Raw genomic sequence first — 41672 nt, 5'->3', positions numbered from 1 at the left:
TACCAGGCGATCCGGCAGGTCGGCGCGTATCACGAGATCTTTCGGCGGGACCTGGGCGCCGACTCGGCGCTGAAGCTCGACCGCGGCCTGAACGCGCTCTGGACCGCGCCCAAGCCCGGCCTGATGTACGCGCCGCCGATCCGCTAGCTAGAGCGTCAGCACCATGGCGCAGCGGTCGGAGAGGCCCTTCGCCGCCTCGGCCTGCAGGATCGTCTGCAGCGCCGGCAGCCGATCGTCCTCGACGAAGCCCAGCGAGGCGTAGAAGGGGCCGTTCCACGGCACGTTCCGGAAGGTCGTGAGGCTGACCCGGGCGAAGCCGTGGTCGCGAGCCCAGGCGATCACATGGGCGATCAGGCCCCGGCCGACACCGCGGCCCTGATGGCCCTGCTCGACATCCACCTCGTCGATGTGCAGGCGATCGCCGTCGGCGCTGGCGGCGACGAAGGCGATGACGCGGCCGTCCACCTCCGCAACCCAGAGCGTGCCGGCGGCCAGCTGCGGCCGCCAGGCCTCAGCGGAGGAAGCGTGGGTGAGAAGGAACGCCGGCACGTCGCGGCCCTGGAAGGCCTGGGCGGCGGAGCGCTCGATGCGGGGCAGGTCGGCGAGGTCGGCAGGACGCGCTTGGCGGAAGTCTATGGATCAGGCTCCAGTGACGACGGCGGTGTCGGGGCGCCCGCCCCATTCCGTCCACGAGCCATCGTAGACCGCAACATCGTCGCGGCCCAGCCGGGCGAGCGCCAGGGCCAGGACCGCGGCGGTGACGCCCGAGCCGCAGGTCGTGACGATGGCGCGGGAAAGGTCGATGCCGACGTCCTCGAACAGGGGGCGCAGCTCGCCCTCGGACTTCAGCGTGCCGTCGGGGTTCACTACCTCGTCGAAGGGCAGGTTCAGAGCGCCGGGCATATGGCCCGAGCGGAGGCCGGCGCGGGGTTCCGGCGCCTGACCGCGGAAGCGGGTGGTCGAGCGGGCGTCCAGCAACTGGGCGTCGCCGGCCTGGAGGTGCGCCTGGACCTGCACGAGGTCGCGGACCAACTCGGGACGGAACGCCGTGTCCGCAGCCGTGGGGGCTGGCTGGGCGGCTTCGCTGGTGACGACGCGGCCCTCGGCGCGCCACTTCCGCAGGCCCCCGTCCAAGACGAAGACGCGCGGGTAGCCCATGGTCCGGAGTGTCCACCACACGCGAGGGGCCGAGTAGAGCCCGTGGGCGTCGTAGACGACGATCGTGGCGTCGCGGCCGAGCCCCAGCTCGCCGGCCGCCTTCGCGAAGGCTTCGGGCGCCGGCAACATGTGCGGCAGATCGGTCGAGCGGTCGGCGACGGCATTGATGTCGAAGAACACTGCGCCCGGAATGTGCGCCACCTCGTAGGTGTCGCGACCGTGCCCTGGTTGGCCCACCAAGGGCAGGGTGGCGTCCACCACGCGCAGGTCGGCGTCGTAGAGATGCGCTTCCAGCCAGTCGGTCGAGACCATCGGGTCCATGGGCGCCGCTACTCCAGCCAGGGCGGGCAGGGCAGGCCCTTCTCCCGCAGGAACTCGGGGTTGAAGATCTTGGACTGGTACCGCTGGCCGTGGTCGCACAGCACGGTGACGATGGTGTGGCCGGGCCCGAGGTCCTTGGCCAGGCGGATCGCGCCGGCGACGTTGATGCCGGTGGAGCCGCCCATCACCAGGCCTTCGAACTCCACGAGATCGTAGATGGCCAGCAGCATCTCCTCGTCCGAGATGCGATAGGCGCGGTCGATCTTCAGGCCTTCCAGGTTGGCCGTGATGCGACCCTGGCCGATGCCCTCGCTGATCGAGCCGCCCTCGGCCTTCAGTTCGCCGTCCGTGTAGTAGTTGTAGAGCGCCGCCCCGTGCGGGTCGGCGAGGCCGATCACCACGTCGGGCTTATGGGCGCGCAGGACCTCAGCCACGCCGGCCAGGGTGCCGCCCGAACCGACCGCGCAGATGAAGCCGTCCACCTTACCGTCGGTCTGGCGCCAGATCTCAGGGCCGGTGCCGTGGACGTGGGCCTGCCGGTTGGCGACGTTGTCGAACTGGTTCGCCCAGACCGCGCCGGCGGGCTCCTTCGCGTTAAGTTCCGCAGCCAAGCGACCGGAATATTTCACATAGTTGTTCTCGTTGGCGTAGGGGACGGCGTCCACCTCCACCAGTTCGGCGCCGTAAAGGCGAATGGCGTCCTTTTTCTCCTGGCTCTGGGTGCGTGGGATGACGATGGTGCACTGATAGCCCAGGGCCTTGCCGACCATGGCCAGGCCGATGCCGGTGTTGCCCGCCGTGCCCTCGACGATACGGCCGCCGGGCCGCAGCAACCTCTTCTGTTCGGCGTCACGGACGATCCAGAGGGCGGCGCGGTCCTTCACGGACTGGCCGGGGTTCATGAACTCGGCCTTGGCGAGGATTTCGCAGCCGGTGATCTCGCTGGCGCGGCGCAGGCGCAGGAGCGGCGTGTTCCCGATGGCGTCCAGGACGCTGTTGGCGACTTGCATGGCCGCTACTTAGGCAAGGCGCACGCGTTGCAACAGGCCAGAAAGCCTTAAGTCCGGGCCAAGCTGAGCTGAACGACGTCGGTCCGCGCCGTCCGGAACCCCGCTTCGCAGTAAGAGAGATAGAACTTCCAGAGCTTGCGGAACCGCTCGTCAAAGCCGAGGCGCCGAATGTCGTCCCAGGCGCCTTCGAAGCGCCGCGCCCACTCGGCGAGCGTGTCGGCATAGTGCTGGCCGAACCGGCTGACCCCAGCCCACGAGAGGCCCGCACGCTCGGTCTCGGCCTTCAAGCGCGCCTCGGACGGCAGCATGCCGCCTGGGAAGATGTACCGCTGGATGAAGTCTGCGCGGCGGCGGTAGCGATCGAACAGCTCGTCGCGGATGGTGATGATCTGCAGGCCGGCGCGGCCGCCCGGCGCCAGGCTCTCGCGGATCTTGCCGAAGTAGGTGGGCCAGTAGCGCTCGCCGACCGCCTCGAACATTTCGATGGAGGCGACGCGGTCGAACTGGCCGTCCACGTCGCGGTAGTCGACCAGCCGGATGTCGGCCCGGTCGGCCAGGCCCTGCTTGAACATGCGCTCCTTGGCGAAGCGATACTGCTCTTCCGAGATGGTGATGCCCGTCACCCGAGCGCCGACCTCGCGCGCGGCGTACTCGGCGAAGCCGCCCCAGCCGCAGCCGATCTCGAGGACGTGCTGCCCCGGCTTCAGCTCCATGCTCTCGGCGAGGGTCCGATATTTCCGCTTCTGGGCCTCGGAGAGCGCCTCGCCTGGTTTCTCGAAGCGCGCCGACGAGTAGGTCATCGTCGGGTCCAGCCAGCGCGAGTAGAAGGCGTTGCCGAGGTCGTAATGGGCGTGGATGTTTCGCCTCGAGCCGGCGCGGGTGTTCGGCCGCAGCAGGTGGCTCAGGTAGTGCAGCGCCGACATCAGCGGATTGCCGGTGGCCACGCGGTGCATGTTGTTGAAGTTCAGCGCCAGGACCTCCAGCAGGGTCGAGAGATCGGGCGTATCCCACTCGCCGGCCATGTAGCCTTCGGCGAAGCCGATGTCGCCGGAGGCCAGCACCCGGTTCATGAACCGGTAGTCGCGGACGACGAGGCGCCCCTCGCGCCCCGGCGATGCGCCGTTCGTGCGGACCTCGCGTCCATCCGGAAGTTCGAAGACGAGAACGCCCGCCTGCCAGTTGCGGGCGATGATGCGTACGGCCGCCTTGAAGGCGGCGGGCGCACCGTCGAGATCCTGCATCGTCCGATCCAGGCTCATGGTCGCTTCCCCCTTGAGCGTCATAGTCAAGATAACACCGATCCACAGGTAGGTGCGAATCGGCGCGGCTGTAGGGCCCAGGCCGCCGGGGCTTGCGATCGGCGACGGCTCGCGCGACTTAGGCGCGCCCGCCGCCGGAAGGAGACGTTATGGCCGTCCTGAAGCTCGATCGCTGGAACCTCGCTATCGGCGACGACCAGCCGCTGACCGTGATCGCCGGTCTCAACGTGCTGGAGGACGAGGCGCTGGCGCTTTCGGTGGGCCGCCATCTGAAGGACGTCTGCGGCCGGCTCGGCCTGCCCTATGTGTTCAAGGCGAGCTTCGACAAGGCGAACCGTTCCTCGATCTCGAGCTATCGGGGTCCTGGTCTCGAAGCCGGATTGAAGACCCTGCAGGCGGTCAAGGACGCGCTGAATGTCCCGATTGCCACCGACATCCACGAGCCGGACCAGGCCGAGCCGCTGGCGCAGGTCGTCGACCTCCTGCAGATCCCGGCCTTCCTGTGCCGCCAGACCGATCTGGTCGTGGCGTCGGCCCGGGCGATCCACGCGACGGGCGGCCTGCTGCACGTCAAGAAGGGGCAGTTCCTGGCGCCGTGGGACGCCAAGAACATCGTCTCGAAGGTGAAGGAAGCCGTGGGCGGCGCCGATATCACCATCCTCTGCGAGCGCGGCTCGTCGTTCGGCTACAACAACCTCGTGGTCGACATGCTGGGCATCGGCGAGATGAAGAAGCTTGGCTGTCCCGTCACCATCGACGCGACGCACGCCGTACAGCTGCCGGGGGCCGACCCGCGGACCGGCGGCGCGTCCACCGGCGGACGGCGCGAGGGCGTGGCGGTGATCGCCAAAGCCGCCGTCGTCTCGGGGGCGGACGGAGTGTTTCTGGAGTTCCACCCGGACCCCAACAAGGCCCTGTGCGACGGGCCCAGCGCCCTGCCGTTGGACGCCGCCGAGGGTCTGCTGCGCCAGCTGAAGGCGCTGCACGAGGTCAGCCGCGCGGCTTGACCCTGCCGCCAACGCGCCGCACACCCTGAACGCCATGGATCTGGCCGCTCTCCAGCATCTCCTGGGCGACGTCCCGGGCAAGCGGGTCGCCTGCGTGGGCGACCTGATGGTGGACCGTTTCGTCTACGGGCGCGTGAGCCGCATCTCGCCCGAGGCGCCGATCCCCGTGATGGCCCGCAGCCACGAAATCGTCATGCTGGGCGCGGCGGGGAACGTCGCCCGCAATGTGGCTGCGCTGGGCGGCTCGGTGGCTCTGGTCGGCCTGGTCGGCGGCGACGCAGAAGGGCATCAGGCGTCCGAGCTGGTCGGGCAGGAAACGGCGATCGAAGGCTATCTCGTCACCGACGCCAGCCGGCCCACCACCCTGAAGACCCGCTTCGTGTCGGGCGGCCAGCAACTGCTGCGCGTCGACCTCGAAGAGAGCCGGCCGGTCATGGGCGAGTGCGAGCAGCATCTCGTGCGCACCATCAAGGACGCCGCCCAGGGCGCGGGCGTGATCCTGCTGTCGGACTACGGCAAGGGCGTGGTGACCGACGCCGTCATCGCCGCCTGCCGTGAGGTGGCCGCCGAGACGGGCGCCAAGGTCGTGGTGGACTCCAAGGCCCGTTCTTTCGCCCGCTATGGCGACATCGACCTCGTGAAGCCGAACGCCGCCGAGCTGTCCCACGCCACGGACCTGCCGGCGGAAACCGACGCCCAGGTGGAGGCCGCCCTGACCCGGGCGCTGGAGCTCTGGCCGGCGAAGGGCGTGCTGGTCACCCGCGGCGGCAAAGGTGTTGCGCTGGCGCTGCGGGGCGAGCCTGTGCGGCACTTCCCGACCGTCGCGCGCGAGGTGTTCGACGCCTCCGGGGCTGGCGACACTGCCCTGGCGGCCCTGGGCCTGGCTCTCGCCGCGCAGGCGGATCTGGAGACCGCAATCGCCTTCGCCCAGCTCGCCTCGGGTGTGGCGGTGGGCAAGGCCGGCACCGCGACGGTGGGCCCCGAAGAGCTGGTGGAGGCGGTGCTGACAGCCCACATGGCGCCCGCCGAGGCCAAAATCGCCACGCCGCAGCGCATGGTGGAGGAGGTCGCCCGCTGGCGCGCCCAGGGCCTGCGGGTGGGCTTCACCAACGGCTGCTTCGACGTCCTCCACCGCGGGCACGTCGCCTACCTGACCCAGGCGAAGGCCTGGTGCGACCGGCTGATCGTGGGGCTGAATTCCGACGCCTCGGTGAAGGCGCTGAAGGGCGAGGGCCGCCCGGTGAATGACCTGGAGAGCCGCGCCCTGGTGCTCGCCGGCCTGCAGAGCGTCGACCTGGTCGCGCCGTTCGAGGAGCTCACGCCGCTGAAGCTGATCGAGGCGGCGCAGCCCGACGTGCTGGTCAAGGGCGCGGACTATTCCGAGGACCAGGTGGTGGGCGCCGAACAGGTGAGATCCTGGGGCGGCGAGGTGAAGCTGGCGGCCCTGGTCGACGGCTATTCCACGACCGCCGCCATCGCCCGCATGAAGAAAGAACCGTCATGACCCGCAGGATCGTCTTCGTGACCGGCGGCGCGGGCTTCATCGGCTCGAACATCGCCGCCAAGCTCGCCGAGGACCGCGGCCTGGACGTGGTGGTCTGCGACCGGTTGCGCGAGGCCGAGCTCGGCAAGTGGCGCAACATCGCCAAGCATCCGATCGGCGACTTCGTCGCGCCCGAGGACATGTTCGACTGGCTGGAGAAGCGCTGGCGCGACGTCGAGATGGTCGTCCACATGGGCGCCATCAGCTCCACGACGGAGCCGGACGCCGACAAAATCATCCACGCGAACTTCACCCTCAGCCGCGACCTGTTCCGCTGGTGCGCGGACCGGCAGCGGCGGCTGATCTATGCGAGCTCGGCGGCCACATACGGCGGGGGCGAGCACGGCTTCGAGGACGACAACGACTACGAGGCGCTGGCCAGGCTCCGGCCCCTAAACACCTACGGCTGGTCCAAGGCGCTGTTCGACCTGTTCGCCGTACGTCAGGCGAACCGGGACTACGCGCCGCCGCAGTGGGTCGGGCTGAAGTTCTTCAACGTCTATGGGCCCAACGAGGAGCACAAGCACTCGATGAAGTCCGTGGCGGCCCAGATCTGGCCGAAGGTGCGCGAGGGCCACTCGGTGCAACTCTTCAAGAGCTACCGGGCCGACGTGCCCGACGGCGGGCAGAAGCGCGACTTCGTCTATGTGCGCGACGCGGCGAACGTCGCCCGCTGGCTGCTGGACAGCCCACAGGTGAGCGGGATCTTCAATCTGGGATCGGGTGCGGCCCGCACCTTCGAGGACATGGCCCGGAACGTCTTCGAAGCGGCCGGCAAGAACGCCCAGATCGAATACACGCCGATGCCGCCGGCGATCCGGGACAAGTATCAGTACTTCACCGAGGCGCGCATGGACCGGCTGTTCGAGGCCGGCTACCCGGGCCGGATGACGTCGCTGGAGGAGGGCATCGGCGACTACGTCGGCCGCTACCTCAGCCAGCCCGATCCGTATCGCTGACATGACCGAGGCCCAGCCGCGCCGACGCAGGTGGCTCACCGCGCTGTTACTGGGCGCCGTGCTGCTGGTGGGCGTGGCGGTGGGCGTGTTCTGGGGCGACCTGCAGCAGACCGCGCTCGACCCCAAGGCGCCGTTCCAGACCTACAAGCCGCCGCCCGGACCGGACTATTCGCGCAGCGCGGCCTGGTGGCTCCTGCCGCGCAGCCAAGGCGGGCCCCAGGCCGACGTCTTCTTCATCTCACCCACGACCTACGACGGCGGCGAGCACTGGAACGCGCCGCTGGACAATCCACACGCCGCCGAGCACTTCCGCGAGGCCGTGGCCCCGAACTACGTGGGGCCGTTCGTCAGCGTTGGCCGCGTCTATGCGCCCAAGTACCGGCAGGCCAGCCTCTACAGCCTGCTGACCCTGCGCGAGGACGCACGGGAGGCGCGCCGCTTCGCCTACGGCGACGTGCAGGAGGCGTTCCGCACCTATGTCCAGCGCCACAATGGCGGCCGGCCATTCTACGTGGTGGGCGTGGAGCAGGGCGGCACCCTGGGCCTGCGCCTCCTGGAGCAGGAGGTCGCCCGCGATCCGACGCTGAGCAGCCGGCTGGTGGCGGCCTATCTGGTGGACACTGTAGCGCCGGCCGACCGGCCGCCGATCCCGCCGTGCGTCGAGCCCGGCCAGACCGGCTGCCTGGCGGCCTGGGTTCGGGCGTACGACGGTGAGTTCGACGCGGCCAAGCGCAAGCTGGACCGGGCGCTGATCTGGGATGAGCGCGGCGAGCTGGTGAACCTGCGGCCCCGACCGGCCCTGTGCTTCAACCCCGTCCTAGGGGCGGTGACCGACAGACCCGCGCCGGCGCGCCTGCACCAGGGAGCGGCGAACGCCACCGGGCTGGAGTGGGGGGCGCGGCCGGCGTTCCTGGCCCGCCAGGTATCGGCCCGCTGCGAAGGCGGCGTGCTGCTGGTGAGCCGGCCGAAGTCGGCGTCGCTGAAGAAGACCGGATCTTGGGCCGAGCGGCGCAAGGCGCCCGGCTTCAACCTGTTCTACGCCGACCTGGAGGCCGACGCGAAAGGGCGCCTGGCCTCTTTCCTGGCACGGTGAGACAACAAGACGAGAAAGGCGCGACCATGCCCGAGACCAACCGCCAGATCGTGCTGGCCGAACTGCCGCACGGCTCTCGGAGCCCCGCCCATTTCCGCCTGGTCGCGGGCGAGCGGCCGCGAGCCGGCGAGGGCGAGGTGGTGGTGCGGACGCGCTACGTCTCGCTGGACGCGGCCAACCGCGCCTGGATGCAGGGGGCGACCTATCGCTCGGCCCTCAACGCCGGCCAGGTGATGGCGGGCGGCGCGTTGGCCGAGGTGGTGGAGTCCAAGACGCCCGAGCTGGCCGTGGGCGACCTGGTGTTCGCAGACACGGGTTGGCAGGACTATGCCGCGCTGCCGGGCAAGCGGCTGACCAAGCTGCCGCGGATGGAGCCGCTGACGCACCTGCTCAGCGTCTATGGCGTGGCGGGCCTGACCGCCTATTTCGGCCTTCTGGAATGCGGCCGACCCGAGGCGGGCGAGACGGTCGTGGTCTCGGCCGCCGCCGGCTCGGTGGGCTCGATCGTCGGGCAGATCGCCAAGATCAAGGGCTGCCGCGCCGTCGGCGTGGCCGGCGGAGCCGAGAAGGGGCGTTGGCTGACGGACGAACTCGGGTTCGACGCGGCCGTCGACTACAAGGCCGCCGACTTCAAGAAACAGCTGCGCGAGGCGTGTCCGGACGGCATCGACGTCTACTTCGACAACGTGGGCGGCGACGTCTTCGAAGCGTGCCTGTTCGGCATGAAGACTTTCGGGCGGATCGCCTGTTGCGGCGCCGTCTCCCAGTACGACGGCGAGGCGCCGCGGCACGGGCCGCGCGGCGTGCCGGGCCTGATCGTCACCAAGCGGCTCAGCCTGCGCGGCTTCATCGTTTCGGACTTCGACGACAAGCGCACCCAGGCGCTGGCCGACCTGCAGAGCTGGGTGGCGTCGGGCCAGCTCAAGGTGCAGGAGGACGTCATCGACGGCCTGGAGAACCTGCCCCAGGCCCTCGTCGGCCTCCTGCACGGCGAGAACCGCGGCAAGCGGATGGTGCGGGTCTAGATCTCCAGCTCTGGGCGCACTTCGATGGTCGCATGGCGGGCCATCGGAATACCCGCGGCCAGGCGCAGCGCTTCGTCCATGTGGGCGGCCTCGACGAAGATGAAGCCCACCAGGACCTCCTTGGTCTCGGCGAACGGTCCGTCGATGATCTGGCGACGGCCGCCACGATTGCGCAGCGTGCGAGCGGTGTCGACCGGCTGCAGCGCCGAGGCGGCGATGAAGTGGCCGTCGCGCGCCAGCTGTTGGTCATACGCCAGGGAGTCGCGGTCCAGGGCGTCGCGCTCCGCGGGGCTCAGACCATCCAAGCCGCCGGGGGCGAGGTAAACAAGGCAAAGGAACTTCATTGTGGGTCTCCCGACTAGGCGGCCGATGCGGCCGCGGCGGCTGGAAGACGGACGCGGGCGGCGAAACCCCTCAAACTTTCCTATCCCGCGTCCCGTAGCGCCAGGCCGGCCTTCCAGTCGAACAGCTCCTGCAGGATCTGCAATGCCTTGCCGCGGGCGCTGGCGAGCTCGGCGTCGCGGCTGACGATCAGGCGGGCGTCGTCCCCCGCGGTGGCGATCAGGTCCCGATGCGCAAACGGGTCGGCGAATACGTAATCGGGGAAGCCCGACTGGCGGAGACCCAGCGCATCGCCGCCGCCGCGAAGCTCCAGGTCCTTCTCGGCGATGAGGAAGCCGTCGTCCGTGCGCCGCAGGATGTCGAGGCGCTGCTGCGCGGTCTCGGACAGCGGCGGGTCGTACAGCAGCACGCAGGCGCTCTCGCGGGCGCCGCGGCCCACGCGTCCGCGCAACTGGTGCAGCTGGGCGAGGCCGAAGCGCTCGGCCTGTTCGATGACCATGATGGTGGCGTTCGGCACGTTCACGCCGACTTCCACGACCGTCGTGGCCACCAGCACCGACAGTTTGCCGTCGGCGAAGTCGGCCATGACGGCGTCCTTCTCAGGCCCGCTCATCTTGCCGTGGACGAGGCCGACGCTGGGCAGCAGCTTCTTCAGCGCGAGCGCCCGCATCTCGGCGGCGGCGAGGTCGCTTACCTCCGACTCCGAGACCAGGGGGCAGATCCAGAAGGCCTGGGCGCCGCCGGCCACCACGTCGCGCAGCCGCTGCACGACCTCGCCCATCCGCGGCATCGGCACCGCCCGGGTGGCGACGGGCGTGCGGCCGGGCGGCTTTTCGTCGATGCGACTGACGTCCAGGTCGCCGTAGACGGTGAGCTCGAGCGTCCGCGGGATCGGCGTCGCCGACATCGCCATCAGGTGGACGGCGTCGCCCTTGGCCTGCAGCCGCTGGCGCTCGGCGACGCCGAAGCGGTGCTGCTCGTCGATGACCACCAACTGCAGCTTCTGGAACGCGACGTCGTCTTGGAACAGCGCGTGGGTGCCCACGGCCACGGCGGCCTCGCCGGACCCCAGGCGCATCAGCTTCTCGGCGCGCGCCTTGCCTTTGTCGCGGCCGGTCAGCAGCACGACGCCCACGCCGTGATCCGACAGCGGGCCCGAGATGGTTTCATAGTGCTGCCGGGCGAGGATCTCGGTCGGCGCCATCAGCGCCGTCTGACCGCCGCCCGCGGCCACGTCGGCCATGGCGCACATGGCCACCACGGTCTTGCCCGAGCCCACGTCCCCTTGGATCAGCCGGCTCATGCGTTCGCCCGAGGCGAAGTCAGCGCGGATGTCGGCGAGAGCGCGGCTCTGGGCCCCCGTGAAGGCGAAGGGCAGGTCGCTCTGCACCCGCGCGGCGACCTCGCTGGGCGCGATCTTTGCAGCGGGTTCGCGGCGGCGGGCGGCCTTGCGCTGGGCGAGCGCCAGCTGGTGGGCCAGCAGCTCGTCGTAGGCCAGGCGTCGCAGGTGCGGGCTGAGCGGCGAGAGGTCGGCCTCGCTCTCGGGCGAATGCATCCGCGCCAGGGCCTCGCGCCAAGCCGGGAAGCGCTCGCGCGCGAGGAACGCCGGATCCTGCCACTCCGGCAGCTCGGGCGCCCGCTCCAGGGCTTCCAGCACGAAGGTCCGCACGCGCCGCGCCAGCAGGCCCTCGGTCGCCGGATAGATCGGCTCGATCTCCGGGATCTCTTCGGCCTTATCGGGATCGGCCATGTAGTCCGGATGAACCATCTGGCGGCCGAACTTGTCGTCGTTGACCTTGCCCGAGACGATCCGGCGGGCCCCGACGGGGTGGCGCTTCTCAAGCGCGTCGGCGAAACGGCCGAAGAAGACGAGGGTGATCCAGCCGGTCGGGTCCGAGGCGCGGATGCGCCAGGGCTGGCTGTTCGCGCGCGGCCGCTGATGCTCTTCGATCATGAGTTCGAAGGTCATGATCTCGCCGTCGCGGGCCGCCGACAGGACGGCGGGCGTACGGCGCACGAGGCTGTGCGGCTTCAGGAACGCCACGTCGCGCACGATCGGCCCGGCGACGCGCTCGAGCAATGGCGCCACGCGCGGCCCCACGCCCTTCAGCGTGCTCACCGGTGCGAAGAGCGGGAACAGAATCTCCGGCCGCATTCTTCGAACATAGCTTACTGGCGCTGGAGCGAGGGGACCTCTATATCCGCGACCTCCTGATGACCCATGACGATGCACGGCTGAAGAAGCTCAAGCTGCGGGCCTGGCGCCGCGGTTTCCGGGAAGCGGACCTCATTCTGGGGCCGTTTGCGGACAAGCACGTCTCCACGTTCTCGCCCGAAGAACTGGACTGGTTCGAGCGGCTGCTGGAGCAGCCCGACCAGGATCTCTACGGCTGGATTCTCGGCACGCAGCCGACGCCCGCCGAGTTCGACGGCGAATTGATGAGCCGTCTCAAGGCGTTTCGGGACGAAGTTTACGCGAAGGGGATGGACGGTGGCAGCTGACGGATCGCGTCCGGTGAGCGCCGCCCAGCTGCGCCGTGTCGCGGAGGATCCCGGCCGCCTTGATCTGGTGGGCGCGCCTGAAGGCTTCGACGCCCTGGTCATGGCCGATGTGGTCAAGGCGCGGAAGGGCCTGTCGGTGTTCGTCGCCCGGGACGGCGCGCGACTGTCGGCCTTCGTGGACGCCTTCCGGTTCTTCGCCGAGAACGTCGAGGTCCTGAGCTTCCCGGCCTGGGATTGCCTGCCGTACGATCGGATCGGACCGTCGCCAGGCGTGGCCGCTCAGCGGATGGCGACACTCTCGCGCCTGGCCGCGGGGTTGGACGAGAAGAAGCCGATCCTGCTGGTGACCTCGGTCCCGGCGCTGCTGCAGCGGGTGCCGCCGGTGAAGTTCGTCAAGCGGGCGAGCTATTCGGCGAAAGTCGGCAATTCCGTCGAGATCGGCGACCTCGAGCGCTACTTCGCCGTCAACGGCTACAGCCGCGCCTCGACCGTCTCGGACAAGGGCGAGTTCGCCATCCGCGGCGGGGTCATCGACGTCTTCCCCCCGACGGCCGAGGAGCCGGTGCGCCTGGACCTGTTCGGCGACACGCTGGAGAGCATCCGCGCCTTCGATCCCGAGACCCAGCGTTCCACCAAGCAGCTGAAGGACGTGTCCCTGCTGCCGGTGAGCGAGGCGCTGCTGGACGCCGACGCCATCAGCCGCTTCCGCACCGGCTACCTCGAGAGCTTCGGCGCGCCGGGCGACGATCCGCTGTACGCCGCCATTTCGGAAGGCGGCCGCCGCGCCGGCATGGAGCATTACCTGCCGCTGTTCTACGGCGAGATGGCCACGCTGCTGGACTACCTGCCGAAAGACGCCCTGATCGCCTTGGACCACCTGTCGCGCGACGCGCGCGACGAGCGGCTGGAGATGATCGCCGACGCCTACGAGAGCCGAGCGGCGACCGAGCGCAAGGTGCACTACCACCCGCTGGAGCCGACGCGCCTCTACCTGGACAAGGACGAGTGGTCCGAGCTGCTGGCCAAGCGCGCGACGCGCCGGTTCTCGGCCTTCCAGGAAGCGGAAGGCGAGGTCGTGATCGACATGGGCGCGCGTCAGGGCCGCGACTTCGGGCCTGAACGGAAGCTCGACAGCGTCAATCTGTTCGAGGCGACGGTCGATCATGCCAAGAAGCTGTCGTCCGACGGCAAGCGCGTGCTGTTCGCCTCGTGGTCGGAAGGTTCGTCCGACCGGCTGGGTCACATGCTGGCCGATCATGGCCTGAAGAGCCTGCCATTCGCCGCCTACTGGGACCAGGCGAAGGCCGCCGACCCGAAGAAGCCGCAGCGGGTCGTGCTGCCCCTCGACCACGGCTTCGAGACCGAGAACCTGGCGGTCATTTCCGAGACCGACATCCTGGGCGACCGGCTGGCCCGCCCGCGGAAACGCCGTCGCGCGGCCAACTTCCTGGCCGAGGCCTCGGCGCTGACCCCCGGCGACCTCGTCGTCCACATCGACCACGGCATCGGCCGGTACGCGGGCCTGAAGACGCTCGACGTGCAGGGCGCGCCGCACGACACCCTGGAACTGCAGTACGGCGGCGAGGCCAAGCTGTACCTGCCGGTCGAGAACATCGACCTCCTGACCCGCTACGGCGCGGACGGCGAAGGCGTGCAGCTGGACCGCCTGGGCGGCGCGGCCTGGCAGGCGCGGAAGGCCAAGGCCAAGGAGCGGCTGCGGGAGATGGCCGATGGCCTCATCCGCATCGCCGCCGAACGGGCCACCAAGAAGACCGACGCCATGGAGCCGCCGCACGGCGTCTTCGACGAGTTCTGCGCGCGCTTCCCGTACGAGGAGACCGACGACCAGCTGGCGGCCATCGCCGACGTGCTTGAGGACCTGTCGGCGGGCAAGCCGATGGATCGGCTGGTCTGCGGCGACGTGGGCTTCGGCAAGACCGAGGTGGCGCTGCGGGCCGCCTTCGTGGTCGCGATGAGCGGCCAGCAGGTCGCGGTGGTGGCGCCCACGACGCTCCTGGCGCGGCAACACTACAAGACCTTCGTCGAGCGCTTCGAGGGCTGGCCGGTGCGCGTCCGCCGCCTGTCGCGCCTCGTGCCCGCCAAGGAGGCCGCAGAGACCCGCGAGGCTTTGGCCAAGGGCGAGGTCGAGATCATCGTCGGCACGCACGCCGTGTTGTCCAAGCAGGTCAGCTTCAAAGACCTGGGCTTGGTGATCGTCGACGAGGAGCAGCACTTCGGCGTGAAGCATAAAGAGAAGCTCAAGGAGCTTCGGGCCGACGTGCACATGCTGACGCTGACCGCTACGCCCATTCCGCGGACCCTGCAGATGTCTCTGTCGGGCATCCGGGAAATGTCGATCATCGCGACCCCGCCGGTCGATCGCCTGGCGGTGCGGACCTACATCACGCCGTGGGATCCGGTCGTCATCCGCGAGGCGCTGCTGCGCGAGAAGTACCGCGGCGGCCAGGCCTATTTCGTCGCCCCGCGTGTCAACGATCTACCCGAGCTGGAGCGGTTCCTGCGCGAGCAGGTCCCCGAGGTGAAGTTCGTCGTGGGCCACGGCCAGATGAGCCCGACCCAGCTCGAGGAGGTGATGAGCGCCTTCTACGACGGCCAGTACGATGTGCTGCTGTCGACGACGATCGTGGAGAGCGGTCTCGACATCCCCACGGCCAACACCCTGATCATCCACCGCGCCGACATGTTCGGCCTGGCCCAGCTGTACCAGTTGCGCGGGCGGGTGGGCCGATCGAAGGCGCGCGCCTACGCCTACATGACGACTCCGGCCGAGAAGCAGCTGACCCTGTCGGCCGAGAAGCGACTGAAGGTGCTGCAGTCTCTGGACAACCTCGGCGCCGGCTTCCAGCTGGCCAGCCACGACCTGGATATCCGCGGCGGCGGCAACCTGCTGGGCGAGGAGCAATCGGGTCACATCCGCGAGATCGGCGTCGAGCTGTACCAGCAGATGCTCGAGGACGCGGTCAACGAGCTGAAGACCCGCGCCGGCGCCGAAGGTCTGGTGGTCGACCGGGGCTGGTCGCCGCAGATCAACACCGGCGCGGCCGTGCTGCTGCCCGAGGAATACATCCCGGACCTGAACGTCCGGCTGGCGATCTACCGCCGCATCTCGGACGCCGAGAAGGTGGACGACCGGGAAGCCCTGGCGGCCGAGCTGATCGACCGCTTCGGGCCGTTGCCGCCGGAAGCCGACCAGCTCCTGAAGGTCGTCGCCATCAAGGGCCTCTGCCGCCAGGCCAACGTCGCCAAGATCGATGTGGGTCCGAAGGGCGCGGTCGTCACCTTCCGCAACGACGACTTCCCGAACCCCATGGGTCTCGTCCAGTTCGTGGCCAAGAACCAGGTCGCCTGGAAAGTCCGCCCCGACCACAAGGTCGTCGTGAAGGGCGAGTGGGAGACGCCCGTCCAGCGCCTGAACGCCGCCGAGAAGGTGCTCGCGGAACTGGCGAAGCTGGCCGCTTAGCTGGCCTTCCGGCCCGCTGCCGCCGCCGCGGCCTTCTCCAGCGCCTGGACGACTTGGTCAGGCGAGGTGACCTCGGCCGCGCCCATGTCGAATTCTGCGACGAACGGCTGATTGCCGTCGCCGGCCTCGAAGGCCGTGCAGCCGATCACCGCCGAGATTCGCTCCCCGGCCGCCTTGGCGGCGTGCAGGGGCGTGGCGGGCAGGGCGAGCGCGAAGACCTCGGGGCCGAGCCGGGCGCCGGTATCCTCCACCCGAACCAACCGGCCGATCATGGAGCCGATCTGCGGCACAGCGCGCGCAACCCAGCCGCCGGTCCGCGGCGCGCGCAGCTCGGGCTTGTCGGCCAGCTTCAGGACGCAGACGCTGAGCGGCCGGTTACGGGCGCGGGAGGCGCGGGCAAGCCGGGCCAGATGGGCCGCGAACAGGTCGCGGGTGAAGAGACCGGTGGCGGCGTCCATCAGACCCGAATGGCGGGCCTGCTCGAGAGCGTCGCGCACCGCCTTCTGGCGGCGGAAGGCGCGGGCCAGCTCGACCACGCGGCGGGCCGTCTCGCTCTCGGGCGTCTCGGGCGTGGCCACGTCGGTGATGCCGCGGTGATAGGCCTCGGCGCTGGTCAGGGACGACTCGCTGCGCAGATAGAGCAGGGCGGGCGTGTGGTAGAGCCGAGTGTTTCGGCGCATGCCGGCGGCGATGGAGAGCGACTCCTGGGCGTTGTCGCCGGCCCACAGAACCACGGCGTCGAACGGCCGCTCATGCAGGAAGTCGAAGGCGGTGAACGCCGTGAAGGCGCCGACCACCTCGGCGCCGTTGCGGGCCAGGGCGTTGGACAGCGCCAGGAACTGGGGCGCGGGCTCGCCGATGCAGAGCACGCGGTAGGGCGTCGGGTCGTCGGCCGGCAGCTCCAGCACATGGCCGCGCTCAGCGAAGGTGTCCAGACGCAACTCGAACTCTTCCTCGGAAACCGCTGTACGGACGAGGGTTTCCAGCCGCATGGCCGCCTGCGCCGGGTGCAACGGCGGGGCGATGGTGAGGTCGAAGCCGAGGTCCTTCAGGAACGGATCCGGCGCGCCGATGGCCACCACGGGCATGCGCCGCGGGACGCACGCGGCCTTCAGACGACCGGCAATCTCCGGGCCTTCGTCGCCGAAGCCGGAAAGGTCCACGATGGCGGCCTCGATTTGCAAGTCGGAAAGCGCGACCTCAGCGCTCGCGAGCCTGCGCGCTGTCACCGTGCGCCAGCCGAGCCGGTCCAGCCCCTCGGCGAGGGGACCGGCCACGGAATCGTCGCGCGCCAGGATCAGAACCCGGGCTTGTACGCCTGACGCCATTTCCCCATCCCAAAACGCCCGACCGTGTCCTAAGCACGGAATCGCGCGCACCCAAAGCCGGACTGAATAGGCGCGCGCAAAGGTTGCAGAAAGGCTGAGGGGCCGGAGGAAATCGGGGATGGCGGGCCAACTTTCCGGAAAGATCGCGGTCGTGACGGGCGCCAGCGGAGGTCTGGGCGCGCATTTCGCCCGGCTGCTGGCGCGGGAAGGCGCCGCCGTGGCCATCACGGCGCGGCGTAGCGACAAGATCGAAGCGCTGGCCGGCGAGCTGCGCGACAGCGGCGCCAAGGCGGTCGCCCTGCCGTTGGACGTGGCCGACGCCCACGCCATCGGACCCACGTTCGACCAGGTCCAGGCGAAACTCGGCCCCATCGACATCCTGGTGAACAACGCCGGCGTGGGCGGCGAGGGCCTGGCCCTCGAGCTCTCGATCGAGGACTTCGACAACACCTTCGCGGTGAACGTCCGAGGGACCTATTTCGCCGCGGTGGAGGCGGCGCGGCGGATGATCGCCGCTGGCGTCGAGGGCCGCATCGTCAACATCGCCTCGATCGCCAGTCATACCGTGCTGCCGGGGCTTTCGGCCTACTGCGGGTCTAAGGCGGCGGTCGCCATGCTGACGAAGAGCCTGGCGCGCGAATGGGCGAAGCGGGGAATCGCGGTCAACGCACTGGCTCCCGGCTACATCGAGACCGACATCAACGCCGCCTGGTGGCCCACGGAGGGAGGCCAGAAGCAGCTGAAGGGCTTCCCGCGCCGGCGGCTGATGGAGGCGAGCGACCTCGACGCCGCCTTCCTGATGCTGGCGGGGCCTGCGGCGCGGGCGATCACCGGCACGCTCGTGACGGTCGACGACGGCCAGTCGCTGCCCGGCGGCGGCTGACGCTTGGCTGACGCTAGGTCGCGGCGCTTATCTCCCGCCAACGACCAGGAGGAATCCATGCGCCAGGGACCGCTGACGGGCCTGAAGATCGTCGAGTTCGCCGGCATCGGGCCCGGACCGTTCTGCGGCATGCTGCTGTCGGACCTCGGCGCCGACGTGGTGCGCATCGACCGCAAGGGGGGCCGGGGCGGGGCTCCGTCGGACATCACTTCGCGCGGCCGCCGCTCGATCGCCCTGGACCTGAAGAGCCCCGAAGCCGTCGAGGCGTGCCTGAAGCTGATGGAGAAGGCCGACGCGGTCTTCGAGGGCTTCCGGCCGGGCGTGATGGAGCGCCTGGGCCTCGGGCCGGAGATCGCCCTGGAGCGCAACCCGAAGCTGGTCTATGGCCGCATGACCGGCTGGGGCCAGACCGGGCCGTACGCCCATGCCGCTGGTCACGACATGAACTACATCGCCATTACGGGCGCGCTGCACGCCATCGGGACCGAGGACAAGCCCGTGCCGCCCCTGAACCTGGTGGGCGACTTTGGCGGCGGGGCCCTCTATCTCGCCTTCGGCCTGCTGGCGGGCATTATCCAGGCGCGAGAGAGCGGCAAGGGCCAGGTGGTGGACTGCGCCATGAGCGATGGCGCGGCTTCGCTGATGGCCATGTTCTACGGCTTCAAGGCCTCGGGCATGTGGACCGAGCAGCGGCGCTCGAACCTGCTCGACGGCGGGGCCCACTTCTACGACACCTACCAGTGCTCGGATGGCAAATGGGTGTCGATCGGCTCGATCGAGCCCCAGTTCTACGCCCTGCTGCTCGAGAAGACCGGCATCACCGACCCGGACTTCCAGCGACAGATGGACCGGTCCATGTGGCCGACGCTGCGCGAGAAGCTGGCTAAGGTGATCGCGACCAAGACCCAGGCCGACTGGACCGAGCTGATGGCGGCGACCGATGTCTGCTTCGCACCCGTTCTAGACCTGGACGAGGCGCCGAAGCATCCGCACAACGCGGCTCGCCAGACCTTCGTCGAGGTCGCCGGCGTCACCCAGCCGGCGCCGGCTCCCAGGTTCTCGGCGACACCCGGCGCCATCCAGGGACCGCCCCCGCAGGTGGGCGCCCACACGACCGAGGCGCTGGCCGAATGGGGCTTCTCGGAAGCTGAAATCGCCGCCCTCGGAAGCTGAAGGTCCCGTTCAGACTGGGTTCAGCCACAGCGGCGCATTTTGCGCATCGGACGGTCGTCGCGCTCTCCCGTCCCTCGAAGCGGCGGCCGACCCGGATGGAACGACACGCCCATCGGCGGCCCGCTACCTCCCCAGGTGGCGGGCCGTTATGGTTTCGGGGGTCGACTTGCCCCGGCCTTGCGAGTCAGCGGCGGCTTCACCACCCTGCGCCCGATGAACAGGCTGGGCCAACGGCTGCGCGCCATCGACTGGGATCCCACCCATTGGGCGCGGACGGTCCTGCTGATCCTCGGCAAGGCGCTGTCGCGGCTCTGGGGCCGGGACGTCATGCTCTACACGGGCGGCGTCAGCTTCTTCGCGATGCTGGCCATCTTCCCGGCGCTGGCGATTCTGATGGGCGTCTACAGCCTCGTGGCGGACCCGACGGAAGCGGCGGCGCAGGGCGAGTACCTGGCTCGCATCATGCCCGACGCGGCCCGTCTGATCTTCCAGAGCGAAATGCTGCGCCTCAGTCACGCGCCGTTCGAGGCCGTCTCGTTCCAGAGCGGCGTGGCCCTCATCGTCGGCGGGTATGCCACGCACCGGGGCTTCAAGGCGCTGCTGGCCGGCCTGTCCTTCGTCCACGACGAGGACAAGCCGCGGGGCTTCGTCGGCTTCAACCTGATGGCGCTGGTCGTGCTGATCGCTGTGTTCGCAGGCCTGGGCGCGCTGTCGGTCGTCTTCTTCGGCTTCCGGATCCTGGGCGAGACGTTCGAGCTGCGGCCGCTTCGCGGCGCCTGGTGGCTCTACAGCGAGTGGACCTGGGCCAGCGCCGGCATGACCGCAGGCATGACGCTCATCTACCGCTGGGCGATGTCCCGCGACCCGGTGGACTGGCGCGCCTCGCTCCTCGGCGGGGCTGCCGCGGCGGCGCTCTGCATCTTCGCCTCGTGGGCGCTGGGCTTCTACGTCGAGCAGATCGCGCAGCTGGGAGCCACCTACGGCTCGGTCGCGACCGTGGTGATCTTCCTGATCTGGCTGTCCTGGAACGTGAACGCGCTGTTCTTCGGGGGGGCGCTGGCCACCGAGGTGGAGCTCGCCCTGCACACCCGGCGGTCTAGCCCTTCGCCACCAGGAAGCTGAGTCCGCCGTCCACCTCGGCCTGCTCGAGAACCTGGGCGCCGGCCGCGGCCGCGAAGTGAGGCACGTCGATGCGGGCCAGCGGATCGTCGGCCAGCAAGCGCACGCGCCCGCCCACCGGCGCGGCCTCCAGCGCGCGCCTCAGCTTCAGGGTCGGCACCGGGCAGCGATGGCCTCGGGCGTCCACCAGGATTTCGTCGGACGACATGCGGCGGGCCTTACACCAGGGCTGGCCGGGAACCCAAGCTTGGCCTTCGCGGTTGTGGGCGCACCAGGGACAGCAGGCGGGCGGATGGACGCGCGGGGGCAGGTCTTCACCACGGACATACCGGCGAGGCTCGATCGCCTGCCGTTCAGCCGCTTCCACTGGCTGGTCGTGATCGCCCTGGGCGTCACCTGGATCCTCGATGGTCTGGAGGTGACCCTGGTCGGCTCGCTGGCCCCCGCCATCGCGGGTCCCGATGGCCTGGGCCTCACCGCCCAGCAGGTGGGCTGGACGGGCAGCGCCTACATCCTGGGCGCCGTGCTGGGCGCACTGGTGTTCGGCCGCCTGACGGACCGGTTCGGCCGCCGGCGGCTCTTCACGATCACGGTGCTCGTCTATCTGGTGGCGACCATCGCCAGCGGCTTTGCGTGGGACTTCTGGTCGTTCCTGCTCTTCCGGTTCCTGACCGGGGCCGGGATCGGCGGCGAGTATGGCGCGATCAACTCGGCGATCGACGAGCTGATCCCGGCCAGGCGCCGCGGCCAGACGGCGCTCGCCATCAACGGCAGCTTCTGGATCGGCGCCGGGCTGGGGGCCGTCGGTTCGCTGGTCGTCCTGGACCCGGACATCGTCGACCAGGAACTGGGCTGGCGGCTGGCCTTCGTGGTCGGCGGCCTGCTGGCGCTGATCATCGTCTTCGTGCGGCGCTACATCCCCGAGAGCCCGCGCTGGCTGCTGACCCATGGGCGCCCGGAGGAGGCCGAGGCGGTCGTGCGCGAGATCGAGGTCCGGATCGAACGGCACGTGGCGCTGCCGCCGATGCTGCGGCCGCTGCCGAAGCTGCGGTTCTTCCACCGCGGCCCGACCAGTTGGACCGAGATCGTCCACACCCTGCTGCGCCGCCATCGCCGGAGGACCGTGCTGGGCCTGGTCCTCATGGCCACACAAGCCTTCTGCTACAACGCGATCTTCTTCACCTACGCGATGATCCTGACGCGATTCTACGGCGTGGAGCCGGCCAAGGTGGGCTGGTTCATGCTGCCGTTCGCGCTGGGCAACGTCCTGGGGCCGCTGCTGCTGGGCCGGCTGTTCGACAGCTGGGGCCGCAAGACGATGATCGCCCTGACGTACGGCCTGGCCGGCGTATTGCTGTGCCTGACCGGCTGGCTCTTCGCCCGCGGCGCGCTGACGGCCGAGAGCCAGACCGCCGCCTGGATGGTGATCTTCTTCTTCGCCTCGGCCGGCGCGAGCGCCGCCTATCTGACCGTGGGCGAGCTCTTCCCGCTGGAGACCCGGGCGGTGACCATCTCGCTGTTCTACGCGGTCGGCACCCTGCTGGGCGGCGTGGCGGGTCCGGCGCTGTTCGGCGCGCTGATCGACACGGGCGAGCGCGGGCAGATCTTCTCGGGCTACCTTCTGGGCGGCGCGCTGATGGTCCTCGCGGCGATCGTGACGCTGTGGCTGGGCGTGCGCGCAGAGCGCAAGAGCCTGGAGGAGATCGCTGCGCCTCTGTCGCTGGCGCCCGAGGACGTTCCCTAGACCGCGCGCCGGATCGGAGGACCGCGCCGCTCGGCCTTCATCAGGGCCCAACCCTCGCGCGTCAGGAAGAAAGCATTCGGGGAGCCGCGCCAGCCGTTCGCCGCCGCGACGCCGCCGGCCCGCTGCAGCAGCTTCAGGCCGCAGAGCTTGATGCAGAGCCCAATGGCGATCGGATCGCGCTCCACCAGAGGTCCTTCAAGCGCCGACCGGAGGAGGGCGCGTTCTTCCGTGGTCAGGCCGGGCATCGGGGTCATGCTGCGTGAACGCCGAGCCGCGCCGTCTGTTGCGCCGCTGACGTTGCGGACGAACCGGGCTAGAACGCGGACATGGATCGGACCGGCGCGGGCGTGGTGGTGGCGGTGAGCCGCAAGAAGAGCCACGGCGTCGACAAGCCTAACCAGCTGATGATCCGCCTGATCGCGGGTGAAGGCGTCGAGGGCGACGCCCACTGCGGCGCCAAGGTGCGCCACCGGAGCCGGCGGCGGTTCAATCCGGGACTTCCCAACCTGCGACAGGCGCACCTGCTGCACGCCGAGCTCTTCGACGAACTGGCGGCCTTGGGCTTCGCGATCCGGCCCGGCCTGATGGGCGAGAACGTCACCACGCGCGGCATCGACCTCCTGAGCCTGCCCACCGGCGCGCGGGTGCGGCTGGGCGAGAGCGCGATCGTCCAGCTGACGGGGCTCCGCAACCCCTGCGCCCAGTTGGAAGCGATCCAGCCGGGCCTGATGCAGGCTTGCCTCGGTCGCAGGGCTGACGGCGAGGTGGTGCGCAAGGCCGGCGTGATGGGCGTGGTGCTGGCGGGCGGCGAGGTGAGCGCCGGTGACCGGGTGTGGGTGGAGCTGCCGCCAAGGCCCCACACGCCCCTGAAGCCGGTCTAAGCCGCCCAACAGCGTTGCCGGCGAATAAACCAAGTCGTTCAGCCGTTTCTTAAGCGCGAAGGCCAAGATTGGCGGACCTCGATGTTCCGAGGAGGCTAAGGTGGCTCTGACCCTGCGCGAAAGGTTCGACAGGTTCCGGCACGACCGGATGGGCAACGTCGCCGTGACGGCGGCGCTCGTGGCGCCCGTGCTGCTAGGCTCCGTGGGCATGGGGGCCGAGGTGGCCTCCTGGTACGGCGACAAGCGCGCGATGCAGAACGCCGCCGACTCCGCGGCCGTCGCCGCGGCGGCGAACGGGCGGCCCGGCCAGTTCGTCGACGAGGCCAAGGCGGTGGCTGCGAGCTACGGCTACGAAGACGGCGAGGACGGAGTTGTCGTCGAGGCCGTGAACAACGTGGCGTGCCCGGACAGCGGGGCGGCCAACTGCTACCGCGTCACCGTTTCGCGGCCGCGGCCGCTGCTGCTGGCCCAGGTGGTCGGCTATGGCGGCGACACATCGGTCGATGGCTCCCCGGCCAAGCTGATCCAGGCCACGGCGGTCGCCAAGCAGGCCAGCGGCCCGCGCGAATACTGCGTGCTGGCGCTTGCCGGCAGCGGCGACCCCGAAGCCATCCGCAGCAACGGCGGACCCAAGGCCGACCTGTCCGGGTGCAGCGTGATGTCGAACAGCAGCGCCCGCTGCAACGGCCATGACCTGAAGGCCGATGTGGGCGACGCCGTGGGCCTCAATAACGGCTGTGGTAAGAAGCAGAACTCCAACGTCAAGAAGCTTGCCGATCCCTACGCCGAGCTCGCCACGAACGTTCCTCCCGTGCCCTGCGTGGAGTTCCACACGCTCCCGAAGAAGAAGCGCAAGCCCGGCGATTTCCCGCCGGAGAACCAGTTGGCCGACCAGGACCATTTCGACACGCCGAAGTGCGGCGACGTCGAGCTGATCCTGCCGATCACCATCACCGAGGACAAGGTGCTGGTCATCCGTGAGGGCAAGCTTGACCTCAGCAACTTCGCCCTGAAGACCGCCCCGGGCGCCAGCCTGACGATCGTCTTCGTTGGTTCCGATCCCAGCCGCGAGCACGGCATCGTGGGCGACGGCGTACTCGACTTCGCCGCCCCGAAGACCGGACCCTGGGCGGGCGTGGCCATCTACCAGTCGCCGACCATCCCGAGCGAAGCGATCAGTTACGCTGGCAACTCGCCGACCTGGAACATCACCGGTCTCGTCTACATGCCGAAAGCCAGCATGACGTTCTCCGGCGCGGTGAACAAATCCAGCAACGGCCTGTCCTGCTTCGTCCTGGTGGTGGACAACCTGCTGATCAACGGGACCGGCAGCATCCTCTCCTCGGGTCAGTGCGCGGCGGCCGGCTTGAAGATGCCGACGTCGGACGGCGCCAGCCGGGGTCAGCTGGTCTCGTGATGCGACCGATACGCTTCCTTGCCCGCTTCCGCGCGGCGGCCGACGGCGCCGCCGCCGTGGAGATGGCGCTCGTCAGCTCCCTGTTTGCGGGCGCGCTCATGAACGTGGCCGAGGTGGGCCGCTATGCGTACACCGTCACCCAGGTGATCAACGCCAGCCAGGCCGGCGTCCAGATCGCGCTCGCGCGCTGCGCCGCGGACAAGACGCCGGTGACCCTGAAATGCCCGGACGTCGAAGACATGGCCGAAAGTGCGGTGGAATCCACCTCGCTGGGCTCGCAAGTGACGATCCAGGGCGGCCTCGTGGAGGCCTGGTATTGCGTCGGCAGCGACGGCGCGTTGCAGCAAGTCGCAACGGCGGCCCAGAACAAGCCCGCGGACTGCTCGGCCGCGGGCGAGAAGGGTCGCAAGCCCGGCCTCTATGTTTCGGTGGAAGTCTCGCATCCGTACGAGCCGCTGTTCCCCGGCCTGACGTTGGTGGAGAGCCTGCCCGAGACGATCGTACGGTCGGCGCGGATGCGGGTGGCGTGATGCGGCTCCGCACCTTCTGGCGCGACCGACGCGGCGCCTCGGCCGTGGAGTTCGGCCTTCTGCTGCCGCTGTTCGTGATGCTGATCCTGGGAGGCATCAGCGTCTCGCAGCTGATGTTCGCCGTGAACAGCCTCCACTTCGCCGTGGAAGAGGCCGCGCGCTGCGGCGCCATCAACACGACGGCGTGCGGCACCTTGCTCGCAACGGAGACCTACGCCCGGGAACGCTACTCGGGACCCAACGTGGCGGCCCAGTTCGACGCGACGGACGCGGCCTGCGGCCGGCGGGTGACGGTGAGCGGCCAATATCGGCTGGAGGCGGGCGTGGCGACCTGGAACGTGCCGCTGTCGGCGGAGTCGTGCTTCGCCGCTCCGCTGGCGAGCTAGCCGGGGACGCGCACCCAGACCTGCGACTTGCAGGCGATGTTGGCGATCAGGCAGCCGCGCGCGCGCAGCCGGTCCTCGGCGAGCAGTTCGGCGGTGCCGGAAAAGGTGGCGTTGAGGTCGGGGACGAACACCTTGCCCCGCCAGCGACCGTTCGGCTGCGGATTGAAGTTCCGAAACAGCTGCAGCCCGATCAGGTTCGCCGTGCCGCCCTTGCGCGCGTCGGCCTGGGCCTCGGCGTCGGCCCAGACCACATAGCCGCAGGCGCTGGTCCCGCAGGGCCGCACGTCCACGTGCACGCTGTTCTTCGGGTTGCGCCAGACCCCGTAGATCGATGAGCCCGGCTGAGCCTGCGCCACAGGGGCGGCGAGGGCGACCGCAGCCGTCAGGGCGAAAACGAGTTTCGAGATCCGCATTCCAAGAGCTCAGGTACCGCAGTTCGCCAGAGGTGCAAACGCGGCCATTCGCGCGGCTTCTGCCACGGGCGACTTAGATAGGACCTGAACGACCCGCGGCAAGGCTAGGTCAGCTCTGGCGGATGGGGTGGGATTCGAACCCACGGTAGGCTCTCACCTACGGCGGTTTTCAAGACCGCTGCCTTAAACCACTCGGCCACCCATCCGGCGGAGGCGGCCTATAGCAGGGCAGCGCGGGCCGCTCCACCGCAACCCTCCGTTAACCGTGACGCAAGCGTTCCGCCGCAAGCTCCGCCGCGAACGAGGGGAGGCCGGCATGGCGACGGCGCATGCATTCCGACTGATCACGGTGCTCGCGGCGGGCGCCTCGCTGGCGGCCTGCGCGAGCATCGAGCCCCGCTACGCGTCGAGGCCCGGCGCCAGTCCGCCGCCGGCCGGAGCGGGCGGCTACAAGGTGGGCAAGCCGTACCAGGTGGGCGGCGTCTGGTACACACCGCGTGAGCAGCCGGACTACGACGAGGTCGGTATCGGCTCGTGGTACGGCGACGCCTTTCACATGAAGGCCACGGCCAACGGCGAGATCTTCGACATGAACGCCGTCACGGCCGCGCACACCACCCTGCCGCTGCCCTCGGTCGTGGAGGTCACCAACCTCGAGAACGGACGGAAAATCCAGGTGCGGGTGAATGACCGCGGGCCATTCGTGGACAACCGGATCATCGACCTGTCCCGCGAGGCCGCACGCCAGCTGGGCTATGACCGCAAGGGACTGGCCAAGGTGCGGGTCCGCTATGTGGGACCAGCGCCGCTGCTGGGTCGCGAGGCGGGCGTTCGGTACGCCTCGGCGAACGCGAAGGTCGCCGACGACGCGACCCTGATCGACGTCGCGGCCGGCCTGCCGGCGCGGCCGGAGCCTGTGACGGCCCAGGCCCTGCCGCCGATCGCGACAGCGCCGGCCGTGGCGGCGACCCCTGCGGCCGGGGGCGGCCTGCGCATTCAGGCCGGCGCCTTCGCCAGCGAGGGCAACGCTCAGCGGGCGGTCTCCCAACTCTCCCCGGCCGGGCCGGCGACCATCGAGCCGCTCCAGCGCGCCGACGGGGTCACCCTCTACCGCGTCGTCTTGCCCGCGCCGGCCGACGAGGCCGAGGCCTATGCGCTGCGCGACCGGGTAGCCGAGATCGGCTTCGCCGACGCCCGGGTCGTCAGACCGTTCTGACCCGCTGGACTTCTGGCGCGAACCGGCCATTTTGGCGGGCGTGCGCGGGCGGTTCATAACTTTCGAAGGCGGCGAAGGGGCCGGCAAATCAACCCAGGTGAAGCGGCTGGCCGCCCGCCTGGAGGCGCAAGGCCTGGAGGTTGTCACCACTCGCGAACCCGGTGGCTCGCCGGGCGCTGAGACGATCCGCGACATCGTGCTGAAGGGGGCTGCCGACCGCTGGAGCCCCGTCACCGAGACGCTCCTGATGTACGCCGCGCGCCGCGACCATATCGAACGCGTGATCGAGCCCGCCTTGACCCGCGGGGCCTGGGTGGTCTGCGACCGGTTCGCCGATTCGACGCGCGCCTATCAGGGCGCCGCCGGCGGGACGGACCCGGGCCTGATCTCGGCGCTGGAGACCCACATCCTGCAGGGCGTGCGCCCCGACCTGACGCTGGTGTTCGACCTCTCGCCCGAGGTGGGACTGGAGCGGGCCCATGCACGCGCCGGCGCCGAGATGCGGTTCGAATCGAAGGGCATGGCTTTCCACCAGCGCCTGCGCGACGGCTTCCGGGCGATCGCGGCCGCCGAGCCTGAGCGCTGCGCCGTGATCGACGCCGAGGCGCCCATGGACGCCGTCGAGGCCGCGGTCTGGACGGCGGTGTCCGACCGGCTCGTGGTCCATGGCTGAGACCCAGGTCACGCATCCGCGCGAGGTCTTCCAGCTGCACGGCCAGGACGGCGCGGAGGCCGCTTTCGAGGAGGCCCGGGCCCGGGGTCGCCTGCACCACGCCTGGCTGCTGACCGGTCCTGAAGGCGTCGGCAAGGCCACCTTCGCCTATCGCGCCGCGCGACGCCTGCTGGGCGCCGCGCCCGCGCCGGCGTACGGCGAACTGGGCTCCGCCCCGGACCATCCCGTCAGCCGCCAGGTGGCGGCCCGCAGCCATCCCGACCTGCTGGTGCTGGAGCGGGAAGGACCGGACGGTAAGCCGCGCAAGGTGATCCCCGTCGAGGACGCCCGCCGTCTGGCCGAATTCTTCTCGAAGTCGCCGGCCAGCGCGCCGCACCGGGTGGCGATCATCGACGCGGCCGACGACCTGAACGTCAACGCGGCCAACGCCATCCTGAAGACCCTTGAGGAGCCGCCGCCGCGAGGGGTGCTGTTCATGGTCTCGCATTCGCCCGGCCGGCTTTTGCCGACCATCCGGTCCCGCTGCCGCAGACTGGCCTTCCACGCGCTGGAGCTCGAGGAGGCCGCCGACTTCGTGAGCCGTCACGCCGACGTGAATCCCGAAGAGGCGCTGCGCCTTTCGCGGATGTCGGGCGGAGCGCCCGGGCGCGCCCTCAGCCTCGCCGCCTCGAAGGCCATTTCCGTGGACGACATCGTCCGCGAACTGCTCGCCGAACTGCCGCAGGTGGACGAGACCCGGGCCCTCTCGCTGGCCGAGAGCTTTCGGGGCGGGGAGGGCGCCCAGGCCTTCCAGCTGCTGTTCGAGCGCCTGTCGGACCGCGTGCACGCTATGGTTTCGGATCGGGCGCAGCAGGGGATCCGGCCGCTTGATCGCTGGGCCCAGGCGTGGGAGACGCTGCAGCGCCTGCCGCGCGAGGTCGAGGCGCTCAACCTCGACCGGGCCGACGCCTTGTTCGCGGCGCTGTCGGAACTGAAACAGGCCGCCCAGGCCTAAAGACCCCATGCTGATCGACAGCCACGTCAACCTGCACGCGCCGCAATTCGACGAGGACCGCGAAGCGGTCATCAGCCGCGCGCTGGCGGCCGGCGTGCGGCTGATGGTCAACATCTGCGACCGCGTGTCGAATTTCGAAGCGGTCCGCGCCGTGGCCATGCACCCGGACATCTGGTGCACGGTCGGCACCCATCCGCACGAGGCCAAGGAGGACCCGGAGCTCTCGGCCGCCACCCTGGTCGAGCTGGCGCAGGACCCCCGCGTCGTCGGCATCGGCGAATGCGGCCTCGACTTCCACTACGACCTGAGCCCGCGCGACATTCAGGCCACGGTGTTCCGCGTGCACTGCCAGGCCGCCCGCGAGACGGGCCTGCCGCTGGTGGTGCACACCCGCGAGGCGGACGAGGTGATGGGCGAGATCCTGGCCGACGAGCACGCCCGCGGACCGTTCCGGATCCTGATGCACTGCTACACGTCGGGGGCGGCCCTGGCGCGGCAGGCGGCCGAGCTCGGCGCGTGGTTCTCGGTGGCCGGCATCGCCACCTTCAAGACGGCCGACGACGTCCGCCAGGTGGTGCGCGAGATGCCCGCCGATCGCATCATCGTCGAAACCGACTGCCCGTACCTCGCGCCCGTGCCATACCGCGGCCGGCGCAACGAACCCGCGTTCCTGCCGCATGTGTTGGCCAAGCTGGCCGAGATCCGCGGCTGGAGCCTCGAGGAGGCCGAGGCGCGTACCGAGGACGCGTTCTTCGCGCTGTTCGACCGGATCCCGCGCCCGTGAGCGGAGTGCTGGAGGTGGTGATCCTGGGCTGCGGCTCGTCAGGCGGCGTGCCGCGGGCCGACGGCGAGTGGGGCGACTGCGATCCGGCCAACCCAAAGAACTTCCGCACCCGCTGTTCGCTACTGGTCCGGCGCAAGGGACCCGATCCCGCATCTGAGACCACGGCCCTGGTCGACGCCTCGCCGGAACTGCGGATCCAGACCGCGCGGGCCGGCGTGAAACGACTGGACGCCGTGTTGCTGACCCACGACCACGCCGACCAGGTGCACGGCCTCGACGACGTGCGCGCCTTCTTCCTGCGCCAGCAGGCGCGGATCCCCTGCTGGATGGACGCCGCGACGACGGAGACGATGCGGCGCCGGTTTGGCTACATCTTCCAAGGGGAGGGCGGCTATCCCGCCATCTGCGACGAGCGCGCAATCCCCGGCCATGGCGCGGATTGGGCGGTGGAGGGGCCTTCCGGCGCCATCCCGGTGCGGACCTTCGACCAGGACCACGGAGGCGTCCGCTCCGTCGGATACCGCTTCGGCGGCGTGGCCTATTCCAGCGACGTGGTTGGCCTCGACGAGGCGGCGTTCGAGGCGCTGGCCGATCTCGACGTCTGGATCGTGGACGCGCTGCGCCGCCGGCCGCACCCGACGCACGCCCATCTGGAGAGGGCGCTGGAATGGATCGAACGGGTGAAGCCGCGCCGCGCGATCCTGACGAACATGCATATCGACATGGATTTCGACACACTGGCGGCCGAGCTGCCAGCTGGGGTGGAGCCGGCCTTCGACGGCCTGACCCTGCAACATGAACTAAGAGCCGGAAATCCGTGAGAATATCGACCCTTAAGCTGGGTTTCCTCGCATCCGGAAACGGCTCTAGCGCGCGCGCCGTGGTCGACGCGATCGAAGCCGGGGCCCTGCCGGCAGAGGCGCGCCTGCTCGTGGTTAACACCCGCAAGGCCGCGGCGCTGGAGTGGGCCGAGGCGGCGGGCATTCCGGCGCTCTGCGTGCCGACCATCACCGATCCCGAGGCCGCCGACGCCCAACTGGCCGAAGCAATGGCCGCCCATGGCGTCGAGCTGATCGTCATGTCGGGCTATCTGCGCCGGCTGGGACCGAAGACCCTGGGCCGCTATGCTGGTCGCATCCTGAACATCCATCCGGGGCCGCTGCCGCAGTTCGGCGGCCAGGGCATGTACGGCCGCCGCGTCCATGAGGCTGTGCTGGCGTCGGGCCTGACGCAGAGCCGGATCGTCATCCACGCCGTCGACGAAGAATACGACCACGGGCCGACCTTGGCCGAGCTGGACGTGCCGATCGCGCCGGGCGACACGACCGAGACGCTGGAAGCCCGTGTGAAAGCCCTGGAGCCGGCGTTCTTCGTCGCCACGCTGCAGAAGATCGCCTCAGGCGAGCTGGCGCTGGCCGATGTGGCTTGACCGCCGGGCCTTCGCCCTGGGAGCCATCGCCCTGGCGAGCGCTAAAGCGCGGCCGCCAGCAGGTGCGGCCCCACGATCGGGATGGCCATGATCACGGCGAAGGCGGCGGTCATCAGCGACAGGGCGACGGGCAGGATGTTCGTGTTCATGGCGGCTCTCTCGTACCGATCCGTCAGATAGGGCTTCGCCGCAGCCGTTGTAGGGCTTGTTTGCGCAGAACAGTTCTGCCGTTTTGGCAGCACTTCAATTTCCGATAATATTCCTTAGGCGAGAACGACATATCGGCATTAGACACTCTGGCGTCGGGTCTCGCCGCTCTCAGCGGATCGCGACGGGGTTCACCACGACCTGCACCGTGCCGACAAAGCGCGGCGCGCCAAGCACGAACATGAACTCCTTCACCCCGTCGCGGACCAGCGGCGCGGTGTTGATGTTCTCCAGGATGTAGACGCCGTTCTTGGCGAGCAGCATCTGGTGCACCACGAACGGCCGGTCGGCGTCCACCGACGGCAGCGGCTCGAGCGCCAGGGTGTCCGCGCCGATGGCGACCACGCCGAGCTCGGCCAGCCAGCGTGCGCCCTCTTCTCCGATGCCCGGTTCGCTGCTGGCATAGCGGGCCTTGTCGGACTCCATGATCGACATCCAGCCCGTGTGGAACAGGACGACGTCTCCCTTGCCGACGGTCACGCCCTGCTCGCGCATGGCGGCTTCGATCTCCGCGCGGTTGAACGCTTGTCCAGCCTGCAGCATCGGCGTCTTGAAGTGCCGGGCCATGTCGATCAGCACGCCCCGCGTGACGATCGGCGGCAGGTTCGACAGTTCGAGCGACTTGAAGCCCTCAGGCGTGTTCAGCGCCGCCCCGGACAGGCCGTTGTAGTAGCGATGGTCGATGCCGAGATGGCCGAGGCCATCCAGTTGGGTGCCGATCCCCATGCTGGTGGTGACCCGCTCGTCGTGCGCCGTGACCTTGTTGGCGCCGACCGGTGCGACCGGGGATCCTGGCGCGGGGCTGATCTGCACGCTGTAGCGACGCTCGCCATAGGCTGGGCTCTGGGGGCCCGTGGGTACGCCCAGCGGATAGGCCTTGCCGGTGCGGACGAGCCGCGCCGCCCGGAGCGCATCGGCCGGACCCAGGTTGTTCAAGGCGCCGAGGGTGTCGGCGGGCCCGTGCCTCGACGGATACCAGGCCTCCTGGGCCGCCGACGCCGCGGGCGCCGCCATCATCCCCAGCGCCACAACGGCGCACTTCCAGTCTGAGCCACGAGCGCTGCTTCGCATGCCGCCTGTCTCCTTTTCGAGCGCGACCGCCGTCGGCGGCCAGGTTGTCACGACATCAGCTCACGGGGCGAAGCTGGATCGACCCTGGATTCCCCAGCGGCCGTTGACCCGCGTCACGATGTAGATGGAGTCGAACGCCGCGATCAGACTGCCGTCCTTCCGGTAGCGCGCGAACCGCGTGTCGATGTGGACCTTGTCGGGGCCCGCATGGAGCACCTCACGGCGAAGCCAGGCCGAATGGTTCCATTCCGACAGGGCCCCTCTTCCGAACATCTCGGGCTTGTGGGAGCCCGGTTCGATGACGGTCACCGCACCCGAGGCGAAGCGCACATGCGGGAAGTTGAACGTCGCTTCGATGCCGGCGACGTCGCGGGCGTTGAACGCCGCCATGAACGCGTCCAGCCGCTCCTGGGCCGCACGGATCTGCTCGCCAAAGGCGGCGTGCTCCGGCCTCGGCGCCGCCTCGGCGGCGACTGGCGAGGCTACGCCCAGCCCAACGGCGGCGGCGAGAGCGGCGAGCCGGGATCGGATCATCGGAAGGTCTCCCTGCGCGGCTACCCTAAGGCTGGGCTGCGGAGAACTCGAGAGCCTGGATCTCCACGCGCGGCGTGGGCGCGCGCTGCACGCGGCCCGAGACGCGGCCGTGCTCGCAAGTCCAGGTGAAGCGGCCTTCCATCGCGGAGAGCGGGCGTATCGGCTCGTCGGCTGCGCAGGCGCCGACCTCGGCCTTCACGTCGGCGATCGTGCGCTTCCATCGCGCGGCGTCACGATCCAGCAGCATGTTGTTGGCCAGCGGCGCCTTGGTGACGTCGCCCGATCGCCAGACCGCTCGCGCCGCCTCATAGGCTTCGGCCAGGCCGGCGCTGACCGCGAGCGGCGGCTCGCGCAACGCACGCGCGTTCTGCAGAGCCAGGAGCGACCGCAGCGCGGGCGCGCTCGGCCCCGCATACGTGCGGTTCGAGAATGCGAAGATGCCCACGCCCTTGGCCGGCAACAGCCAGACCGTCGAGCCGTAGCCGGGATAGCCGCCGCCGTGGGTCAGGATCAGCCCAAGGTCACAGTCGTCGATGGCGTTCCACCCCATGCCGTAGGCCACCGCCTGGCGGCACGGCGCGCCGCCCACGGCCGCCGGCCGGTTGCGGCCCGCGGCGAAGTTGTCCCCGGTGGCGATCTCGCGGATCGTGGCACGCCGGACGGGCCCCTGCTCCGCCCCGTCCCGGGCCGGCCAACCCGACAGCAGGAACGCCACCCATCGAGCGTAGTCGTTGGCGCTGGTCTCGACGCCGCCCATCGCGCCGAACACCCCGTCCTTCATGTCGGGCTCCCGCACCCAGCCCTTGTCCTGCCAGCGATAGCCGATCGCACGCGCCGATTCCGGCGAGGCGAAGATGTCGAACCCGGAAGACGACATGCCAAGCGGCTGCATGATCTGGGTTCGGATGTAGTCCTGGTACGGCCGGCCCGAGACGTTGGTGATTATCCGGCCCAGCATGGCGTAGCCGAGGTTCGAATATTCCATCGCCAGGCCCGGCGGGCGGGAGAACGGCACGCCTTCGGCGAGGTACCGCGTGAACTCCGCCTCGGGCATCACCTGCTGGCGATCGCCCCAGGGGTTGTCCTCGACGAAGCCCGCGGTGTGCGTCAGCAGATGGCGCACTGTGATCTTGGGGCTGTCGGTCGTCGGATAACGCCATCCCTTGAGCTCGGGGATGTAGAGCTCTGCTGGCGCGTCCAGGGCGAGCTTGCCCTCGTCCCGCAGCTTGAGGATGGCCACCGCCGTGAACGCCTTTGACATCGACGCGATGCGAAACCGGCTGTCGGCGGTAACGGGCGCCTTCGAGTCGAGGTCCTGCACGCCGAGACCCTTCACGTGCACCAGCTGGCCGTCGGCCACGACGCCATAGACCAACCCGGGGGCGTGGGCGGACAGCCGCCAGTCTGCGAAGATCCGGTCGATCTCGGCCAGGGTCTCAGGCGATGGTGTGGCCGCGCGAGCCGGCGGAGCCAGGAGCAGGACCAGACCGATGAGCGCGGCGCAGAATTTCATGTGAACCCCCGTTCCGATGCCGAAGCGTTAGGCCGAACCGCAGGCGCCGTCACCAGGGCTCGGCCGCAACGACCGTTCTGTTCAGCTGATTGTCAGCTAAGCGGCGCTATCGGTCACGCACTTGTGGCGTGGCGCAAGCCGGCCCACATGTTAAGTTCTTACTGAACATCATCGGAGATCCGCATGCGCACCCTCGCCCTCGCGGCCGCCGCGCTCCTGGCGAGCGCCTCGACCGCCCTCGCCGCCCCCGCGGCGGTTTCCGTCGCCATCGGCCCCGAGCTGCAGGAGAAGGCCGAGAAGACCTATGGCGTGCGCGACGTCACCCGGCTGGCCGACGACCTGCGCCAAGACGTCGAGCGCGCCCTGGCCAAGTCCGGCGCGCACCAGGACGCCCGCATCGAGCTGGTCCTGACCGACGCCAAGCCGAACCGGCCTACCTTCAAGCAGCTCAGCGACACCCCTGGCCTGTCGATGCAGAGCTTCGGTGTCGGCGGCGCGGCCATCGAAGGCCGCATCGTCGCCGCCGACGGCGCGGTCACGCCGGTGACCTACCGGTGGTACGAGACGGACATCCGGCAGGCCTGGGGCGACTGGGTCTGGTCCGACGCCCAAGTCTCGTTCGACCGCTTCGCGCGGCGGCTCGCCCGCAACGACACGCGCCTGGCCCAGCGCTAGGTCGCCAGACGCAGCTTGCGCCTCTGAGCGGCGCGCGGTCTGATCGCCGCGCGCCGTTTTCGTTGTCTCCGCCCCCTGAGTTCCCCATGACGCGACCTGCCCCGCCGGCCGATCTTCGGCCCATCGACCGCCTGCTCGCCATCATGGCGCGGCTGCGCGACCGGGAGGACGGTTGTCCCTGGGACCAGCAGCAGACCTTCGCCACGATCGCCCCTTACACCGTCGAGGAAGCCTACGAGGTCGCCGACGCCATCGAACGCGGCGACCTGTCCGATCTGAAGGAAGAACTGGGCGACCTGCTGCTGCAGGTGGTCTTCCACGCTCGCATCGCCGAGGAACAAGGCGCGTTCGGCTTCGAGGACGTGGCCCGCGTCATCTCCGAGAAGATGGTCCGCCGCCATCCGCACGTGTTCGGGGACGAGAACTACGGCTCCATCGCGGCGCAGAAGGCCGGATGGGAGGAGCTGAAGGCTGAGGAGCGGGCCAAGAAAGGCCGGCAAGAGAGCCTGCTGGACGACGTGCCGGTGGGCCTGCCCGCCCTCACCCGGGCCGTGAAGCTGTCGAAGCGCGCCGCCGGGGTGGGCTTCGTCTGGCCGACGGTGCAGGACGTGATGGCCAAGCTGCACGAAGAGGTCGAGGAATTGGTCCGCGAGGTGGACGCCGGCGACCTCGAGAAGGCGCGCCAGGAGATGGGCGACGTGCTGTTCGTGGTGGCGAACCTGGCCCGAACTCTGGACGTCGATCCAGAGGACGCGCTGCGCTACACCAATTCGAAGTTCGCAAGGCGCTTCCGCTACATCGAACAGAAGCTGGCCGAGCGCGGGAAGACGCCCGACCAGTCGGACCTCGCCGAGATGGACGCCCTGTGGGACGAGGCGAAGGCCGCCGAGCGCGCCTGACCGCTACATCCGCTCGCCGGGCAGCCGACTGGCCTGTTTCAGCCAATCGACGAACTGCGCCTCGTCCAGCTCATCGTCCTCGTGGATGTCGAGGTAGCGGACGTTCGGATGCTTGGACCCACCGGGCGGCAGCGGCTCCAGGGAGGCTCCGTTCAGGAAGGTCACCTTCACGTAGCGGGTGAAGCAGTGGAAACTGAGGAACCAGGTCCCCTCCTCTGCCCCGTAGAACGGCGAGTTCCACTTCACCGCCTTGCGCACGCCGGGGACGGCGCGCTCGACCAGCTCGTCGAGGCGGCGGCCAAGGCCGCTCTTCCAGGCCGGCATGGCGGCGATGTAGGCCTGCACCGGCCCGTCGCCGTAGCCCTTGGGGATCTGTGGATTGCCGCCAGAGAGGAGTTTCGGCTTCTCGGAGGTCTCGCTGCCCATGCGTCTGCTCCCGTACCTCGCTTGCGAGGTTAGCCCCGGCGCGCCGCCCTAGCGATGCCGCCGAGGTTTGCGTCGAAGCGGCGGGCGGCCTTCACGAGCGTGGCCACCGAACGAAGATAGAAGTCCTTCGGCAGCTTGTGGAAGTCATCGCCGGGGCCGTGGTAGTCCGGATGGTCCTCCACGCCGAAGTAGGCGAACGGTACGCCGGCGGCGTGGAAGGCGCCATGGTCCGAGCCGAAGGTCCAGTCGTCCGAACCCTTCCAGGGCGGGCCGTCGTGGCCCTGCTTCAGAGCGACGTCCGCCTCGGCGGCCACGGCGTCCAGGTGCGGCTTCAGCATGGGATAGTGGCGCGCGCCCGCCACATAGAGCTCACCCTTGTCGCCGCGTCCCACCATGTCGAGGTTCATGTTGAGCGCGATGCGGGACATCGGGATCGGCGGCGCGGTGACGAAGGCCTTGGCGCCGGCGAGGCCCGCCTCTTCACCGTCCCAGAGCGCGACCAGCACGGTGTGCTCCGGCGGCCGTTCTCGGAAGGCCTCCGCGATGGCCAGTACGGCGGCGACGCCCGATGCGTTATCGTCCGCGCCGTTGTAAGTCTGGCCGCCGCGTACGCCCAGATGGTCGTAGTGGGCGGACAGCACCATCACGCGCTCGGTGTCCGACGTCCCAGGGATCAGGCCCAGCAGGTTCACGCCGGCCACGGCCCGGCCGCGGCTCTCGATCCGAAAAGGATGCTCGAAAGCGCCGCCCACCGGCCGCAGCCCGACCTGCCGCATGCGTTCCAGCAGATAGGTGCGCGCCTTCGCCGAGCCGGGTGCTCCGACCGCTCGCCCCTGCATGTCGTCTGCCGAGAGCACGCGCACGTCCCTCAGCGCCTGGCTCTCCTGGGCTGGCGACGCAGCAAGGCAGAGGAGCGCCGCAGCGGCGGCGAACAGGCTGGCGCGGCAGGTCATCGGGGCTCCTAGTGCGGCCGGATCTCGGCCTGCGGGAACAGCTGCTCGAACTGCCCCAGCGCCTGTGGCGAGAGGCTGACCGCCAGCCGGACGCTGCCGTCCTTGCCGTCGTTGCGCTCGACGACGCGGCCGTGGCGGTAGAGCCAGGCGATCGCCGCGCCCTCGCCCGCCGGCGCATAGACGTCCACCGGCGGAGCCTCGTCGACGAGCCCGCCCACGATGCGGAGGAGCTCGTCGCAGCCTTCTCCGGTGACGGCCGAAACCAGCACCGCCGGCGGATGCGCGCGGCGGGCGTCGCCAGCCGCCGCTTCGCGGTCCTCGGGCTCCAGAAGGTCGAGCTTGTTCCAGACCTCGACAATCCGACGCTCGTCCATGTCGAGGCCCAGGCGTTCGAGCACCGTGCGCACGTCCTGCGCCTGGGCGTCGCTCTCGGGGCTGGCGATGTCGCGCACGTGCAGGACGACGTCGGCCTCGCGCACCTCCTCCAGCGTGGCGCGGAAGGCTTCGACCAGCTCGTGCGGCAAGTCGGAGATGAAGCCCACGGTGTCCGACATGATGGCCGGCCGCCCGTCTGGCAGCTTGAGCATGCGCAGCGTCGGGTCCAGCGTGGCGAACAGCAGGTCTTCCGCCAGCACCTCGGCCTGGGTTAGTCGGTTGAACAGCGTCGACTTGCCGGCGTTGGTGTAGCCCACCAGCGCCACCGTGGGATGCGGAGCACGCTTGCGGGCCGAGCGCTGCAGGGTGCGCGTGCGGCGCACCTCAGCCAGTTCGCGCTTCAGCTTGCCGATCTTCTCCGCCAGCAGCCGGCGGTCGGTTTCGATCTGGGTTTCGCCCGGGCCGCCCATGACCCCGAATCCGCCGCGCTGGCGCTCCAGGTGGGTCCAGGTGCGGACGAGGCGCGAGCGCTCGTAGGTCAGCCGGGCGAGTTCCACCTGCAGGCGGCCCTCCCGCGTACGGGCCCGACGGGCGAAGATCTCTAGGATCAGGCCGGTGCGGTCAATGACCTTGGCTTTCCAAGCCTTTTCGAGGTTCCGTTGCTGCACCGGCGTCAGCGCGTCGTCGACCACGACCACGTCAGCCTCGGTCGCCTCGACCAGCGCAGCCACCTCCTCCACCTTGCCCTTGCCGAACAGGGTGGCGGGCGTCAGCCGGCGCAGCGGCGCGATCAAGGCCTCGCGCACCTCGAGATCGAGCGCCATCGCGAGGCCGACCGCCTCGTCGAGACGCGCCTCGGGATCGCGCACGGCGCTCATCCGGCCTTCGCGGTCCGGATGGATCACCAGGGCGCCTTGGACGGGCGCCTCGCGGTCAACGAACTTCGAAGGACTCAATCGGCCTCGTCGTCGGCCGGCTCATACAGCTGCACGGGCTGAGCCGGCATGATGGTGGAGATCGCGTGCTTGTAGACGAGCTGGGATTGCCCGTCCCTGCGTAGCAGAACGCAGAAGTTGTCAAACCAGCTCACGACGCCCTGAAGTTTGACCCCGTTCACGAGGAAGATGGTGAGCGGCGTCTTCGACTTGCGCACGCTGTTCAGGAAGGTGTCCTGAAGGTTCTGTTTCTTGTCGCTCATGGCTTTTCGCCTTTTGGTTTTCATCGGGCGGCCATATCCGCCCACACACGCAAGGGCACGCTAAGCAGGGATTGCCGTGCGGCGCAATCGCGAGCGACGCGTCAGATGGCCTTCGCCTTGGCCCGCTCGATGTAGAGGCGGCGCAGCCGCGCTGCGATCGGCCCCGGCACCCCCTCGCCGACCGGCTTTCCGTCGACCGCCACGACGGGCAGCACCAGGGTCCCGGCGCCGGTGATGAAGGCCTCCTTCGCCTGCCGCGCCTCGTCCGGCGTGAACGGGCGCTCCTCGACCTTCAGCCCGGCCTCGCGGATCACCTCGATGAGGCTGTTGCGGGTGACGCCGCGCAGGATGTTGGCGTTGGTGTCGCGCGTGCGCAGGACTCCGTCCTGGTCGACGATCCAGGCGTTCGACGACGCGCCTTCCGTGACGAGGCCCAGCTCGTCCACGAACCAGGCCTCCACCGCCCCGCTCTCGCGAGCCTTCTGCTTGGCCAGGGCGTTGGGCAGCAGGCCCACCGTCTTGATGTCGCAGCGCCCCCAGCGGTTCTCGGGCGTTGTGACGACCGACACGCCCTTGGCGGCGCGGGCTTCCGACGCGGCGCGGTCCACGCGGCTGACGGTGATCACGATCGAAGGACGCACGCCCTCTGCCGGGAAGGCATGGTCGCGCGTAGCCACGCCGCGGCTGACCTGCAGATAGACAAGGCCTTCCTGGATGCGGTTGCGACGCACCGTCTCACGCAGGACGTGGGTCAGGGCGGTCCGGCTCATCGGCATCGCGATCTTCAGCTCGGACAGGCTGCGTTCCAGGCGCACGAAGTGACCCTCGGCGTCGGCGAGCTTGCCGCCGAACAGCGCCCAGACTTCATAGACCGCGTCGGCGAACTGGTAGCCCCGGTCCTCGATATGGACGAAGGCTTCGGCCTTGGGGACGAACCGGCCGTTGACGTAGGCGATGCGGCTCACGCTCAGGCGTCCTCGGTCTCGAGCGGCCGGACACCGGAAAGGCCCAGCGACTTCAGCTTGCGGTGCAGGGCCGAGCGCTCCATCCCGATGAAGGCGGCGGTGCGGCTGATGTTGCCCGAGAAGCGCAGCATCTGGGCGTTCAGGTACTCGCGCTCGAACACCTCGCGGGCCTCGCGCAGCGGGAGGGCGATGATCCGCTCGGCGCCGAAGGTGCCTGCCTGATCGTTCACAGAGGCCTCGGGCGGCAGCATGTCGGCCGTGATCGGGTCGGCCGGCGAGCCCGAGGCCAGGATCAGCATGCGCTCCACGTTGTTGCGCAGCTGGCGCAGGTTTCCAGGCCACGCCCGCACCTGCAGCATGGCGAGCGCGTCGTCCGACAGCCTGCGGCGCGGCAGGCCCGTGGCGTCGCAGATGCGGCTGATGAAGTCCTCGATCAGCTCGGGGATGTCCTCGCGCCGCTCGGCGAGGCCCGGCACGTTCACCGGCACGACGTTCAAGCGGTGAAAGAGGTCCTCGCGGAAGCGGCCGGCGGCGATCTCCTCCCGCAGGTCCTTGGACGTGGACGAGATCACACGGACGTCCACCTGGACGTCGGAATCGCCGTCCACGCGGCGGAACCGTTGCTCGACCAGAACGCGCAGGATCCGGCTCTGGGTCTCGCGCGGCATGTCGGCCACTTCGTCGAGGTAGAGCGTGCCGCCGTGGGCGCGCTCGAACACGCCGATCTTGGCGGGCGGCCCGCCCTCGCCTTCTTGGCCGAACAGTTCGATGTCCATCCGCTCGGGCGTCATGCCGGCGGCGCTGATCGGCACGAACTCGTTGCGGGCGCGGTGGCTGGCGCCGTGGATCAGGCGCGCCACCGTTTCCTTTCCGGCCCCCGGCGGGCCCGAGATCAGCACGCGGCTGTTCGCCCCGGCCAGCTTGGCGATCATCTGGCGGAGCTGCTGGGCGGCCACGGACTTGCCCAGCAGGCCTTCGGGCGTGATCGCCTGGGCGCGCAGGCGGCGGTTCTCGCGGCGCAGGTTGGTCGCTTCCAGCGCCCGCTCGACGACCAGCAGCAGGCGGTCGGACTTGAAGGGCTTCTCGAGGAACTCGTACGCCCCGCGCTTGATGGCGCTGACGGCCGTCTCGATGTTGCCGTGACCCGAGATCATGATCACGGGCAGGTCAGCGTCGAGCTTCTTGACCAGGTCCAGGAGCTCCAGGCCGTCCATGCCGCCGCCGGACATCCAGATGTCCAGGATCAGCAGCGCGGGTTTGCGCGCTCGGACGGCGGCCAGCGCCGATTCCGAGTCGTTCGCCGTGCGGACGGCATAGCCTTCGTCCGCGAGGATACCCGCAACCAGTTCGCGGATGTCCGCCTCGTCGTCGACCACCAGAACGTCAGCCGCCATGCCTTCCAGTCCTCTACGCCGTCACGGCGCTGGCCTCGTCGCCGACGCGGGCGGCGGGCGCCGCTGGCAGGCGAAGGATGGCCAAGGCCCCCTGCCCGCTCCTCGCGTCGGCGAGCTCGAGCTCGCCGCCGTGGTCTTCCAGGATTCGCTTCACGATCGCGAGGCCGAGGCCGGTGCCCTTCTCGCGGGTTGTCACATAGGGTTCGGTGAGCCGGTCCCGGTCCTTGTCGGGCAAGCCGACGCCGTTGTCCTCGACCTCGAACACCGCCCGGCTGTCCTCGGCCACGAGGCGCGCCACGATCCGGCCTTTCAGCTTCGGCGCATGCGCCCGCCGGGCCTCCACCGCCTCGGCGGCGTTCTTCAGGACGTTGGTCAGCGCCTGGGCCAGCATGCGGCCGTCGGCCAGGAGGACGACATCGGCCGTAGGCTCTTCTAGCTCGACGCTCAGTTCGGGGCTCGCCACGCGCTGGGCAAAGACCGCGGCCCGCAGAAGTTCGTCGGCGTCAACCTTGGCGAACTTGGGCGCGGGCATCCGGGCGAAGGCTGAGAACTCGTCCACCATCCGGCCGATGTCGCCCACCTGACGCACGATGGTGTCGGTGCAGCGGTCGAAGGTCTCGAGCTCGGCCTCGGCGATGTCCTTGCGGTACTTCTTCCGCAGCCGCTCGGCCGAGAGCTGGATCGGCGTCAGCGGGTTCTTGATCTCGTGGGCGATGCGGCGGGCGACGTCGCGCCAGGCGGCGTTCCGCTGGGCCGTCACCAGGCGCGTGATGTCGTCGAAGGTCAGCACCA

The 41672-nt window shown here is 69.6% G+C and carries 43 protein-coding genes and 1 tRNA gene; 23 read left to right on the top strand and 21 right to left on the bottom strand.

All coding sequences use genetic code 11. The features are described from left to right. Positions 1–147: 147 nt before the first annotated feature. Genes RIF93_RS02190 through RIF93_RS02175 form a run of 4 tightly spaced genes read right to left on the bottom strand, consistent with a single transcriptional unit; the run spans position 148 to position 3748 of the window. Entirely contained in the window at positions 148–597 is a 450-nt protein-coding gene (locus RIF93_RS02190; RefSeq protein WP_375163817.1) for a GNAT family N-acetyltransferase, read from the bottom strand. A gap of 42 nt (positions 598–639) precedes the next feature. Next, on the bottom strand, positions 640–1479 hold the full coding sequence (gene sseA / locus RIF93_RS02185; protein ID WP_309088003.1) for a 3-mercaptopyruvate sulfurtransferase: 840 nt from the start codon (positions 1477–1479) through the stop codon (positions 640–642). Between the two features lie 8 nt (positions 1480–1487). Continuing rightward, entirely contained in the window at positions 1488–2489 is a 1002-nt protein-coding gene (locus tag RIF93_RS02180) for a cysteine synthase A (RefSeq protein WP_309088001.1), read from the bottom strand. Positions 2490–2536: 47 nt separating this feature from the next. Then, the gene (locus RIF93_RS02175; protein ID WP_309088000.1) at positions 2537–3748 is read right to left on the bottom strand and encodes a cyclopropane-fatty-acyl-phospholipid synthase family protein; all 1212 of its coding nucleotides are present in this window, start codon (positions 3746–3748) and stop codon (positions 2537–2539) included. A 149-nt stretch (positions 3749–3897) separates the two neighbouring features. Here RIF93_RS02175 and kdsA point away from each other — a divergent pair, with 149 nt between their 5' ends. Genes kdsA through RIF93_RS02150 form a run of 5 tightly spaced genes read left to right on the top strand, consistent with a single transcriptional unit; the run spans position 3898 to position 9375 of the window. Then, a complete protein-coding gene (gene kdsA, locus RIF93_RS02170; protein WP_309087998.1) occupies positions 3898–4755 on the top strand; it encodes a 3-deoxy-8-phosphooctulonate synthase in 858 nt (285 codons plus the stop codon). Positions 4756–4789: 34 nt separating this feature from the next. Further along, positions 4790–6259 carry a D-glycero-beta-D-manno-heptose 1-phosphate adenylyltransferase gene (gene rfaE2 / locus RIF93_RS02165; RefSeq protein ID WP_309087996.1) on the top strand — a complete coding sequence of 490 codons (1470 nt, stop codon included), beginning with the start codon at positions 4790–4792 and terminating at the stop codon, positions 6257–6259. Next, positions 6256–7257, top strand: a complete 1002-nt coding sequence (rfaD, locus tag RIF93_RS02160) for an ADP-glyceromanno-heptose 6-epimerase (protein WP_309087994.1) — start codon at positions 6256–6258, stop codon at positions 7255–7257. The genes rfaE2 and rfaD overlap by 4 nt, the downstream gene beginning before the upstream one ends. A 1-nt stretch (position 7258) precedes the next feature. Continuing rightward, positions 7259–8350, top strand: coding sequence for a DUF3089 domain-containing protein (locus RIF93_RS02155; RefSeq protein ID WP_309087992.1), 1092 nt, complete (start codon positions 7259–7261; stop codon positions 8348–8350). A gap of 26 nt (positions 8351–8376) precedes the next feature. Then, entirely contained in the window at positions 8377–9375 is a 999-nt protein-coding gene (locus tag RIF93_RS02150) for an NADP-dependent oxidoreductase (RefSeq protein WP_309087990.1), read from the top strand. On the opposite strand, the gene RIF93_RS02145 is transcribed toward RIF93_RS02150, so the two are convergent. Together RIF93_RS02145 and recG are read right to left on the bottom strand one after the other, a co-directional pair. Continuing rightward, positions 9372–9719 (bottom strand): YciI family protein, encoded by a 348-nt coding sequence (locus RIF93_RS02145; RefSeq protein ID WP_309087988.1) that lies wholly within the window; start codon positions 9717–9719, stop codon positions 9372–9374. The two genes, RIF93_RS02150 and RIF93_RS02145, sit on opposite strands and share 4 nt — an antisense overlap. Positions 9720–9799: 80 nt before the next feature. Continuing rightward, a complete protein-coding gene (recG, locus tag RIF93_RS02140) occupies positions 9800–11872 on the bottom strand; it encodes an ATP-dependent DNA helicase RecG (protein ID WP_309087987.1) in 2073 nt (690 codons plus the stop codon). A 59-nt stretch (positions 11873–11931) separates the two neighbouring features. Here recG and RIF93_RS02135 point away from each other — a divergent pair, with 59 nt between their 5' ends. Both RIF93_RS02135 and mfd read left to right on the top strand, forming a co-directional pair. Further along, complete coding sequence (locus RIF93_RS02135) at positions 11932–12219, top strand: succinate dehydrogenase assembly factor 2 (RefSeq protein WP_309087985.1); 288 nt, start codon at positions 11932–11934, stop codon at positions 12217–12219. 28 nt (positions 12220–12247) lie between these two features. Beyond that, on the top strand, positions 12248–15700 hold the full coding sequence (gene mfd, locus RIF93_RS02130; RefSeq protein ID WP_309088005.1) for a transcription-repair coupling factor: 3453 nt from the start codon (positions 12248–12250) through the stop codon (positions 15698–15700). On the opposite strand, the gene RIF93_RS02125 is transcribed toward mfd, so the two are convergent. Further along, entirely contained in the window at positions 15697–17028 is a 1332-nt protein-coding gene (locus RIF93_RS02125) for a diguanylate cyclase domain-containing protein (protein ID WP_309087983.1), read from the bottom strand. The genes mfd and RIF93_RS02125 overlap by 4 nt on opposite strands. Before the next feature lie 118 nt (positions 17029–17146). Between RIF93_RS02125 and RIF93_RS02120 the strand changes: the two genes are divergently transcribed. The 3 genes from RIF93_RS02120 (at position 17147) to RIF93_RS02110 (ending at position 20206) form a co-directional block, all read left to right on the top strand. After that, complete coding sequence (locus RIF93_RS02120) at positions 17147–17911, top strand: SDR family NAD(P)-dependent oxidoreductase (protein WP_309087981.1); 765 nt, start codon at positions 17147–17149, stop codon at positions 17909–17911. 57 nt (positions 17912–17968) lie between these two features. Further along, positions 17969–19084 carry a CaiB/BaiF CoA-transferase family protein gene (locus tag RIF93_RS02115; protein ID WP_309087979.1) on the top strand — a complete coding sequence of 372 codons (1116 nt, stop codon included), beginning with the start codon at positions 17969–17971 and terminating at the stop codon, positions 19082–19084. A 213-nt stretch (positions 19085–19297) separates the two neighbouring features. After that, positions 19298–20206 carry a YihY/virulence factor BrkB family protein gene (locus RIF93_RS02110; RefSeq protein ID WP_309087977.1) on the top strand — a complete coding sequence of 303 codons (909 nt, stop codon included), beginning with the start codon at positions 19298–19300 and terminating at the stop codon, positions 20204–20206. Here RIF93_RS02110 and RIF93_RS02105 read toward each other — a convergent pair. Continuing rightward, complete coding sequence (locus tag RIF93_RS02105) at positions 20181–20411, bottom strand: sulfurtransferase TusA family protein (protein WP_309087975.1); 231 nt, start codon at positions 20409–20411, stop codon at positions 20181–20183. The genes RIF93_RS02110 and RIF93_RS02105 overlap by 26 nt on opposite strands. Before the next feature lie 84 nt (positions 20412–20495). Between RIF93_RS02105 and RIF93_RS02100 the strand changes: the two genes are divergently transcribed. After that, entirely contained in the window at positions 20496–21947 is a 1452-nt protein-coding gene (locus tag RIF93_RS02100) for an MFS transporter (RefSeq protein ID WP_309087973.1), read from the top strand. Here RIF93_RS02100 and RIF93_RS02095 read toward each other — a convergent pair. Beyond that, positions 21944–22201, bottom strand: coding sequence for a hypothetical protein (locus RIF93_RS02095; protein WP_309087971.1), 258 nt, complete (start codon positions 22199–22201; stop codon positions 21944–21946). The genes RIF93_RS02100 and RIF93_RS02095 overlap by 4 nt on opposite strands. Before the next feature lie 72 nt (positions 22202–22273). Between RIF93_RS02095 and RIF93_RS02090 the strand changes: the two genes are divergently transcribed. The 4 genes from RIF93_RS02090 to RIF93_RS02075 all read left to right on the top strand — a co-directional run bounded on the left by RIF93_RS02090 (position 22274) and on the right by RIF93_RS02075 (position 25161). Then, entirely contained in the window at positions 22274–22828 is a 555-nt protein-coding gene (locus tag RIF93_RS02090) for an MOSC domain-containing protein (RefSeq protein WP_309087969.1), read from the top strand. Positions 22829–22928: 100 nt separating this feature from the next. After that, positions 22929–24245 carry a pilus assembly protein gene (locus tag RIF93_RS02085; protein WP_309087967.1) on the top strand — a complete coding sequence of 439 codons (1317 nt, stop codon included), beginning with the start codon at positions 22929–22931 and terminating at the stop codon, positions 24243–24245. Then, the gene (locus RIF93_RS02080) at positions 24245–24775 is read left to right on the top strand and encodes a TadE/TadG family type IV pilus assembly protein (protein ID WP_309087965.1); all 531 of its coding nucleotides are present in this window, start codon (positions 24245–24247) and stop codon (positions 24773–24775) included. The genes RIF93_RS02085 and RIF93_RS02080 overlap by 1 nt, the downstream gene beginning before the upstream one ends. Continuing rightward, a complete protein-coding gene (locus tag RIF93_RS02075; RefSeq protein ID WP_309087963.1) occupies positions 24775–25161 on the top strand; it encodes a pilus assembly protein in 387 nt (128 codons plus the stop codon). Before RIF93_RS02080 ends, RIF93_RS02075 begins: the two co-directional genes overlap by 1 nt. Here RIF93_RS02075 and RIF93_RS02070 read toward each other — a convergent pair. Continuing rightward, positions 25158–25574 (bottom strand): DUF2147 domain-containing protein, encoded by a 417-nt coding sequence (locus tag RIF93_RS02070; protein ID WP_309087961.1) that lies wholly within the window; start codon positions 25572–25574, stop codon positions 25158–25160. The genes RIF93_RS02075 and RIF93_RS02070 overlap by 4 nt on opposite strands. A gap of 116 nt (positions 25575–25690) precedes the next feature. After that, positions 25691–25780 (bottom strand) — tRNA-Ser (locus RIF93_RS02065). Between the two features lie 110 nt (positions 25781–25890). Between RIF93_RS02065 and RIF93_RS02060 the strand changes: the two genes are divergently transcribed. Genes RIF93_RS02060 through RIF93_RS02035 form a run of 6 tightly spaced genes read left to right on the top strand, consistent with a single transcriptional unit; the run spans position 25891 to position 30670 of the window. Then, the gene (locus RIF93_RS02060) at positions 25891–26790 is read left to right on the top strand and encodes a septal ring lytic transglycosylase RlpA family protein (protein WP_309087959.1); all 900 of its coding nucleotides are present in this window, start codon (positions 25891–25893) and stop codon (positions 26788–26790) included. 40 nt (positions 26791–26830) lie between these two features. Beyond that, a complete protein-coding gene (gene tmk, locus RIF93_RS02055) occupies positions 26831–27463 on the top strand; it encodes a dTMP kinase (protein ID WP_309087958.1) in 633 nt (210 codons plus the stop codon). Then, on the top strand, positions 27456–28457 hold the full coding sequence (locus RIF93_RS02050; protein ID WP_309087956.1) for a DNA polymerase III subunit delta': 1002 nt from the start codon (positions 27456–27458) through the stop codon (positions 28455–28457). Before tmk ends, RIF93_RS02050 begins: the two co-directional genes overlap by 8 nt. A 7-nt stretch (positions 28458–28464) precedes the next feature. Further along, complete coding sequence (locus RIF93_RS02045; RefSeq protein ID WP_309087954.1) at positions 28465–29241, top strand: TatD family hydrolase; 777 nt, start codon at positions 28465–28467, stop codon at positions 29239–29241. Further along, the gene (locus RIF93_RS02040) at positions 29238–30062 is read left to right on the top strand and encodes an MBL fold metallo-hydrolase (protein WP_309087952.1); all 825 of its coding nucleotides are present in this window, start codon (positions 29238–29240) and stop codon (positions 30060–30062) included. The genes RIF93_RS02045 and RIF93_RS02040 overlap by 4 nt, the downstream gene beginning before the upstream one ends. Then, the gene (locus tag RIF93_RS02035) at positions 30059–30670 is read left to right on the top strand and encodes a formyltransferase family protein (RefSeq protein ID WP_309087950.1); all 612 of its coding nucleotides are present in this window, start codon (positions 30059–30061) and stop codon (positions 30668–30670) included. The genes RIF93_RS02040 and RIF93_RS02035 overlap by 4 nt, the downstream gene beginning before the upstream one ends. 318 nt (positions 30671–30988) lie before the next feature. On the opposite strand, the gene RIF93_RS02030 is transcribed toward RIF93_RS02035, so the two are convergent. From RIF93_RS02030 to RIF93_RS02020, 3 genes are read right to left on the bottom strand one after another with little or no spacing between them, the layout of a single operon-like run. Then, the gene (locus RIF93_RS02030) at positions 30989–31948 is read right to left on the bottom strand and encodes a cyclase family protein (RefSeq protein ID WP_309087948.1); all 960 of its coding nucleotides are present in this window, start codon (positions 31946–31948) and stop codon (positions 30989–30991) included. A 60-nt stretch (positions 31949–32008) separates the two neighbouring features. Beyond that, the gene (locus RIF93_RS02025; protein WP_309087946.1) at positions 32009–32482 is read right to left on the bottom strand and encodes a hypothetical protein; all 474 of its coding nucleotides are present in this window, start codon (positions 32480–32482) and stop codon (positions 32009–32011) included. A gap of 25 nt (positions 32483–32507) precedes the next feature. Continuing rightward, the gene (locus tag RIF93_RS02020; protein ID WP_309087944.1) at positions 32508–33995 is read right to left on the bottom strand and encodes a serine hydrolase domain-containing protein; all 1488 of its coding nucleotides are present in this window, start codon (positions 33993–33995) and stop codon (positions 32508–32510) included. Between the two features lie 183 nt (positions 33996–34178). On the opposite strand from RIF93_RS02020, the gene RIF93_RS02015 reads away from it, so the two are divergent. Together RIF93_RS02015 and mazG are read left to right on the top strand one after the other, a co-directional pair. Continuing rightward, positions 34179–34670 carry a hypothetical protein gene (locus RIF93_RS02015; RefSeq protein ID WP_309087942.1) on the top strand — a complete coding sequence of 164 codons (492 nt, stop codon included), beginning with the start codon at positions 34179–34181 and terminating at the stop codon, positions 34668–34670. Positions 34671–34756: 86 nt separating this feature from the next. After that, entirely contained in the window at positions 34757–35569 is an 813-nt protein-coding gene (mazG, locus tag RIF93_RS02010; RefSeq protein WP_309087940.1) for a nucleoside triphosphate pyrophosphohydrolase, read from the top strand. 3 nt (positions 35570–35572) lie between these two features. Here mazG and RIF93_RS02005 read toward each other — a convergent pair whose 3' ends face one another. From RIF93_RS02005 to RIF93_RS01975, 7 genes are all read right to left on the bottom strand, one after another. Beyond that, positions 35573–35995, bottom strand: coding sequence for a DUF1801 domain-containing protein (locus RIF93_RS02005; protein WP_309087938.1), 423 nt, complete (start codon positions 35993–35995; stop codon positions 35573–35575). 29 nt (positions 35996–36024) lie between these two features. Continuing rightward, positions 36025–36948, bottom strand: a complete 924-nt coding sequence (locus RIF93_RS02000) for a M20/M25/M40 family metallo-hydrolase (RefSeq protein ID WP_309087936.1) — start codon at positions 36946–36948, stop codon at positions 36025–36027. An 8-nt stretch (positions 36949–36956) separates the two neighbouring features. Next, positions 36957–38228: a GTPase HflX gene (gene hflX, locus RIF93_RS01995; RefSeq protein WP_309087934.1), complete on the bottom strand. Its 1272-nt coding sequence runs from the start codon at positions 38226–38228 to the stop codon at positions 36957–36959. Positions 38229–38275: 47 nt separating this feature from the next. Further along, a complete protein-coding gene (gene hfq / locus RIF93_RS01990; RefSeq protein WP_111274395.1) occupies positions 38276–38521 on the bottom strand; it encodes an RNA chaperone Hfq in 246 nt (81 codons plus the stop codon). 101 nt (positions 38522–38622) lie between these two features. Beyond that, positions 38623–39486, bottom strand: coding sequence for a D-amino-acid transaminase (locus RIF93_RS01985; protein WP_309087929.1), 864 nt, complete (start codon positions 39484–39486; stop codon positions 38623–38625). A 2-nt stretch (positions 39487–39488) separates the two neighbouring features. Further along, the gene (locus RIF93_RS01980) at positions 39489–40880 is read right to left on the bottom strand and encodes a sigma-54 dependent transcriptional regulator (RefSeq protein WP_309087927.1); all 1392 of its coding nucleotides are present in this window, start codon (positions 40878–40880) and stop codon (positions 39489–39491) included. A gap of 13 nt (positions 40881–40893) precedes the next feature. After that, a partial coding sequence (locus RIF93_RS01975; RefSeq protein WP_309087925.1) for an ATP-binding protein occupies positions 40894–41672 on the bottom strand: 779 nt, incomplete at its 5' end.

The organism is Phenylobacterium sp. (genome assembly GCF_031181185.1).
Taxonomy (GTDB): domain Bacteria; phylum Pseudomonadota; class Alphaproteobacteria; order Caulobacterales; family Caulobacteraceae; genus Phenylobacterium.
The sequence above is the reverse complement of the archived record's forward strand: the minus strand, read 5'-3'. Positions and strand labels throughout refer to the sequence as shown.

Coding starts and splice junctions, on each gene's coding strand:
- sseA (WP_309088003.1), bottom strand. CDS start 1,479: ATGGACCCGATGGTCTCGACCGACTGGCTGGAAGCGCATCTCTACGAC.
- RIF93_RS02180 (WP_309088001.1), bottom strand. CDS start 2,489: ATGCAAGTCGCCAACAGCGTCCTGGACGCCATCGGGAACACGCCGCTC.
- RIF93_RS02175 (WP_309088000.1), bottom strand. CDS start 3,748: ATGAGCCTGGATCGGACGATGCAGGATCTCGACGGTGCGCCCGCCGCC.
- kdsA (WP_309087998.1), top strand. CDS start 3,898: ATGGCCGTCCTGAAGCTCGATCGCTGGAACCTCGCTATCGGCGACGAC.
- rfaE2 (WP_309087996.1), top strand. CDS start 4,790: ATGGATCTGGCCGCTCTCCAGCATCTCCTGGGCGACGTCCCGGGCAAG.
- rfaD (WP_309087994.1), top strand. CDS start 6,256: ATGACCCGCAGGATCGTCTTCGTGACCGGCGGCGCGGGCTTCATCGGC.
- RIF93_RS02155 (WP_309087992.1), top strand. CDS start 7,259: ATGACCGAGGCCCAGCCGCGCCGACGCAGGTGGCTCACCGCGCTGTTA.
- RIF93_RS02150 (WP_309087990.1), top strand. CDS start 8,377: ATGCCCGAGACCAACCGCCAGATCGTGCTGGCCGAACTGCCGCACGGC.
- RIF93_RS02145 (WP_309087988.1), bottom strand. CDS start 9,719: ATGAAGTTCCTTTGCCTTGTTTACCTCGCCCCCGGCGGCTTGGATGGT.
- recG (WP_309087987.1), bottom strand. CDS start 11,872: ATGCGGCCGGAGATTCTGTTCCCGCTCTTCGCACCGGTGAGCACGCTG.
- RIF93_RS02135 (WP_309087985.1), top strand. CDS start 11,932: ATGACCCATGACGATGCACGGCTGAAGAAGCTCAAGCTGCGGGCCTGG.
- RIF93_RS02125 (WP_309087983.1), bottom strand. CDS start 17,028: ATGGCGTCAGGCGTACAAGCCCGGGTTCTGATCCTGGCGCGCGACGAT.
- RIF93_RS02120 (WP_309087981.1), top strand. CDS start 17,147: ATGGCGGGCCAACTTTCCGGAAAGATCGCGGTCGTGACGGGCGCCAGC.
- RIF93_RS02115 (WP_309087979.1), top strand. CDS start 17,969: ATGCGCCAGGGACCGCTGACGGGCCTGAAGATCGTCGAGTTCGCCGGC.
- RIF93_RS02110 (WP_309087977.1), top strand. CDS start 19,298: ATGAACAGGCTGGGCCAACGGCTGCGCGCCATCGACTGGGATCCCACC.
- RIF93_RS02105 (WP_309087975.1), bottom strand. CDS start 20,411: ATGTCGTCCGACGAAATCCTGGTGGACGCCCGAGGCCATCGCTGCCCG.
- RIF93_RS02100 (WP_309087973.1), top strand. CDS start 20,496: ATGGACGCGCGGGGGCAGGTCTTCACCACGGACATACCGGCGAGGCTC.
- RIF93_RS02095 (WP_309087971.1), bottom strand. CDS start 22,201: ATGACCCCGATGCCCGGCCTGACCACGGAAGAACGCGCCCTCCTCCGG.
- RIF93_RS02090 (WP_309087969.1), top strand. CDS start 22,274: ATGGATCGGACCGGCGCGGGCGTGGTGGTGGCGGTGAGCCGCAAGAAG.
- RIF93_RS02080 (WP_309087965.1), top strand. CDS start 24,245: ATGCGACCGATACGCTTCCTTGCCCGCTTCCGCGCGGCGGCCGACGGC.
- RIF93_RS02075 (WP_309087963.1), top strand. CDS start 24,775: ATGCGGCTCCGCACCTTCTGGCGCGACCGACGCGGCGCCTCGGCCGTG.
- RIF93_RS02070 (WP_309087961.1), bottom strand. CDS start 25,574: ATGCGGATCTCGAAACTCGTTTTCGCCCTGACGGCTGCGGTCGCCCTC.
- RIF93_RS02060 (WP_309087959.1), top strand. CDS start 25,891: ATGGCGACGGCGCATGCATTCCGACTGATCACGGTGCTCGCGGCGGGC.
- RIF93_RS02050 (WP_309087956.1), top strand. CDS start 27,456: ATGGCTGAGACCCAGGTCACGCATCCGCGCGAGGTCTTCCAGCTGCAC.
- RIF93_RS02045 (WP_309087954.1), top strand. CDS start 28,465: ATGCTGATCGACAGCCACGTCAACCTGCACGCGCCGCAATTCGACGAG.
- RIF93_RS02030 (WP_309087948.1), bottom strand. CDS start 31,948: ATGCGAAGCAGCGCTCGTGGCTCAGACTGGAAGTGCGCCGTTGTGGCG.
- RIF93_RS02025 (WP_309087946.1), bottom strand. CDS start 32,482: ATGATCCGATCCCGGCTCGCCGCTCTCGCCGCCGCCGTTGGGCTGGGC.
- RIF93_RS02020 (WP_309087944.1), bottom strand. CDS start 33,995: ATGAAATTCTGCGCCGCGCTCATCGGTCTGGTCCTGCTCCTGGCTCCG.
- RIF93_RS02015 (WP_309087942.1), top strand. CDS start 34,179: ATGCGCACCCTCGCCCTCGCGGCCGCCGCGCTCCTGGCGAGCGCCTCG.
- mazG (WP_309087940.1), top strand. CDS start 34,757: ATGACGCGACCTGCCCCGCCGGCCGATCTTCGGCCCATCGACCGCCTG.
- RIF93_RS02005 (WP_309087938.1), bottom strand. CDS start 35,995: ATGGGCAGCGAGACCTCCGAGAAGCCGAAACTCCTCTCTGGCGGCAAT.
- RIF93_RS02000 (WP_309087936.1), bottom strand. CDS start 36,948: ATGACCTGCCGCGCCAGCCTGTTCGCCGCCGCTGCGGCGCTCCTCTGC.
- hfq (WP_111274395.1), bottom strand. CDS start 38,521: ATGAGCGACAAGAAACAGAACCTTCAGGACACCTTCCTGAACAGCGTG.
- RIF93_RS01980 (WP_309087927.1), bottom strand. CDS start 40,880: ATGGCGGCTGACGTTCTGGTGGTCGACGACGAGGCGGACATCCGCGAA.